The organism is Pseudomonas sp. PS02290, assembly GCF_029960075.1.
Taxonomy (GTDB): domain Bacteria; phylum Pseudomonadota; class Gammaproteobacteria; order Pseudomonadales; family Pseudomonadaceae; genus Aquipseudomonas.
The window spans coordinates 1-45,727 of record NZ_JASCOY010000043.1; the positions used below are offsets into that span (position 1 = coordinate 1).

Annotated in this window: 30 protein-coding genes; 14 read left to right on the forward strand and 16 right to left on the reverse strand. The window is 61.3% G+C overall.

Annotated features, from left to right (window positions below; genetic code table 11):
* Nucleotides 1-1,010, reverse strand: a 1,010-nt coding sequence (locus QMX88_RS17990) for an ABC transporter permease (protein WP_282371681.1), incomplete at its 3' end; no start/stop codon positions are given.
* Nucleotides 1,011-1,131: 121 nt separating this feature from the next.
* Here QMX88_RS17990 and QMX88_RS17995 point away from each other — a divergent pair.
* Entirely contained in the window at nt 1,132-1,773 is a 642-nt protein-coding gene (locus QMX88_RS17995) for a lipopolysaccharide kinase InaA family protein (RefSeq protein ID WP_282371682.1), read from the forward strand.
* On the opposite strand, the gene QMX88_RS18000 is transcribed toward QMX88_RS17995, so the two are convergent.
* The 4 genes from QMX88_RS18000 to QMX88_RS18015 all read right to left on the reverse strand — a co-directional run bounded on the left by QMX88_RS18000 (nt 1,742) and on the right by QMX88_RS18015 (nt 6,780).
* Complete coding sequence (locus QMX88_RS18000) at nt 1,742-2,635, reverse strand: lipopolysaccharide core biosynthesis protein (RefSeq protein ID WP_282371683.1); 894 nt, start codon at nt 2,633-2,635, stop codon at nt 1,742-1,744. The two genes, QMX88_RS17995 and QMX88_RS18000, sit on opposite strands and share 32 nt — an antisense overlap.
* Nucleotides 2,622-3,767: an O-antigen ligase family protein gene (locus QMX88_RS18005; RefSeq protein ID WP_282371684.1), complete on the reverse strand. Its 1,146-nt coding sequence runs from the start codon at nt 3,765-3,767 to the stop codon at nt 2,622-2,624. Before QMX88_RS18005 ends, QMX88_RS18000 begins: the two co-directional genes overlap by 14 nt.
* A 141-nt stretch (nt 3,768-3,908) precedes the next feature.
* A complete protein-coding gene (locus tag QMX88_RS18010) occupies nt 3,909-5,039 on the reverse strand; it encodes a glycosyltransferase (protein ID WP_282371685.1) in 1,131 nt (376 codons plus the stop codon).
* Nucleotides 5,023-6,780, reverse strand: a complete 1,758-nt coding sequence (locus tag QMX88_RS18015; RefSeq protein ID WP_192171135.1) for a carbamoyltransferase family protein — start codon at nt 6,778-6,780, stop codon at nt 5,023-5,025. The genes QMX88_RS18010 and QMX88_RS18015 overlap by 17 nt, the downstream gene beginning before the upstream one ends.
* Before the next feature lie 392 nt (nt 6,781-7,172).
* Here QMX88_RS18015 and QMX88_RS18020 point away from each other — a divergent pair, with 392 nt between their 5' ends.
* Nucleotides 7,173-13,220, forward strand: a complete 6,048-nt coding sequence (locus tag QMX88_RS18020; RefSeq protein ID WP_282371686.1) for a membrane-targeted effector domain-containing toxin — start codon at nt 7,173-7,175, stop codon at nt 13,218-13,220.
* Nucleotides 13,221-13,223: 3 nt separating this feature from the next.
* On the opposite strand, the gene QMX88_RS18025 is transcribed toward QMX88_RS18020, so the two are convergent.
* The 8 genes from QMX88_RS18025 to glnE form a co-directional block, all read right to left on the reverse strand.
* Nucleotides 13,224-14,675, reverse strand: a complete 1,452-nt coding sequence (locus QMX88_RS18025; protein ID WP_282371687.1) for a lipopolysaccharide kinase InaA family protein — start codon at nt 14,673-14,675, stop codon at nt 13,224-13,226.
* Nucleotides 14,676-14,726: 51 nt separating this feature from the next.
* Complete coding sequence (locus QMX88_RS18030; protein ID WP_282371688.1) at nt 14,727-15,482, reverse strand: lipopolysaccharide kinase InaA family protein; 756 nt, start codon at nt 15,480-15,482, stop codon at nt 14,727-14,729.
* Nucleotides 15,479-16,213, reverse strand: a complete 735-nt coding sequence (locus tag QMX88_RS18035; RefSeq protein WP_192171139.1) for a lipopolysaccharide kinase InaA family protein — start codon at nt 16,211-16,213, stop codon at nt 15,479-15,481. The genes QMX88_RS18030 and QMX88_RS18035 overlap by 4 nt, the downstream gene beginning before the upstream one ends.
* Nucleotides 16,213-17,019 carry a lipopolysaccharide core heptose(I) kinase RfaP gene (gene rfaP / locus QMX88_RS18040; protein WP_282371689.1) on the reverse strand — a complete coding sequence of 269 codons (807 nt, stop codon included), beginning with the start codon at nt 17,017-17,019 and terminating at the stop codon, nt 16,213-16,215. The genes QMX88_RS18035 and rfaP overlap by 1 nt, the downstream gene beginning before the upstream one ends.
* Nucleotides 17,016-18,140 carry a glycosyltransferase family 4 protein gene (locus QMX88_RS18045; RefSeq protein ID WP_282371690.1) on the reverse strand — a complete coding sequence of 375 codons (1,125 nt, stop codon included), beginning with the start codon at nt 18,138-18,140 and terminating at the stop codon, nt 17,016-17,018. The genes rfaP and QMX88_RS18045 overlap by 4 nt, the downstream gene beginning before the upstream one ends.
* Nucleotides 18,140-19,204, reverse strand: coding sequence for a lipopolysaccharide heptosyltransferase I (gene waaC / locus QMX88_RS18050; RefSeq protein ID WP_282371691.1), 1,065 nt, complete (start codon nt 19,202-19,204; stop codon nt 18,140-18,142). The genes QMX88_RS18045 and waaC overlap by 1 nt, the downstream gene beginning before the upstream one ends.
* A 1-nt stretch (nt 19,205) precedes the next feature.
* Nucleotides 19,206-20,240 carry a lipopolysaccharide heptosyltransferase II gene (gene waaF / locus QMX88_RS18055; protein ID WP_282371692.1) on the reverse strand — a complete coding sequence of 345 codons (1,035 nt, stop codon included), beginning with the start codon at nt 20,238-20,240 and terminating at the stop codon, nt 19,206-19,208.
* A gap of 126 nt (nt 20,241-20,366) precedes the next feature.
* Nucleotides 20,367-23,318 carry a bifunctional [glutamate--ammonia ligase]-adenylyl-L-tyrosine phosphorylase/[glutamate--ammonia-ligase] adenylyltransferase gene (gene glnE / locus QMX88_RS18060; protein WP_282371693.1) on the reverse strand — a complete coding sequence of 984 codons (2,952 nt, stop codon included), beginning with the start codon at nt 23,316-23,318 and terminating at the stop codon, nt 20,367-20,369.
* A 385-nt stretch (nt 23,319-23,703) separates the two neighbouring features.
* On the opposite strand from glnE, the gene aceE reads away from it, so the two are divergent.
* The 5 genes from aceE (at nt 23,704) to QMX88_RS18085 (ending at nt 33,256) form a co-directional block, all read left to right on the forward strand.
* Entirely contained in the window at nt 23,704-26,349 is a 2,646-nt protein-coding gene (gene aceE / locus QMX88_RS18065; protein WP_282371694.1) for a pyruvate dehydrogenase (acetyl-transferring), homodimeric type, read from the forward strand.
* A 146-nt stretch (nt 26,350-26,495) separates the two neighbouring features.
* Entirely contained in the window at nt 26,496-28,166 is a 1,671-nt protein-coding gene (gene aceF / locus QMX88_RS18070; RefSeq protein WP_282371695.1) for a dihydrolipoyllysine-residue acetyltransferase, read from the forward strand.
* Nucleotides 28,167-28,534: 368 nt separating this feature from the next.
* Complete coding sequence (locus QMX88_RS18075; RefSeq protein WP_282371696.1) at nt 28,535-31,228, forward strand: putative bifunctional diguanylate cyclase/phosphodiesterase; 2,694 nt, start codon at nt 28,535-28,537, stop codon at nt 31,226-31,228.
* A gap of 130 nt (nt 31,229-31,358) precedes the next feature.
* Complete coding sequence (gene msrA, locus QMX88_RS18080; RefSeq protein ID WP_192171148.1) at nt 31,359-32,021, forward strand: peptide-methionine (S)-S-oxide reductase MsrA; 663 nt, start codon at nt 31,359-31,361, stop codon at nt 32,019-32,021.
* Nucleotides 32,022-32,806: 785 nt separating this feature from the next.
* The gene (locus QMX88_RS18085; RefSeq protein ID WP_282371697.1) at nt 32,807-33,256 is read left to right on the forward strand and encodes an REP-associated tyrosine transposase; all 450 of its coding nucleotides are present in this window, start codon (nt 32,807-32,809) and stop codon (nt 33,254-33,256) included.
* Between the two features lie 183 nt (nt 33,257-33,439).
* Here QMX88_RS18085 and QMX88_RS18090 read toward each other — a convergent pair whose 3' ends face one another.
* Nucleotides 33,440-34,279, reverse strand: a complete 840-nt coding sequence (locus QMX88_RS18090) for a 23S rRNA (adenine(2030)-N(6))-methyltransferase RlmJ (RefSeq protein WP_282371698.1) — start codon at nt 34,277-34,279, stop codon at nt 33,440-33,442.
* A 331-nt stretch (nt 34,280-34,610) separates the two neighbouring features.
* Between QMX88_RS18090 and QMX88_RS18095 the strand changes: the two genes are divergently transcribed.
* A complete protein-coding gene (locus tag QMX88_RS18095; RefSeq protein WP_192171150.1) occupies nt 34,611-34,877 on the forward strand; it encodes a hypothetical protein in 267 nt (88 codons plus the stop codon).
* A 37-nt stretch (nt 34,878-34,914) separates the two neighbouring features.
* Here QMX88_RS18095 and QMX88_RS18100 read toward each other — a convergent pair whose 3' ends face one another.
* Together QMX88_RS18100 and QMX88_RS18105 are read right to left on the reverse strand one after the other, a co-directional pair.
* The gene (locus QMX88_RS18100; protein ID WP_282371699.1) at nt 34,915-36,018 is read right to left on the reverse strand and encodes a GlxA family transcriptional regulator; all 1,104 of its coding nucleotides are present in this window, start codon (nt 36,016-36,018) and stop codon (nt 34,915-34,917) included.
* Nucleotides 36,019-36,479: 461 nt separating this feature from the next.
* Nucleotides 36,480-37,856, reverse strand: coding sequence for an L-serine ammonia-lyase (locus QMX88_RS18105; protein WP_282371700.1), 1,377 nt, complete (start codon nt 37,854-37,856; stop codon nt 36,480-36,482).
* A 476-nt stretch (nt 37,857-38,332) separates the two neighbouring features.
* Here QMX88_RS18105 and QMX88_RS18110 point away from each other — a divergent pair, with 476 nt between their 5' ends.
* The 6 genes from QMX88_RS18110 (at nt 38,333) to betA (ending at nt 45,582) form a co-directional block, all read left to right on the forward strand.
* A complete protein-coding gene (locus QMX88_RS18110) occupies nt 38,333-39,280 on the forward strand; it encodes a choline ABC transporter substrate-binding protein (protein ID WP_282371701.1) in 948 nt (315 codons plus the stop codon).
* A gap of 64 nt (nt 39,281-39,344) precedes the next feature.
* The gene (choW, locus tag QMX88_RS18115; protein WP_192171475.1) at nt 39,345-40,193 is read left to right on the forward strand and encodes a choline ABC transporter permease subunit; all 849 of its coding nucleotides are present in this window, start codon (nt 39,345-39,347) and stop codon (nt 40,191-40,193) included.
* On the forward strand, nt 40,190-41,371 hold the full coding sequence (gene choV / locus QMX88_RS18120; RefSeq protein WP_282371702.1) for a choline ABC transporter ATP-binding protein: 1,182 nt from the start codon (nt 40,190-40,192) through the stop codon (nt 41,369-41,371). Before choW ends, choV begins: the two co-directional genes overlap by 4 nt.
* A 200-nt stretch (nt 41,372-41,571) precedes the next feature.
* A complete protein-coding gene (betI, locus tag QMX88_RS18125) occupies nt 41,572-42,165 on the forward strand; it encodes a transcriptional regulator BetI (protein ID WP_282371703.1) in 594 nt (197 codons plus the stop codon).
* 74 nt (nt 42,166-42,239) lie between these two features.
* Nucleotides 42,240-43,712: a betaine-aldehyde dehydrogenase gene (betB, locus tag QMX88_RS18130; RefSeq protein WP_282371704.1), complete on the forward strand. Its 1,473-nt coding sequence runs from the start codon at nt 42,240-42,242 to the stop codon at nt 43,710-43,712.
* A gap of 166 nt (nt 43,713-43,878) precedes the next feature.
* Nucleotides 43,879-45,582 carry a choline dehydrogenase gene (gene betA / locus QMX88_RS18135; RefSeq protein WP_282371705.1) on the forward strand — a complete coding sequence of 568 codons (1,704 nt, stop codon included), beginning with the start codon at nt 43,879-43,881 and terminating at the stop codon, nt 45,580-45,582.
* Nucleotides 45,583-45,727: the final 145 nt, after the last annotated feature.

A 45,727-nucleotide genomic window follows, 5' to 3' on the forward strand; every position in this document is an offset into this window, starting at 1 on the left:
GTCTGCTCATCCAGTTGCTCGAAGATGCTCTCCGCACCGGCGACGCCTTTCTGGATGGTGGAACTGACTTCGGACAACTGACGGATCGGCTTGGGCAGCAGGCCGGCCATGGTGATGTAGGCCACCAGATCACCCGCCGACGAGTCGCCGCGCAGATAAAGGACAAGGAACATCACGATGGCCATGCCGCTGTAGGTCACCAATTGCAGCATCGGCGTGTAAACCGCACCGGTCTTGGTCATCGCCAACTGCTTTTTGGTATTGCTGCGGCTGGCCTTTTCGAAGCGGGCCTTTTCGTAGTCTTCGCCGCCAAAGCTGCGGACCACGCGATAGCCGTGGATTGTCTCGGACGCCACGTGGGTCACGTCGCCCATGGCCACCTGAATCTTCTTGCTCTGCTTGCGAAACTTCTTGCTGGTGCTGTTCACCATGACCGCAATGAGCGGCAGTATCGCCAGCATCACCAGGGTCAGTTTCCAGTTCATCCACAGCAGCGCGCCGAACAGAAAGATAACCGTCATGCCTTCGCGAATCACAACCTTGATTGCGTCGGTGGCAGCGCCGGTGACCATGGTCACGTTGAAGGTGATGCGCGAGATCAGATGCCCTGAGTTGCTGTTGTCGAAGAAGCGGTTGGGCAGCGTGAGCAATTTGTTGAACAAAACGACGCGCAGGTCATGCACCAGCCCGAGGGAAACGCGGGCCAGGAAGAAGTTGCCTAAATAAGAGCCGGCGCCCTGCCAGGCCGCGATCAGAACGATCATCAGCGGCACCGCCTGCAGCAATTGCAGGTGACCAATATAGGGGTTGCCGGGGAACAGGCTGGCTTCGGGATTGGCCAGGCCATCGACGAAGTATTTGAGGATGTAGGCGAGCATCGGCTGGGTGGACGCAAAGATAAGAAAGCCGACAATGCTCAAGCAGAAAAGGCCGATGTACGGCCGCACATAGGTCAATAGACGAAAGTAAATCGCCAGGGTCGTTTTAGCTTGAGGATCAGGACTGCTCATGGGAATCCGCACGAAAAAATTAGGCGGGCATGGTAGCACAACCCATATTTGTCGACCCCTGCCGCGACCCAAGCGGGGCCGACTCAGGTAACATGCCGCATTTGTTCAGGTAAGTATGCCGATGCACCCAATGGAACACAGCGCCTATCTGGCCTTGCGAGAAAACGCCACCGTGCTCGAAGCGGACGGATCCGGGGACAAGGTTCTGTTGCTTGAAGACGGCACCATTCTCAAACTGTTCCGCCGCAAGCGCCTGATCAGCTCGGCCTTGCTGTTCCCCTACGCGCAACGCTTCGCCGACAACATCGACGCCCTCAAAAAACGTGGCATTCCCTGCCCCGACGTCATCGCCACCTACCGAATTGCCAGCATCAGCCGCGATGCCGTGCGTTACACGCCGTTGCCCGGCCTGACCATCCGCCAGGTGTTGAAAGAGCACGGTGAAAGCGCGCCACTGCGGGCTGAACTGGGTACGTTTATTGCCCACCTGCATGATCGCGGCGTCTACTTTCGCTCGCTGCACATGGGCAATGTGATCCTCACCCCGGAGGCGAAACTGGGGCTCATCGATATCTCTGACATGAAGTGCCAGCGTCGCGCGCTGAGCGATTCGAAGCGGCTGCGCAATTTCCAGCACCTGCTCAGGTATAAGGAAGATCGCGCGTGGCTGGTGGAAAGCGATGGGGGCACGGCCTTTATTTCAGCTTACACCGAAGGCCGGAGCGCCCACTTCACGGCGCGTTTGAAGGCGCTGTTTGCGTAGAAGGGTCGGGTTGAACGCCCAGCAGCTCGTCGAGGCGCTGCAGGGTGATTTTGGGAATGACCCGCTCCGGCATACGGCTGACACTGGATAGATTGAACACCTGCATGCCGGTTCGCGGCAGGATCTTGCGGGCCATCAACGCGAAGCTTGGCAGGATGTATTGCTCGAAATCCTCGTCCAGGCTGCTGGGCAAAGCCGCTTCTCCCTTCTCGTAAAAACGCCCCCCGCCCTGACGCAGGTCCATCCCGACCACGAACACCTGACGAAACCCCAGATGGCAGACCAGCTGCAAGGCGCCGAAGGGGATGGTTCGGCTGCCGAAATAGCCGCGTTTGAGGTTCAGGCTGAAGCCGATGCGGTTAGGCTTGCGGCGCAGCAGGGAGAAGTTGGAGATCAGCTCGTCGTCGTTGCGGATTGACCACGCGTAGGCTCGATCCGACATGACGGCCTTGCCTTCCTGGCGATTGACCCGTTCCAGCAGATAGATTTTCTTGCCGTTCAGCGCAGTGGCGTCGGCCGAATGAATCGCCTGAAGTACATCCAGACTCATCGCCAGATGCTCGCCGTGGCGAACCCCCATCAGCGCCAGCGCCGGCCGGCCGATGACAAAGTTCGGGTCGTCGCACAGGTAGTAGAAAGGCCGGATGCCCTCGTCGACGCAGCGCACGATCGAGCCGTTCATGGCGACGACCGGCAGGCTCCGGTAACGGGGAAGCGGAAACTCGTTCGCCGAGGGGCCGGACGCCAGCAGCAATACCGGACCTGTAACAGAACCGCGGGATTGCGCAAAGTCCTGCAGGCACACTTCCAGATCATGCCCTACCAGCCAGCGTTGCTCGCCCCGCGCTTCAATCCTCAGCACGCCGCGCCTCCCGCGAGATGGCGACCGCGCCAGCGAGGGGCAGCCAGAGCCATTCCCACACCAGATTGGGTGACCCAACGAAGGTGTGCAGTTCCACGGTCATGACCACGCCACCGGCGCAGAGGATCGCCAGCCAGAGCCGAGCGATCTCCGAGGTCTTGCGCGCTCGGGCCAGACACGCGCCAGCATGCAGCATCGTCGCCAGCAGCAGCGCCAGACCGACGATGCCGAACTGATAAAGCACCTCGAAATACAGGCCGTGGGTGTTGCGCACGATTTGCCCGGTCGATAGGTGAACTTCGCCCAGTGGCGTACCCGCGCCAACCCCGAACCACCAGTGGCCGGCCAGGCGCTCGAATACCGCGAGCCAGACTTCGTTGCGCCCGGTCACGCCACGGGTCTGCACTTCGTAAGCGAGCTCGCTGAAGCCGAAAATGAGCACAAGCGCGACGACGATGGCCGCAGGAATCAGGATATTGCGACGCAGCTTGCCACTGGTCATCGTGCCAAGCACCACCAGCCCGCCGACCGATGAAGCCAGCCAGGCGCTGCGCGCGAAAGTGAAGTAGATGTACGTGGCGATAAGGGCGCAGCACAGCAGCCAGAGGCCGATTTCGGCACGGCGCCTTGAGCGTAATGTCAGCCAGATACCGGCCAGCAGAAACAAGCCGTAGTTCATGCCGGCAACGATGGTGTTGCCGAAGTCGGCGACATCGGTCACTCCCGAGCCAGCCAGTGACATCTGCCGATAGCCGAGGACAAACGCACCGTGGATGGCGAGATTGAGCATGGAAAATGTGGCGAACAGCGCAACCACCACGACCGACAGCTTGAGGATTTTTTCCCAATCGAATGTGCCCCTCGCCCTAATCACGCCAACGCCGATGAAAAACACAAAGATGAGCAGAAGCCGACGAAGGGATTTCATGTCGTCGTCTGACATCAGGCTGTTGATCAGCAGATAGGCGAACAGCAGCAGGACGGTGTAGGTCAGCGGACTGACTGAAAATGATCGCCTACTCACCGCCGGCGCTGCGCAAAGCAAGGCAACGACCAGCGCCGCGCGAATGAACGCAGCCCAGGAACTTGACTCACCGGGCCACCAGAACGGCCCGAGAAATATGATTAGCATCACCACCGCAAGCAGTAAACCTGCGATGTACCCCGCACGTGCCGGCAAATTTTTTACAACCATTCCAATCCATATCCTGTGCTATGCAGCCGGGTATTCATTGCTATCAGAGGCCAATGGCTGCCAGCGGTTCGAATGAAATCAGGTTTCCGAGGTGAGCGCGACGACTTGCGGCAACTGCCAGAAAACTGCTTTTACCGCCTCATCGCTGAAACGTTCGTGCAGCCGTTGCAGCATCGCATCCGCGCAGGACTGCCGCAGCTCGGCGTCCATCCGCGAAAGGTGGATCAGCCCCTGAGCCAGAGACTCGGCTTCGCCCAGGGGAAACAGTATGCCCACGCCTTCGACCACTTCCTTCGCGCCGCCACAGGCGGTTGCCAGCAGAGGCACGCCGGCCACCATGGCTTCCAGCAGCACCATGCCGAAGGGTTCGTGATCGGAGCTCAGTGCGAACACGTCGAAGGCCTTGAAGTAGCGGCTGGCTTGAGTCACCTGCCCCGCCAGCATGACCTCGTGGCCGATACCCAGTTCGGCCGCCAGGTGTCTGAGGTCCTGTTCCAGCCGACCCTGACCGAGAATCACCAGTTGGCTGTCGGCGGGCAGGTTCGGCAACGCCTGGGCGAATCCGCGCAGCAGCGTCGACTGGTCCTTGTCGGGATGCAGCCGCCCGACATTGCCCACGACCCACGCCTCCTGGGCCAGGCCCAACGCGTCGCGGGCCTCCTCACGGGACAAGAGCGTGGCGCTCAGTTGATCGACATCGATGCGGTTATAAAGGGTCTGGATACGCTCGACCGGCCATTTCGGCAGGCAGGAGCGAATGTCATCGCGCACGGCATCGGACACGCCCAGCAGGCTCAGGCGGGAGCGGAACAGGTTCGCCAGCACCTTGCGGCTGCGGCGCCGGTAATCACCAAACGCATGATGGACGCCGATCACCGGCAAGCGGGTCGCGACCAGTGCGATGTAGGTCGGCTTGAAACGGTGGGTGATGCAAAACTCGAAACTGCGGGACGCCGCGATCTTGCGCAGATCGCGGATCGCTCCCACCTTCATGCCGCCGATGGCCTTGGAGCTGTACTCCATGAACAGCACTTCGTCCGACGCGCAACTGGCTGCAACCTCGGCATCGGCGGCGCCGGTCAGGAATACCGTGGTGACACGGTATCCCCTGCCCACGAACAGGCTGGCGTATTGACGGGCGCAGTCGAGGAACGGCCCGTCATAGCCGTGGCAGAACTGGAGAACATGGCGCTCAGCTGAGCGTGTCATGGGTGTCCACGCCGTCTTTGACCACCAGAATGTCTTCCATGATCAGGTACTCCAGATCGGAGCCGAAGAACATATTCAGCGCATCGGTCGGCGAGCAGATCATCGGCTCGCCGCGACGGTTGAGCGACGTATTGAGGGAAACCCCATTGCCGGTCAGGTTTTCCAGCGCCTTCATCATGTCGTAGTAGCGCGGGTTGTATTCGCGCTTGAGCACCTGGGCGCGGGAGGTACCGTCTTCGTGGACGACTTCCGGCACACGGGTTTTCCACTCTTCCGCCACTTCGAACGTGAAGGTCATGAACGGCGCCGGGTGATCGATCTTGATCATCTGCGGGGCGACGGTGTCGAGCATCGACGGGCAGAAAGGCCTCCAGCGCTCGCGGAACTTGATCTGATGGTTGATGCGATCGGCGACGCCGGCAATGCTCGGGCAGCCGATGATCGAACGACCACCGAGGGCACGAGGACCGAATTCCATGCGGCCCTGGAACCAAGCCACCGGGTTGCCCGCGACCATGATTTTGGCGATGCGCTCGGGGGTGTTGTCGATCTGGCGCCAGGCCGGCTTGCTCGGGTGGCGGGCGCAGGCGGCGATGACGTCTTCGTTGCTGTAGGACGGGCCGAGGTAGACGTGTTCCATCTTCTCGACCGGCACGCCGCGGGCGTGGGAAACATAGGCGGCGGCACCGACAGCGGTCCCGGCATCACCCGACGCAGGCTGAACGAACAGCTCTTTGACGTCAGGGCGCGCGATGATTTTCTGGTTCAGTTTGACGTTCAGCGCACAGCCGCCAGCGAAGGCGAGCTTGCCGGTTTCCTTGAGGATGTCACCCAGATAGTGGTCGATCATCTGAAGCGACAGCTTCTCGAACAGCGCCTGCATGCTGGCGGCGTAATGGATGTACGGCTCGTCGGCGATGTCGCCTTCGCGCTTGGGGCCCAGCCACTCGATCAGTTTCGGCGAGAAGTAGAAGCCTTTGCCCTTCTCTTTGTAACGACGCAGGCCGATGACGTTGGCGTATTCGGTGTTGATCACCAGTTCGCCGTTTTCAAAGGTGGCCAGGCGCGAGAAGTCGTATTTGGTCGCATCGCCGTACGGCGCCATGCCCATGACTTTGAATTCGCCGTCGAGCATCTCGAAGCCGAGGAATTCGGTGATCGCGCCATACAGCCCGCCGAGGGAGTCCGGGTCGTAGAATTCTTTGATCTTGTGGATCTTGCCGTTTTCGCCGTAGCCGAAGAACGTGGTGGCGTACTCACCCTTGCCGTCGATCCCGAGGATCGCGGTTTTCTCCTGGAAGCCGGAGCAGTGGTAGGCGCTGGAAGCGTGGGCAAGGTGGTGCTCGACGGGCTCGATCTTGATCTTTTTCGGGTCAAAACCCAGTTGTTCCAGGCACCAGACGATTTTGTTGCGATAGCGCTTGTAGCGGCGGTTGCCCATCAGAATCGCGTCGAGGGCGCGGTCCGGGGCATACCAGTAACGTTTGGCGTAGTGCCAGCGCGCTTCGCCGAACAGGCTGATGGGCGCGAAAGGAATGGCCACGACGTCGACGTCGGAAGGCTTGATGCCCGCTTGCTCCAGGCAGAACTTCGCTGATTCGTAGGGCATGCGGTTCTTGGCATGCTTGTCGCGAACGAAACGCTCTTCTTCGGCCGCAGCAACCAGCTTGCCGTCGATGTACAGGGCTGCGGAAGGATCATGGCTAAGGGCGCCGGACAGGCCAAGGATCGTCAATGCCACTAGGGTCTAGCCTCTTAAGTCTGCATGCAGGCATCACGCGCCTGACAAATAAGGTGTGTCTGGCGCCACGGCGGCAGACAGCTAAAGGGCGGGATTATAGCGTAATGGCTCTGGAAGTGGTCGCAGGGAATGAACTGCCCCGCGATGCCTCGGTGGGACCGGCTTCAGCCGGGAAGAGGCCAGTGTCAGCGCCCTCAATCCTGCGGCGTTACGAATGACGCCTTCCCGGCTGAAGCCGGTCCTACACGTTTGCGCCTCACCTCGTGCGTTAACTATTTAGCACCACGCGCCCCGGCGTTCTGATTGATTGATCGCTCGACGAATCATCGGGCTGCTTGCCCGGCTCTTGCGCAAGCTCATTGCGCGGAGATCACTCAGGAATGCTGTACGCCATGGAAACCTTTTCACCCAACCCGCCTGCGCTTGATCGGCTGACCACGCTGGCTTCTGTACTTGACGCCGAGCTTCAGCATCTTCCGGATGCCAAGGCCTGCCTCAACACCCCGCCGCTGCCAGTGAGCCCGGAGCAGAAAACGCTGCTGCACTCGGCCATCACTCATTTCTGGGCCGAAGCCAGTGCGCGTGATATTTCACGCCGCGAGCTCTTCGTGACCTGCATCGAATTGACCCTGCGTGACGACCTGCTGCTGAACATAGAAGAAGGCGAGCTGCACCGCGACTATGCGCGCTGCCTGCCGGGCATGGACGCCCAAGAGCATGTGGTGTTCAGCGCGCTCGAGCTGCAACTTGATGCAGAACGTCGCATTGAGCTGGCCGGGGCGCTGGTCGCAACCGCCCAGCCGGGCCAGACCTTGCTCTGGTTGCACGGCCAGGCCGCCGAAGGCTTCGTGTCGAACGAGGCATTGCAGCAAGCACTCGCCCGCCGCATCAATCACCCACTCCTGCGCCTGCCACTCTTGCGTCTTATGCAGGACAGCACGCGCGACGCCTGGCTCGAGATTGCCTCCGGCGGTGATGTATTTCTTGAGCCCACCCACCCTTCGGACTTTCAACTGCAGCCGATCAAGGGATCGCCCTACGACCATGCCTTTGATCGCCTGCTGGCCAGGCAGCGTGTGGACATCGACGCGCTGTTCGGTAACGCCCACAACCTGTCGCCTCAGGCCCTTCAGGCCCGACTCGAAGACCTGCTCCACCAGCCGAAATCCTGGGGCCCGGGCGGCGCCATAGCCGCTGCGCAGGATCGTCGCGCCCAGCGAGATGAGCGCCGCGCACGCCCCGACTGGCTGGAGATGGCCAGCACCGAGCAACGTGAGCGCTACGCCTCGGGCCTGATGGATTACGAGCGATCGCGCAATGCGTTGATGAGCGTCATGGACGGCACCGCGTCCCCGCAGCAATTCGCGCGAAGCCGTCTGCGCGCGCGACTGGCCAATGATCTGGGTATTGATCTCGATCCGGACGAGGTCCTGATCAGCACCGAACGGACGCAGCCCATCACCAGTGAAACCTTCTCCGTCCGCCGAACGCTGACGCATCTGGCACTTTACGGCCTGCATCCCGGCGACACAGCCCCAGATTCGGCCTTCCAGACCCACAGCCGAATCACTCACAACGGTCTGCCGCTTGAGCCTGAATACAGCGACATGACGCCGGCCTACCTCGCCGATGTCATCAACGAGCAAGACCTGCGAACGCGTTTCGGCCCCGCGCAACGCCAGGCGCTCGGCTCGCCGACCATCCAGCGCCTGATGGGCGAAGCGATGCATCATCAGCTCATCGCCCAGGCCCGCGGCGCCGAACTGCAGGGGCATATCCAGCCTTCCGACCTGAGCCTGATCGAGTCGCTGAATCCGGACACCGCCGCGCCGCGAAATCCCGCCGTGGCCGTGCAGCAGATCAAGCTGAACGGTCACGACGTATTGAGCAGCGTGCTGCTGTTGCGCAAGCTGGACGCTTCGGGGCAGTCGGACGGGCTGCTGATGTTCACCCCGGACAGCCCGCGCACCCAACATTTCCAACGCTTCGACAACGAGCGTCAGTTGCTCGGCGAACTGGTGAGCTGGAGCCGGTCCGCCGACATGAACCACTTCCTGCTGGCGCAGATCACCGCCGGCAGAAGAGCCGCCCTGAAAGGCCAGCTGCATGATTTGAGTGAAAAGCCAGCGCCTGCCCAGGACTGGATCAGCTACGCCACCCTCCCCGATTACAACAGCGGTGTGCGTGCGCTGGTGTCGGCGCGCGTGCAGGTAATGCTCTCGGAGCAACGGCTGCATACCCCGGGCTGGATCCTGCGGGCATCCGCCGAGCAGCGTCAGCAAATGGTGGCACTGGAGGATACGATCGTGGCGGCGGGTGAAATCTACCAAGCCGCCCCACACACTCGGGTGACCGACTTCAACGCCTACGTTCATCGGACTGCCAGCCGCAAGATCAACGCGCTGCTGGGTCTGCCGCCGGAAACGGTGGACCCTGACCGGATCATCATTCACACGCCCCGCGAAACCCTGTCCTACACCCAGATGCTGCGTGACGGTTACGACGACACCCTTGGCCTGCTCAACCCGGCGGCCGATACCACCGCCACTTTCAGCGGCCCCGAGGGCGTCGATCTCACACCACTGAGCCCGGAGAAGGTCGCCGGCTCGGTTCGCGGTCAATGGGTCGCCGATCAGTACATCGCGATGATTCGCGGGCAACTGCTGGCGCCTGCCAGCGAGGGCTACGACTGGCGCCGTCAACAGAGCCTGTTGCTGACGCAATTGCAAATGCGCGCCGACGCCTTGCGCAGCTTTCTCGAAGGCCACATCGACGCCACCCAGCTGCACTGGCTCACCCTCTCCATCGTCAACATGCATCAGAGCAGCGCGGCAGACCGCCTGCGCTATCGGGTCTATCCACTGCAATTGAGCGTGGACGTGATGGCTATCGCGTCTCGTGCAGAGGTCATTCACGGCTGCTTCCTGCTCACGCCGCCTGAGGCGAGCACGCTGGAGCAGGTTCTGCTGTATACGCCGCAGGCACCGGACGGCCGCGCCTTCCGACCACTTAGCGCGTTCGGCAACACGCTGCTGAGCGAAGGCATGGGCGATTACTACCTGAGCCGCGCCCGGGTGAAGGCCGGCATGCCGCTGGCATTCGCCCTGGCTGAACTGAAGAAAGGCGGTGGTCGCAAACCGGTGCTGCCGAGGGCGCCGTTCAGCAACCTGTATGACGTGTGTTTCAACCAAGTGATCGAGCGCAAGATCCAGGATGTCGAGGACACCACGATCGGCCGTGCAGACATGCTCTGCCGACAGGTCTGGAGCAGCCTCGAGCTGATCGCGACCGCCGTGACCTTGCCCTTCCCGCCTGCCAGCTTTGCCGTCGGCATGATCATCGCGAGCGCTGATGGTTATCGCGCGCTGCGAGCCCTCGACGAGCGGGATCACGCCACCGCCAGCTTCTACGTGCTCAGCGCCTGGCTCAACACGGCGGGCGCTGCGGGCGATCTGCACTCGGGAATGAAAGGGCTCGGCGGCATTTTGAAGGACCTGGCCGGACAAAAAACTGCCGGCAGGTACGCCCGCTCGGTTGCCCATGCCACCGATGAGACGCTGCAGCCGGTCGCGGTGGAGAACGAACTCTTCTGGGCCGCGCCTCAGTCTGCCAACCGCCATGTTCCGCTGTACCGGACCCACGCACTGCCCCCCGAAACCCTTCAGCCCACAGGGCGTTATGCGCAAACCGATGTGACCGGCGTATGGAGGGCATTGCAGCAGGACACCCCGCCGGTGCGGGTCGCAAATACCGTCTCACCTCCGCTGCACGCGGTAGATGTATCGCTGACAGACGCGCTCCCACTAAGCCGCCCGCACGGGCAAGGTGTCAGCATAGTTCGTGGCAACTTTTACATCGCCATGCAGGGCCAGACGTACCAGGTCCAGTACGACGCCAGGCTGGCCGCCTGGCAGATCGTCGATCCGCGCAACCCGTTCGCCTTTTTTGGCCGCCAGACGGTGCGCCTCAACCGCCAGGGCCAGTGGCAGCTGCTTGAGCCTGCGCGCTTGCGAGGCGGCGTTCTGCCTTCGTTCAGCCGACTGGACGAAACCCCCGCAGGCCCCGCCACGGCGGTGGGCGACTTGAGCGATTACGAAATGCCGGAATCGCTGCAGCCCTACGTCTTCGGCATCGTCAGCCCAAGGCAGGCGGAACAATTTGAAGGAGGCCCGTTCGGACTGCACGAGTTTTTCGACGACATTTTCCAGGGCGGTCGCTCGACCTACAGCACGTTGCGCCAGAACCTCTACCGCGATGCAAAAGCATTCTTCGAGCACCCGCCCCTTCCCGGCAAACCCGAGTTGCCGGTGCTGGCCGATGGCGTGACGACTCAAGCCTTCTTCGACGCCGCACTGAAAAAATCCAACGGCCTGGTGATTGGCGAAGCTCCGACGTCCATCGCCAGCAAACAACTGCTGATCGACAACATGCCGTTGCTGGCGGAGCGCAAGGTCGAGGTGCTGTACATCGAGCATCTGCACACCGACCAGCACACGCACAAGCTGCAGAAATACAAGGCACTCGGCAGCAAGACGCGCAGCGGCTCCCACATGATCAAGCACTACCTGGAGACCGTGAACGAGGGCGCGCTCAAGAACGGCAGCGAAAAATACGACTATTACCACCTGATCAAAGCGGCCCACCGCCACGGCATCGACGTTCGTCCGTTCAGTTCATCGGTCAGCTATGACTACGCGGGCAACGAAGTGGCATCCGCTGCAGGTGATGCCCTCGCACCCCAAAAGATGGCGGTCTTCTTTGGTCACAAAGTGATCAGCGGCGATGTGCAGCAGCACCCGGGCAGGCGCTGGATCGCGCTGCTCGACCACCGCACCGCCAACACTTGGCAGCAACAGCCAGGCATCAGTGAACTGCAAGGCGTACTCAGCCTGCGCGTCGAAGACGTGCCGTTGGGCGCGCCGATCCAGATATCCGTGGACAGCGATGCCGTCATCAGCAGCGCGGCGTCGCGCGCGGACTTCAAGGCACAGATCGGCAACCCGAATATCGATAACGGGGCCGGCGCAGCCTCGCCCGTCAGTCCATCCAGCACGTCGATGGACGATGCGCTGTATGGCTTTTTCGAACGACGTTCGCCCCTGGAGTGGGGCCTGGACCCGAATCGCCGCGCCATCGTTTCCCACCGCCGAAGCGAGGTGAATCCCTACGTCGGTGATCACGGTTTCGAATGGAACCCGGCCGGCTACTGGACCCGCGCCGATGCCGCAACCTGGAGCAACGACTACCCCCTGGGCGCCATTCAGCAGTCGCTGATCGACAACCGCTACCAGATGCCTGCCGACATGCGGAGCATCTTTCATGACCTGGCCAACTTCCGTCACAGAGGCCTCAACCCCGATTACTTTTTCATCGAAAGTCATTTGGTGGAGGTGCGTGAGAAGTTCTTCGAACTGGCGAACACGCTGCAGAAAGATGCGCGCTCAGTGCTCAACCTGGCCCTCCCTGAACGGGTGACTCTGCCCGAGGTAAAAGCCGACACGCCGTTGAGCATGTTCATCGAAGAGCTGTACGAAAACACATCCGGAGTGGTCATTGGCGAATCCCATTCGGCACGCGCCAGCAAGCGCTTCATCCTCGACAACATGGAGCATCTGGCGCGACAGGACGTGAAGACGCTGTACATGGAGCATTTGCTGACGGACGTCCATCAGGCCGACCTGGACCGCTTCGCTGAAACGGGGCTGATGAGCAAACGTCTGCTGCACGACCTCAAGCGCATGGACCAGACGTTCCGGACCGACCCGACCGGCCTCTACTCGTTCGAAAGGCTGGTGGTCCAGGCCAGGCGGTACGGCATTGAAATCCGCGCGATCGACTGCGCCGCCAGTTACTTCATCCGCCATATGCCGACCCACTCCAACACAACGCGCCAGCAGGTGCTCAGCTACTTTGCGTCCCGCACGATACGCAAGCATCAAGAGGTGATGGGGCCGCACAAGTGGATGGCGCTGGTGGGTGAAACCCATGCCAACACGTTCAAAAACAGCGTCCCGGGCATCGCCGAGCTGGAACAGGGGATTGGCGTGCGGGTGATGGACGTGGCGCAGGGGAAAGGCCATGGCATCATGATCGATCCGGGCGAACAGGTCCCGGCGGGGCTGGGTCATGAGCCAGTGCTGGTGCAGAATGATTTCCGCGTGGAGATCGAACTGCCACCACGTCCTCAACTCGCTGCGCCCGTCGGCGACAGACTGCACAGTCCGGGCATGTTCCTGCTCGATGAGTCCGCCCCCTTGCGGCCCACGATCGTGCATCGCTCAAGGGACCGCACCCTCAAGCACACGCCGGTGCGGTTCAATACCGCTGGCAAAGCCTACGTCGAGCGCGAGTCATGGCCGCAGGTTCATCGCCAGCCGTTCGATAACGTGCAGGCATTGATCGACGCACTGGTGGAGATCAACCTCAAGCACGCGGACTGACGGTCAGTCCGGCGTCTTTGAAACCGTCGGAATGCGCTGCTCCAGCACTTGGTGCAGCGCGCTGTCCGCCGGCCAGTTGCGCATGAAGCGCGCGCGATCTTTGGCGAACGCCGTCGCGAACGAGGCTTGGGAGCCGTGCTGACACATGGCGTCCAGATCGATGAGCGACCAGCTATCCTGTTGCCAGAACACGTTGTGACCCTTGAGATCGCCGTGGCTGATGCGCTCACGGATCAACTGCGCAAACAGCGTATCCAGCGCCTGCAACTCGGCTTCCGGCGCATCGCCGTTAGCCACGTAGGGCGCAAAGCGCTCGATGATGTCGGGCCCCGGCAGGAACTCGGTCACCAGATACGCCTCGCGGCGCAGCCATAAAAAGCGTTTTTCCAGCAGCGCCAGCGGTTTGGGCGTGGCGATGCCGAGGAAGCGCAACCGATTGCCTTCACGCCAGGAGTGCCAGGCACGGGACGGGCGCCAGAAACGCTTGAGCCAGTGGGCCAGGTTCTTGATGTTGTAGCGCTTGATCACCAACTCGCGGCCGGCGACGTCTACCCTGGCGACGCTGGCCGCGCCCCCGGTCTTGTACAGATGACCGCCGTCAACCAGCGCGTCGGCCTTTTCCAGCACCGGCAGCATTCCGGCGACTTCTTCGCGACGAATCGCACGCAGGGCAAACGGCCCGTCTTCAACGCTGAACAGGCTGCATTCACGGCCGATCTTGTTCAGGTAATCCCGCAAGCGCCAACTGCGTACCTTGTCGATCTGCTTTTGCAGCGCCTCGACCGGCAAGCCGTGCTCGCCGTTGCTCAGCAGGTAATAGACCAGCAATTCTTCGGTGAACGGCTCCAGTGACTTGGGCAACTGGGCGAAGAACACGCCGAGGTTTTCCAGCACCTTTTGCCGCGACAACGGCTTGCCGGCTTCCTCGACGCGAATGCCCGCGCCGTCAATCAAATACAGCGTGGAGCCCTGACGCAGCAGGTTGTCGAGGTGCAGGTCTTCCTGCCACAGGCCTTTGGCGTGCATCTGACCCACAGCGGCCAGGGCATCGCCGAGCACTGACTGTTGCTCATCGGCCAGCGGTGGCAGGTTTTCCACTGATTTCCAGGTGTCGCCCAGGCTTTGGGCTTGATCCAGAAACTCGAACAACAGCCAGCCGCCCTCGCCTTCCTGCAGCCCGTCGGCCAACAGCAACGGCGTTGGCAAGCCCTGTTTCGCCAGCGCCTGTACGCCGTCGCGTTCACGCTGGAAATGCCGAGGGGCTTTGGGACCGACCAGTAATTTCGCCAGCACCGTGCGCCCACGCCAGATGCCGGCGCCTACATAGCGTTGACCGGGCAGGACGCGCAGCAGGCTGAGCAATTGCAGCTCGGCAGGACCGGCGGCATCCTCCAGCGCGATGTTCATCGGCAGCGCCGGGGTGCGACCGGCGTTTTTCAGTTCAGACAAACGCATCGGCGCCCTCTTTGATCAAGCCCAGATTATGCATTTCAACCGGAATTCTGTTTACCGCTCACGGCGCTTGTGACTGCCCCGTTTGGCGACACGTTGCCACCAAGCGTCAACCAGACCGCTATCGACCGGGGCGTTCAGATAAGCCGCGAGCAGCTCGCGTATTTCCGTTTCGTTCCAGACCGGTGCGCGGCGCAGAAGAGGCTCAATGTCCTTGACACGGTCGCGCTGGCCGAAGATCGACTTGCGTGTCTTCTCAAGGTCGATCAGCTGCGCCATGTACTCACCGCCCCGGGCCCGCATGAAAATATGCTTGGGGTAGAAACAGCCGTGCACCTGACCGGCCCTGTGCAGCGTGCGCGCCAGTTGCCCGCACGCCTGCAGAATCGCCAGACGCTCGGTGGCCGGCCGCTCGTGCCAGTCCTGCAACAGCGTGTCCAGATCGGTCCAGCCATCCAGTGCGCGGGTCATCAGGATTGCGCGGCGCTCGCCGTCGACTTTCCTGTCCGCGTAGAACACTGCATGCAGCGCCGGAATGCCCAGCTTCTGATACAGGCTGATGTTGCGAAACTCACGGGAGAAAGACGGCTCGCCAAACGGGTGATGCAGGGTATACGTCAGGTAATTGCTCTGGCGCTTGAGGTAGTAGCCGGAGCCTTCCAGCTCCAGGCGAAACACACTGCTCCAGCCGCCACGGCCGGTGTTGGGCTCGTCCACCGCATCGAGCTCTACGTTCCACAACGCATCGAAGTCCGCCAGACCATGCCGTTCGAGCAGGCCCCGGTCGGCGTCAGCAATGAAAACAGTCATTCGCGACCCTCAAAAAAACTGACGATGTGGCGGATGCGCTTCTTGTCAGAATCATTCAAGCGTTCACGACCACGATATTGCAGATAGAACCGCAGGCGCTGGGTGGCCGACAGGTGATATTTGGCGACCTTGTCCAGGCACGCGAGGTCTTTGGTGATCCGGTAACGCAGCATGAAGCTGACCCAGAACGCGCCGTTGGGGCAGTCGATGAGGAACACCGTCGCCTGATCGTCCACCAGCAGGTTGCGCCACTTCAGATCGTTATGGGTGAAGTGATGATCGTGCATGGTCCGCGTGTAGCGCGCGACCTGCTGGCTGACGCCATTGACCCACGCGCGGCTGTCGAGGCGCATGTCGTTGACCCGCGCCAGTTCGGACAGGTCTTCGGTACGCGGCAGTTCCCGGGTGATCAGCGCGCCGCGATCATACGCAGCGCCATTGCGCTCCAGGCCCCACGCGACGACTTCTGCGGTCGGGATGCCCCACTTGGCGAAGCGCTTGAGGTTTTGCCATTCGGACTTGACCCTGGGCCGTCCCAGATACCGGCGCAAACCCTTGCCCGCCGCGACGTAGCGCTTGACGTAGTAATTCACGCCACCGCGCTCGACGCGGATGACTTCGGACAGCGGATCCCGGGTCAGGCGCTCGCCTTTGAGGGCGAACACCGCGTCGAGGGTGCCGAAGTCGTCCGTCAGCGCGGCGTAGCCAGGCTCCAGATTCCAGCCCGCCATCAGAGCGCGTCTCCGTAACGCAATTTGCGCTGATAGAGCTTCTCGGCCTTGCCTTCAAGCCAGCTCAACAGCGCCGATTCCTGGGCCAGGATCTGCCGCAGCGGCTGCTGGAAATAACGCTTCAGGAACCGCAGCTTGTCGCGCCGGGTCAGGCCAATGTCCATCGCCGAGAAATACAGCGCGGCCAGGTCTTTGTTGCGCCAGCGCTGGGTGATCGCCGGGCGCGTCTGGGCGCGGTGCAGGTCGATCACCGAGAGTCGGAAGCTATCGGGCGTGACCGGCGTGTCGGTGTGCAGCAGAAAATGACAGATGTAGCAGTCGCGGTGATTGACCCCGGCGCGGTGCATCATCCCGACCAGCCGGGCCACTTCGGCGATGTACGCGCGCTTCATGCGTGGCTCGGGCGGCTCATTGCGCCAGTTGAGGCTGACGTCTTCCAGGCTCTCGGTCGGCGCCAGCTCTTCGGTGATGATGAACGAATGCTGCATGGCCGGGTTGTTGCCGCGCTCGCCGTACGCCACGGCAGTCATGGTCGGCACGCCGACTTCATGCAGGCGATTGACCGCGTCCCACTCCTGACCCGCGCCGAGCACCGGCAATTTGGCAGTCAGCAGGTTTTTCGCCACTTCACCCCAGCCGATGCCGCGATGGATCTTGACGAAATAACCGCGCCCGTCGACCTCCGTGCGCAAAGTACGCCGGTTCTCGAGTTCGCGGTAGACCTGGCCTTCCAGCGCCTCGACGGCCTCGAACGCATCGCGCCCGGCCCAGAGGGTCTTGAAGGGTTCAGCAAGGATCAGTTTCATCCGTGGTGCTCCGCCAGAATCACATCCGCAGCGTGCTGCGGCATGCTGTAAAGATCAGCCGTGTCGGCGAATGCCAGCCCGTTGCGGCTCCAGGTGCTGCGCGCGGTGTCGTCCTTGAGGATGCGGGCCAGGTATTGATTGAGCTGGCTCTGTTCGAACGGCTCATCAAGCACCAGACCGCTGTCGGCTTCGGCAATGTAATGGGCATAGCCGCACACCGCGCTGACCAGCACCGGGAGCCCTGCCACCAGCGCTTCAAGCAGCACGGTGCCGGTGTTTTCGTTGTACGCCGGATGAATCAACAGGTCGGCGCCCAACAGAAAACGCGGAATGTCACTGCGCCCTTTCATGAAGGTGACGTGCTCGCCCAGGCCCAGCGTCGTGCTCTGCACCTGGAATACCTTGGGGTCGTCCTGGCCGATGACAAACAGGCGCGTGCGTTTTTTCAATTCTGCGGGCAGCGCCGCCAGCGCCTTGAGGCTGCGATCGACGCCCTTGGTTTTGAAGCCGGAGCCGATCTGCACGAGCAGCAGGTCATCGTCGGCCAGCTTGAATTCCCGACGAAATTCAGCGCGGATTTCGGCGGCATTCGGCGGCGCCCGGCGGTCCTGGGAGATCCCCGGCGGCAACAGATGAAAGCGTTCCAGCGGCGTGTCGTAATGCTTGATGAACAGCGGCTGCTGCACTTCAGAAATCATCAGCACTTCGGTCTTCGCGTCTTTGCCGAACACCGCGCGCTCGTAGTCGGCGAAGTGACGGTAGCGGCCCCAGTATTTGTACAGGCCGTGGCGCAGGTTCTGGGCCTTGTCTTCGTAGCAGCCGTCGGCGGCGTAATACACGTCCAGGCCGGGCATCTTGTTGAAGCCAATCAGCCGGTCCACGGGACGCTTGGCCAGGTCGGCGTTCATCCAGTCGGTGAGCTTTTCGTTGCGGCGGTGGTTGAAGATTGCCTTGACCGGCGCCACCAGCACTTCGAAGCCGGGCGGCACGTCGCCTTCCCAGATCAACGTGTAGACGCGGATTTTATGGCCGCGCTGCTGGCACTCCAGGGCGATGCGCATGAAGTCACGCTGCAGGCCACCGAAGGGGAAGTATTTATAAAGCACGAATGCCAGTTGCATCAGGGATGTTCCTTTGCCAGCAATAGCGCACCTAACTGGTTCGCTACCCGCTCGGGATTCAGGCGAGTGAAGCACATGGGCCACTCGCGTTCGGTATCGACCTGACGCTGATCTTCAGGCGTCGGTCGGTAGGTGCATTTCTTTTGCAGGCACGGCGCGCAGGCGGGGTAATCGGCCGCCAGATGAACCTGCGACCGGCCGTACGCGCCGGTCAGGCCCGGATTGGTCGGGCCGAACAGCGACAGGGTCGGTACGTCCAGCGCTGCAGCCAGATGACCAAGACCGGTGTCCACCGCGACGCAACCCTGGGCGCTCGCCAGTACGCGAGCAACCCCTGCCAGATTGAGTTTGGGCAACACGACGGCATTATCAAGGCCATCGGCAATGCGTTCGGCTCGTGCCTTCTCGGCCGGGTTGCCCCACGGAAGACGCACTTCAAGTCCCTGACCGATCATTCGTTCGGCCAATTGCCGCCAGTAAAGCTCGGGCCAATGTTTGGTGTCCCACGTGGTGCCGTGCAGAAACAGTACGAAGGGCGCGTCGTTTGTAGCAGTGAGCAGGCGGCTGCGGTCAAGGCCGTAATCGCCCAATCCCGCAGGCACCTGATAGCCCAGCGCCTGGGCGAACAGCTGACGCAAACGCTCGACCGCATGCTGGCCGCGGGCAACAGCGTAGGGGCGATCGTAAAAGCGAGCGGCCATGGGCTCCCGCGCAGAAGTCTTGTCCAGGCCGGCGATGGGCGCTTTGACGTAGCGGGTAAGCCAGGCGCTTTTCAGCAGGCCCTGGGCGTCGATCACCAGATCGTAACGGGTGTCGCGCAGACGATGTTTGAACTGGCGCCATTCGCCGTTTTTGAGGGTCTGCCACAGGTTCTTGCGCCAGCGACGGATGGCCACCGGAATGACGTTGGCGACCGCTGGATGCCAGGTCGGAATCTCGGCGAAGCCCTCTTCCACCACCCAGTCGAACTGGATGCCCGGCAGCGCGCCCATGGCGTCCGTCAGCGCGGGCAAGGTGTGGATCACGTCACCCAGTGACGAGGTTTTGATCAGCAGTACCCGCAAGTCAGGCGACCTCGACCGGGGCGGCGCCAATACGGCCGAGGGCCTGGATCACCGAGTCCGGCTCCATCAGGCGCAGGCAATTGTAATGGCCGAAACGGCAGGTGCGCTCGAAGCACGGGCTGCACTCGATGCCGAGGCGGACGATCTCGACTTCATCGGCCAGCGGCGGCGTAAAGCCCGGCGAGGTTGAACCGTAGACCGCCACCAGCGGGCGATTCAGCGCGGCGGCCACGTGCATCAGCCCGGAATCGTTGGAGACGACTGCGTCCGCGCAGGACAGCAGGTCAATGGCTTCCGCCAGTGAGGTGCCGCCGCTGAGGTTCATGGATTCTTCGCGCAGGCCCGGAATCAGCCGCTCGCGGATGCTTTCGCCCACGGCGTGGTCGTTCTTTGAGCCGAACAGCCAGACTTGCCAGCCTTCACGGATCTTTGCTTCGGCAACCTTGGCGTAGTGCTCGGAAGGCCAGCGCTTGGATTCACCGAACTCGGCGCCCGGGCACAGCGCGAGCACCGGCCGGTCGAGGCTCAGGCCGAACTTGGTTAGCGCCGCGTCGCGACTCGCCGTTTCGATTTGTAGGCTGGGTTTGGGATAAGGGTGCGGCAACTCGGCGCCTTTGTCGTAGGCCAGCGCCATGAAGCGTTCGATCATCAGCGGGTAGCGCTGCTTGTCGAGGGTGCGCACGTCATTGAGCAGGCCGTAGCGGAACTCGCCACGCCAGCCGGTGCGTTTGGGAATACCGGCGAAGAATGGCACCAGCGCCGACTTCAGCGAGTTGGGTAGCAGAATCGCCTGATCGTACTGGCCCTTGAGGGACTTGCCGATGCGCCGGCGCGTGGTCAGCTCCAGCGCGCCATGGCCGAGCGGGAAGCTCAGGGCCGTGCGTACTTCGGGCATGCGCTCAAGAATCGGCCGGCTCCACTCGGGCGCCAGCACATCGATTTCGCACTGCGGGTGACGCTGCTTGAGGCACTGGAACAGCGTCTGCGCCATCACCATGTCACCGACCCAACTGGGCCCTACGATCAGAATTCTCATGCTCATCCAAAAACGACCAGAAACGAGCAGGGAGGCCCATCAGACTGCGTGATGCTTGCACACGCCGCCTGACGCCTCCCTGTCATAGCTTTATATAGATCCGTGAGATCCGAACCCTGCCAGCAATCAACTCAGCCCCAACGCTCCCCAGATCCGCATCACTTCGCGCCGTTCGGTGGCGAACTGGTCGCCGGCCACAACACCCGGATCGTTCTGCAGCGCCTGTCGGTGAGCGGCCGAGCGGTAGGCCTTGTACGCCTCACGCAGCAGGCCGGCATCGGCGGCGGCCATCAGACCGGCCTCTTCAAGGCCTTCGAGAATACGGATGTTATCGGTGTAACGAAGCAGCGCGGGATGCTCTCTGGACCACGCCAGGGCCGCGTATTGCACCATAAATTCAATATCGACGATACCTCCGGCGTCCTGCTTGAGGTCGAACCGCGCCGTCGGTTCAAACGCATTCGCCCCCTTGCCGGCCGTCGTTGTACGGGTGCCGAGGTTGTCGCGCATCTTGGCGCGCATCTCGCTGACCTCCTGACGCAGCTTCGGCAGATCCCGCTCCCGCCCCAGCACCGAGGCGCGCACGGCCTCGAACTGCCGGCCGACATCGGTGCTGCCCACCAGCACCCGCGCGCGCACCAACGCCTGATGCTCCCAGGTCCAGGCCTCGTTCTCCTGATAGCGGGAAAACGCCCCAAGGGAACTCACCAGCAAACCCGCCGCGCCGGACGGACGCAGGCGCATGTCGACTTCGTACAACTGGCCCGAGTTGGTCTGGGTGGTGATCAGGTGAATGATCCGCTGACCGAGCCGGGTGAAGAACTGCGCGCCATCGATCGGCTTGGCCCCGTCGGTTTCAGCCTGGGGATCGCCATCGTGAATGAACACCAGGTCCAGATCCGAGCCGTGACCCAGTTCGATACCGCCGACCTTGCCGTAGCCGACGATGACAAAACCGGGGTCGCACAAGGTGCCGTCCGGTCGGCGCGGTGCACCGTGACGGGCGACGGTGTGGCGCCAGGCGAGCGCCAGCACTTGCTCCAGAATCGCTTCGGCCAGCCAGGTCAGATAATCGCTGACTTTCATCAGCGGCAGGCTGCCGGTGATTTCCGACGCAGCCACGCGCAGACGGTGAGCCAGCTTGAAATGCCGCAGGGCTTCCATTTGCTGTTCCAGGTCGTCTTCAGGAATACGCGTCAGACGCTCGCGCAGCTCGGCGGCCAGTTCAAGCGCTTGGGGCGGGCTGAACAGGCGACCTTCGTTAAGCAGTTCATCGAGCAGTAAAGGGAAACGTGCGATCTGCTCGGCAATCCACGGGCTGGCTGCGCACAGGGTCAGCAATCGACGCAACGCGCCGGGGTTTTCGGTGAGCAAGACCAGATACGCCGAGCGACGCGCCACCGCTTCCACCAGCGGCAGCACGCGCTCCAGCACCAAATCGGGATTGTCGTGCTCGACCGCTTGGGCGAGCAGCCGCGGAATAAAGGCATCGAGCCGCTCGCGCCCCAGCCGCTGCATCGAGCGCAGCTGCGAACTGTTGCGCAGGTTGCTCAGGTTTTTCAGGGCCTTTTGCGCGTCAGCAAATCCGCCCTCCTGGAGCTGGAGGCAGGCGCTTTCTTCGTTCTGCGACTCTTCCCACAGCGGCAGCCACTCTCCGCCGACGATTTCGTCGCCGTGGTCCTGCTGGCCCTCTTCCTCGTCCGGGTCGGCGATAACCTGACGAAAGTGCCACGCGACGCGCTCACGCCAGTACATCAGTTGTTCATGGAAACTCGCCCAGTCGGCAAAACCCATCATGAAGGCGATGCGCGCCTGATCCTGGGGGTCGTCGGGGAGCATTTGCGTCTGCCGATCGGCAATCGCCTGAATGGCGTGCTCGGTGTAGCGCAGAAACTGATAACCCTCACGCAGCTCATCGATGACGGCAGCGGGCAGATAGCCCTGGCCTTCAAGGGTTTTCAGCACCTTGAGCAGCGGTCGCTGCTGCAAGCTTAGGTCGCGACCGCCGTGAATCAACTGAAACGCCTGGGCGATGAATTCCACTTCACGAATGCCGCCGGACCCGAGCTTGATGTTCTCGGCCATACCCTTGCGCCGGACTTCCTGCTGGATCAGCTGTTTCATGGTGCGCAGCGCTTCAATGGCGGAGAAGTCCAGATAGCGGCGATAGACAAACGGCCGGAGCATGTCGAGCAACTCGCTGCCCTTCTCCTGATCGCCGCCCACCACACGCGCCTTGATCATGGCGTAGCGTTCCCAGTCGCGGCCCTGATCCTGGTAGTACTGCTCCAGCGCGTTGAAGCTGAGCACCAGTGCACCGGAAGATCCATACGGGCGCAGGCGCATGTCGACCCGGAAGACAAAGCCGTCGACCGTGACCGGGTCCAGCGCCTTGATCAACCGCTGACCCAGGCGGATGAAAAATTCCTGATTATCGAGCGGGCGTTTAACGCCCTGGGTTTCACCGCCCTCGGGGTAGGCAAAGATGAGATCGATGTCGGACGATAGATTCAGCTCGACGGCGCCCAGCTTGCCCATGCCGAGGATGACCATCTGCTGTGCGTCGCCGGTCCGACGGCCGGTCGGCACGCCGAATTGCTGACAATGCCGCTCGTACAGCCACTTGTAAGCCAGATCGATGCAGCCATCTGCCATGTCCGAGAGATCGCGGCAGGTTTCCACCAGATCAGCCTGCCGGGTCAGATCCCGCCAGATAATTCGCACTTGCTGGCGCGTGCGTTGACGACGTAGATTACGCCCCAACTCATCGTCGCTGGCAGCCTGAATGACTGCATTGGCGATGTGCCCAAGCAGCTCGCCGGGCGCAAAACTGCGCTCCAGCTCACCGGATTCAGCGAGGTCGAGCAGCATCAGCGGATCGCGTGAAACCTGATCGGCGACGAAGTCGCTGGCCGCACACACACGATCGAACGCCAGCAGCCGCGCCTCGGGCCAGGCCTGAAATGGATGCCTGGCGTCATCTGTGAGGGCATCGAGAGCGGTGCGCCAGGATTGGCGCGCACGAGTGACCAACGGCAGAAGGACAGCCGGCAGCTCGGCCAGCAGGGGAAGGCTCATGGTCTATCCTTGATCGGCATTCAAATGGCAGCACGCCACGGCGGTTGTATACACGCAACGGACGGACTGTCGAACAAAGGTTAAAAATTGCTGATGACGGGCATTTTCTGGTTTTCAGCATGACAGGTCCGGCGATTCGTCAGATTTTTACACTGAGAACCCTGCTTTAACGGACACTGCACCACGAGTGAAAACGTCGCTCAGCTGTAGTTTTACTACTGTATATACAAGTCAAAAAGCTGAATTAGCCCGAGATTTGTAGTAAAACTACACAACGCCGGGGACCCATCCGGTCATCCAAGAATTTTATATCGTCTGCCCACAAGGCCAGTCGCAACAAACTCAGGCAACCGATTCTGGAAGCCTTTCCGCCCTGGAGCAAGCCATGCAAGACCTCGATCCCGTCGAAACCCAGGAATGGCTGGACGCCCTGGAATCGGTTCTCGACAAAGAAGGCGAAGACCGTGCTCATTACCTGATGACCCGTATGGGTGAGCTGGCCACACGAAGTGGTTCGCAACTGCCTTACGCCATCACCACGCCTTACCGCAACACCATCCCCGTTACCCACGAAGCACGCATGCCCGGCGACCTGTTCATGGAACGCCGCATCCGCTCGCTGGTACGTTGGAACGCTTTGGCGATGGTGGTCAAGACCAACATCGGCGACCCGGATCTGGGCGGCCACATCTCCAGCTTCGCTTCCAGTGCAACCCTGTACGACATCGGTTTCAACTACTTCTTCCAGGCCCCGACCGACGAACACGGCGGCGACCTGATCTACTTCCAGGGTCACGCATCGCCAGGCGTCTACGCCCGTGCGTTCATGGAAGGCCGCATTACCGAAGACCAGATGAACAACTTCCGTCAGGAAGTCGATGGCAACGGTCTGTCGTCCTATCCACACCCGTGGCTGATGAAAGACTTCTGGCAGTTCCCGACCGTTTCCATGGGTCTGGGTCCGATTCAGGCGATCTACCAGGCGCGCTTCATGAAGTACCTGGAGCACCGCGGTTATATCCCTGAAGGCAAGCAGAAAGTCTGGTGCTTCCTGGGCGACGGCGAGACCGACGAGCCGGAATCCCTGGGCGCCATTGCCTTGGCCGGTCGCGAGAAGCTCGACAACCTGATCTTCGTCGTGAACTGCAACCTGCAGCGTCTGGACGGGCCGGTTCGCGGCAACGCCAAGATCATCCAGGAACTGGAAGGCGTGTTCCGCGGTGCTCAGTGGAACGTGACCAAAGTCATCTGGGGCCGTTTCTGGGACCCACTGCTGGCCAAAGACGTTGACGGCATCCTGCAACGCCGCATGGACGAAGTCATCGACGGCGAATACCAGAACTACAAAGCCAAAGACGGCGCTTTCGTGCGCGAACACTTCTTCAACTCGCCAGAACTCAAGGCGATGGTTGCGGATATGTCCGACGACGAAATCTGGAAGCTGAACCGTGGCGGCCACGACCCGTACAAGGTCTACGCGGCCTACCACGAGGCGGTGAACCACAAGGGTCAGCCGACCGTGGTTCTGGCCAAGACCATCAAGGGTTATGGCACCGGCGCCGGTGAAGCGAAAAACACCGCGCACAACACCAAGAAGGTCGACGTCGACAGCCTGCGTCACTTCCGTGACCGCTTCGACATCCCGGTCAAGGACGATCAGCTCGAAGCCCTGCCGTTCTACAAGCCGGAAGAAGGCAGCGCCGAAGCGCGTTACCTGGCCGAGCGTCGTGCCGCACTGGGCGGCTTCGTGCCACAGCGTCGCGCGCAGAGCTTCAGCCTGCCGACCCCGCCACTGGAAACCCTCAAGGCGATCCTCGACGGCTCCGGCGACCGCGAAATTTCCACCACCATGGCCTTCGTCCGCATCCTGACCCAACTGGTCAAGGACAAGGAAGTGGGTCAGCGCATCGTTCCGATCATCCCGGACGAAGCCCGTACCTTCGGTATGGAAGGCATGTTCCGCCAGCTGGGCATCTACTCGTCCGTAGGCCAGCTGTACGAGCCAGTCGACAAAGAACAGGTGATGTTCTACCGCGAGGACAAGAAAGGTCAGATCCTCGAGGAAGGCATCAACGAAGCCGGCGCGATGTCGTCGTTCATCGCGGCAGGTACCTCGTACAGCAGCCACAACCAGCCGATGATTCCGTTCTACATCTTCTACTCGATGTTCGGTTTCCAGCGTATCGGCGACCTGGCATGGGCCGCAGGCGACAGCCGCACCCGTGGCTTCCTGATCGGCGGCACCGCCGGTCGTACCACCCTGAACGGTGAAGGTCTGCAGCACGAAGACGGTCACAGCCACATCCTGGCCTCGACCATCCCGAACTGCCGCACCTTCGATCCCACCTACGGCTACGAGCTGGCGGTGATCATTCAGGACGGCATGAAGAAGATGTTCGAAGAACAACAGGACGTCTTCTACTACCTGACCGTGATGAACGAGTCCTACACGCAACCTGCCATGCCGGCCGGTTCCGAGGAAGGCATCATCAAGGGCATGTACCTGCTGGAAGAAGACACCAAGGAAGCTGCGCACCACGTGCAGCTGCTGGGTTCGGGCACCATCCTGCGTGAAGTACGCGAGGCGGCGAAAATCCTGCGCGAGCAGTTCAACATTGGTGCGGACGTCTGGAGCGTCACTAGCTTCAACGAATTGCGTCGCGACGGCCTGGCCGTAGAGCGCAGCAATCGCCTGAAGCCGGGTCAGAAGCCACAGTTGAGCTACGTTGAAGAATGCCTCAATGGCCGTAAAGGTCCGGTGATCGCTTCGACCGACTACATGAAACTGTTCGCTGACCAGATCCGTCAGTGGGTTCCGACCAAGGAATACAAGGTGCTGGGCACCGATGGTTTCGGCCGTAGCGACAGCCGCAAGAAGCTGCGCAACTTCTTCGAAGTTGACCGTCACTTCGTGGTGCTGGCCGCCCTGGAAGCCTTGGCCGATCGCGGCGATATCGAACCTAAGGTCGTGGCGGAAGCCATTGCCAAGTTCGGCATCGATCCTGAAAAGCGCAACCCGCTGGACTGCTAAGGTCTGCGTAACGATCGAATAGAGCGCTGAAAGGTGCGCGAAACAGCCGCCGATGCGGAATTTACTTCGGTAAATGAGCATCCGGGCTGTTTCGTCGCAGATGAATCGGCGCAGTCGAGGAACAGGTTCTCCTAAGGAGAGACATTGTGAGTGAGTTAATTCGAGTACCCGACATCGGCAACGGTGAAGGTGAAGTCATTGAGTTGATGGTCAAGGTCGGTGATCGCATCGAAGCTGACCAGAGCGTGCTGACGCTGGAGTCGGACAAGGCAAGCATGGAAATCCCTGCGCCTAAAGCCGGTGTCATCAAGGCGATGAAAGTAAAGCTGGGCGACCGCCTGAAAGAAGGCGACGAACTGTTCGAGCTGGAAGTGGAAGGCGAAGCGGCGGCCGAGCCGGCTGCTGCACCTGCTGCTGCCGCGCCTGCCCCTGCTGCTGAAAAGCCAGCCGAGAAGCCAGCCGAAGCCCAAGCGGCGCCTGCCGCAGCGGCTGCACCTGCTGCGTCGGACACGGTTCAGGACATCCACGTTCCGGACATCGGTTCGTCGGGCAAGGCTCGCATCATCGAGCTGATGGTCAAAGTGGGCGACAGCATCGAAGCTGATCAATCCTTGATCACCCTGGAATCCGACAAAGCCTCGATGGAGATCCCGTCTCCCGCCGCAGGCGTTGTCGAAAGCATCAGCGTCAAGGTCGAAGACGAAGTCGGTACCGGCGACCTGATCCTGAAATTGAAAGTGGCGGGCGCTGCACCGGCTGCGGCGCCTGCACAAGCTGCTGCCCCGGCTCCGGCCAAGGCGGAAGCGGCTGCTCCGGCGCCCGCTGCTGCTCCGGCTGCGAAAGCTGAAAGCGCGCCTGCGCCTGCTGCCGCATCAGCCGCTGCACCTGCGAACAACGGCGCCAAGGTTCACGCTGGCCCGGCTGTTCGTCAGCTGGCGCGCGAGTTCGGCGTCGAGCTGAACGCTGTTTCGGCAACCGGCCCCCACGGTCGCGTGCTGAAAGAAGATGTGCAGGCGTACGTCAAATCGATCATGACCAAGTCCAAGGACGCGCCTGCTGCTGGCGGCGCTGCCGGCGGCATGGGCATCCCGCCGATTCCGGAAGTCGATTTCAGCCGTTTCGGCGAAACCGAAGAAGTGCCGATGACGCGTCTGATGCAACTGGGCGCAACCGGTCTGCACCGCAGCTGGCTGAACATCCCGCACGTCACGCAATTCGACCAGGCCGACATCACCGACCTGGAAGCTTTCCGTATCGCGCAGAAAGCCGTGGCCGAAAAAGCCGGCGTCAAGCTGACCATTCTGCCGCTGCTGCTCAAGGCCAGCGCGCACATGCTCAAGGAGCTGCCGGACTTCAACAGTTCGCTGGCGCCAAGCGGCAAAGCGATCATTCGCAAGAAGTACTTCAACATTGGTTTCGCGGTGGATACGCCGGAAGGCCTGCTGGTCCCGGTGATCAAGAACGTCGACCAGAAGAGCCTGCTACAACTGGCAGCCGAAGCGGCTGAGCTGGCGGAAAAGGCACGCTCCAAAAAGCTGTCGGCCAACGACATGCAAGGCGCCTGCTTCACCATCTCCAGCCTGGGCCACATTGGCGGCACCGGCTTCACGCCGATCGTCAACGCGCCGGAAGTGGCGATCCTTGGCGTGTCCAAGGCCACCATGCAACCGGTCTGGGACGGCAAGGCATTCCAGCCTCGCCTGATGCTGCCGCTGTCGCTGTCCTACGATCACCGCGTGATCAACGGCGCCGCCGCAGCGCGCTTCACCAAGCGTCTTAGCGAATTGCTGGCGGACATCCGCACGATCCTGCTGTAAGCCGTACAAGGCCCGTTTCTCGCGAAACGGGCTTTCGTTTTCTCGAGCTGCCACGCTCGTACCTCAACCCCGCTCACTGGCGGGGCTTTTTTTGCCCTTTTAAAATGGATTCATCAGCGGCTACAAAGGCCCTACAGTATTCGGTCGCGCTGCCGATAACTGATCATGCACAAACACCAGCCGCTCGACCCTCACCCTGACAATCCGATCAATTACCTCCAGTAAATCAACCGTCTGCCGACAGATTTATAGCACTAAGCCATCGCGCTGACTTGTCAGCCCGTTCGCCATGATGCAACCTTGCGGCACGCGACTTAAAGACGGGCTCCTTGCCCGTGCGCGACAGCACCCTGAAAGCGAGTTCCTTCATGAAAAGCCAACCTGATGCTGCCGGTAGACCGGCGGCCGAGGTCGTGACGCAATTACCGGTGCCCTCGCGGCTCGGCATGCTGCGTTTCGAGCGGCTGAATGAACCCAGCTGGGCCATGCTCTATCTGGATCCGAACTGCGAAAAGCAATTCAGCATGCCCGCCGTCGAACTGTGCGCGCTGGTGGGCACGCCTTACGCCAGCCTCATGGAGCCCGAAGCGCGCTATCAACTGCACGACGCCGTGCAGATGCAACTGGCCGGCAGCGCCCATTACCTGATCCGCTACACCCTGCACACGACGCGCGGCCCTTTGAATCTGGTGGAAATCGGTGAAGGGTACAAGCAACACAACCGGCATCTGTTGCGCGGCTACCTGATGGTGGTTGATGCGCAGATCGAGCCCGGCGAACTGATCATCAGCCCCGATCTGGAAGTACAGAACTCCCGTCTGCAGATCGCGCTGGAGCTCAATCAACGCGCCCAGCACGAACAGTTGCTGCATCTTGAACGGGTCCGCGCACAGCAAAGCCTGATTCTGCGCCTGGCGCGCCATCGCTACAGTTCGAACAATTCGCTGCAGGAAGCCGCTGAGCTGATCACCAAAAGCGCCTGCGAGATCTACAACATCTCCTGCGCCAGCCTGTGGAACCTCAGCGGCAAGACCCTTGAGCCGATTGCCGAGTATCGCCGCGATACCAGCACGTTCCCCAAGACCGACGCGATCGACATCAGCGAATTCCCCAGCTATCTGGACGTGCTGCACACCAGCCGCGCCATCGACGTCAACGATGTCGAGCAGGATCCGCGTACGCGCGAGCTGGTTCAGCGACTGCGGACCCAGGACATCACCGCCATTCTCGACGCCGCCGTGCGCATCGATGGCCAGGTGGTGGGCGTGCTGTGCCTCGAGCAGACCGGTACGCCACGGGAATGGCAGTCCGATGAGATTGCTTTTGCCGGTGAGCTGGCCGATCAGTTTGCCCACGCCATCAACAACCACAACCGCCGCACCGCCACCAGCGCCCTGCACCTGTTTCAGCGTGCCGTGGAGCAAAGCGCCAATGCGTTTTTGCTGGTCAACCGTGACGGCGTGGTCGAGTACGTCAACCCGAGCTTCACCGAGATCACCCAGTACCCGGCCGATGAGGTTCACGGGCATCGCCTGTCGGAGCTGCCGGCGCTGGAAAATCTCAGCGCGCTGCTCCTCGACGCGAACTCCAGCCTGGTCAACGGAAACAGCTGGCAGGGCGAGTTCAAGAGCCGACGCAAAAATCTGGAACCGTACTGGGGCCAGCTGTCGATTTCAAAGGTCTACGGTGACAACCGCGAGCTGACCCATTACATCGGCATCTACGAAGACATCACCCAGGCCAAGCTCTCCCAGCAGCGGATCGAGCGCCTGGCGTACACCGACAATCTGACCAGTCTGGGCAACCGTCCGGCGTTCATCCGCACCCTGGACGAGCACTTTGCCCGCGACGTCGCGACGCCGATCAGTCTTTTGCTGGTGGACATCGACAACTTCAAGCGCATCAACGACAGCCTCGGCCACCAGACTGGCGACAAGCTGCTGATCAGCTTGGCTCGCCGCCTGCGCAATAGCCTGAGCCCGACCGGCATTCTGGCGCGCTTCGCCAGTAACGAATTCGCTGTACTGCTCGACGACACCAGTCCCGAGGAGGGCCAACGGGTCGCCAGCCAGGTGCTGAGCACGCTGGACAAGCCCATGTTCGTCGACAATCAGTTGATCAGCGTGACCGGCTCGGTGGGGCTGGCCTGCGCGCCGATCCATGGCCGCGACCCGCAGACGCTGATGAAGAACGCAGGCCTGGCGCTGCACAAGGCCAAGGCCAATGGCAAGCATCAGGTACAGGTGTTCACCGAAGCGCTGAACGCCGAGGCGAGTTACAAGCTGTTCGTCGAGAACAACCTGCGCCGCGCGCTGACGCAGAACGAACTTGAAGTCTTCTACCAGCCGAAACTGTGCCTGCGCAGTGGCCGTCTGCTGGGCATGGAAGCGTTGCTGCGCTGGAATCATCCGGAAAAAGGCATGATCCGCCCGGACCAATTCATCAGTGTCGCCGAAGAAACCGGCCTGATCATCCCGATCGGCAAGTGGGTCGCGCGGCAGTCCTGCCGCATGAGCAAGCAACTGACCGCCGCCGGTTACGGCAAACTGCATGTGGCCATCAACGTGTCGCCGAAGCAGTTTTCGGATCCGGAGCTGGTCTCCTCGCTGGCCAGCATTCTGCGTGACGAACAGCTCGACCCGTCGCTGCTGGAACTGGAACTGACTGAAGGCCTGCTGCTGGAAGCAACTGAAGACACGCGCCTGCAACTTGAGTCGCTGAAGACGCTAGGCCTGACCCTGGCGATGGATGACTTCGGTACGGGTTATTCGTCGTTCAGTTACCTGAAGAAATTCCCCATCGACGTGATCAAGATCGACCGCAGCTTCATTCGGGACATCCCGGATGATCAGGACGACATGGAAATTACCTCCGCGGTCATCGCCATGGCCCACAACCTCAAGCTGACGGTGGTCGCCGAAGGCATCGAGACGGCGGCACAGCTGGCGTTTCTGCGTCGCCATCGCTGTGATGTCGGTCAGGGCTATCTGTTCGACAAGCCGATTCCGGGCGAAGAGCTGATCGAGAAACTGCGTCGCTACCCGCGCGGCCCACTGGCCTAAGCCCCCTTCCCCGTATCACATCAGTGCGGCACACTTGCCGCCCTGCATTTGCATCAGCCGATTCTGACCCCATATACGGTTTTCACTGACAACGCATGTCGGTTGTCCTGCCCCAGAGAGGATGTGCCTCATGGTCTTGCGCTCGGAAATTCTTGTGAATAAAAACGCTCTCCCCACCGCTCAGCAGGCACTGCCAGGGCGCGAAACACCCATGGCCCTGCCCGAAACCCATTTCGTCAATGGTACGCCGCTGCTGGGGCCGTTCTTTAATGACGTCGAGTTCGCCATCTTTGGCCTGGGTTGCTTCTGGGGGGCGGAACGTCGCTTCTGGCAGAAAGAAGGTGTGGTCAGCACTGTTGTGGGTTACGCGGGCGGCTTCACGCCAAACCCGACGTACGAAGAAGTCTGCTCGGGGCTGACGGGCCATGCCGAGGTGGTCCTCGTGGTGTACGAACCCGCGAAGGTCAGCTACGAAGCACTGCTGGCGATGTTCTGGGAATTGCATAACCCGACACAGGGCATGCGGCAGGGCAACGACATCGGCACCCAATACCGCTCCGTGATCTACGCGACAACGCCGGAACAACTGCAGGCGGCCAAAAGCAGCGCCGAGGTGTACCAGGCCGAACTGGCCAAGGCTGGTCTTGGGGACATCACCACCGAAATCGACCAGGCGCCCACCGTGTACTTCGCCGAGGCGTATCACCAGCAATATCTGGCGAAGAACCCCCAGGGCTACTGCGGTATTGGCGGCACCGGCGTCTGCATGCCGCCGAGCCTGGCGGGGAACTGAGTCAGAACCGCTGACACCCCCCGCGCGCTTAGTGGGACCGGCTTTAGCCGGGAAGACGTCGGATGTCGCGCCGCAGAATTGAAGGTGTTGCCACTGGCCTCTTCCCGGCTGAAGCCGGTCCTACTGATTGATCGCGTACACCTGTAGGACTGGCTTTAGCCGGGAAGACGTCGGATGTCGCACCGCAGAATTGAGGGTGTTGCCACTGGTCTCTTCCCGGCTGAAGCCGGTCCTACTGACTGATCGCGTACACATATACGACTGGCTTTAGCCGGAAAGACGTCGGGTGTCACCCCGCAGAATTGAGGGTGTTGCCACTGGCCTCTTCCCGGCTGAAGCCGGTCCTACTGACTGATCGCGTACACCTGTAGGACTGGCTTTAGCCGGGAAGACGTCGGATGTCGCACCGCAGAATTGAGGGTGTTGCCACTGGCCTCTTCCCGGCTGAAGCCGGTCCTACTGATTGATCGCGTACACCTATACGACTGGCTTTAGCCGGAAAGACGTCGGGTGTCACCCCGCAGAATTGAGGGTGTTGCCACTGGCCTCTTCCCGGCTGAAGCCGGTCCTACTGACTGATCGCGTACACCTGTAGGACTGGCTTTAGCCGGGAAGACGTCGGATGTCGCACCGCAGAATTGAGGGTGTTGCCACTGGCCTCTTCCCGGCTGAAGCCGGTCCTACTGAACATCAGCGCCCGCCAGAAATCTCCTGACAATCACCAGCCATACGTGAATCCGCTTTCTGCTTTTATTGTTTGCCCTCACACGAAGAGGAGCAATGGAATGCAGGAAATCAAACATGCGAGGTCTCTGCGTATTGGTCGATCTTCCCAGCCAGGGAACGTCTATCTCGTGACCTCAGTGGTCAAGAATCGCCTGTCTATATTCAGTGATATTCAAATAGCCCGCAGGGTGGTCACGGAAATGGAGCACCTGCATGACTCGGAAGTTGTGCACTCGATGGCGTGGGTGGTCATGCCCGACCATCTGCATTGGCTGTTCGCGCTCAAGTCAGGATCACTGCCCGCGCTCATGCAAGCGTTGAAGGGCAGAAGCGCCTTCGCAGTGAACAAGGCTCACGGCATAAAAACACTCACATGGCAGAAGGGTTATCACGATCACGGGGTCAGGGCCGAAGAGGACCTCGTCGAGATGGCACGCTATGTCGTGAACAACCCAATACGGGCAGGTCTGGTGAGGCAGCGGGAGGAGTATCCATTGTGGGGGTTGTGAATGGGTGCTCGAGTAGGACTGGCTTTAGCCGGGAAGACGTCGGGTGTCGCACTGCAAATGTGATTGTGTCCACAAGGCCCCCTTCCCGGCTGAAGCCGGTCCTACAGATAGATCGCTTATCCCTTGTAGGACCGGCTTTAGCCGGGAAGACGTAAGCCGTCACGCCGCAGAAACCATGAGCGGTTACTCCGCAATCAGCCAATCCATCTTCCAGTCACCTTGCGTCTGACCGAGCGTCTTTGCCAGCCACGGCATCAATTCGCGCAACTCCTCTTCCAGCCCCCATGGCGGATTGGCGATCGCCAGGCCGGAGCCGTTGAGGCTGTTTGGCGTGTCAAGCGGATGCACGAACAACTCGACCCGCAGCAGTTTCGGTGCGCCGGTTTCGGCCAGTTCCTGATAGAAACGCTTGAGCGCACGCTGGTCCTTGATCGGGTACCAGATGGCCGCAACGGTCTGGCGCATCCGCGCAATGGTTTCCTTGAGGGCGACGGAGCAGCGCTTCATCTCGTCCAGTTGTTCGAACGGCGGATCAATCAGCATCACTGCGCGCTTCTCGTGAACCGGCAGCAAGGCACGGGGCACGTGCCAGCCTTCGCCCAGGTGCACCGCGACGCGGCGGTCGTATTTCATGTTGTCTTTAAGCAGCGCGCCGTCTTCAGGGTGCTTTTCGTTGAGCAACACCCGGTCTTGTTCGCGGGTCAGGCGGCGGGCCAGTTCGGGAGAGCCCGGGTAGTAACGCAGTTCGCCGGTCTTGCGGTTCATGTGACGGATCGCGTCGATGTAACCGGCCGCCATTTCAGGCACGTCGTCGGCATCCCACAGACGGCCAATGCCTTCGATCCATTCGCCGGTGCGCGTGGCCTGATCGCCCTGCAAGTCATACAGGCCGATGCCCGCGTGAGTGTCGAGGTAAGCGAGTGGCTGCTCTTTGCGCGAAATGAGCGCGATCAAGCGAGTCAGAACGATGTGTTTGAAAACGTCGGCGTGGTTGCCGGCGTGGAAGGCGTGACGGTAATTCATGGCGGCTCCTGGAAGGCTGCGGAGTTTATCAAACCATCCGACGTTGCGCAGACCGCTCATGGCCTGCCGCTCGAAGGAGCCCAAACGACAGGCAAAAAAATCCCCGGTTAAGCCGTTACAAAACCGGGGTGAGGCATCTGCGCGGGCCAGAGGGTGACCAAACCGTAGCTCGCGCAATGTAAGTGGGGCGATTATGCCAAATGAACTAAACGGTTACATAGCCGAAAACGACACGGTGATGCGTATGCCAGACATCAACTGGGTCAGTACTTGCCGAGCCACTATGGGCGCGACCAGAATCGGTTCAATCTCAATAAACGGAGCGCACGTCATGATGCACGCAGACCTCATCGACCAAGACGACCTGATCAGCCAACTCAGGGCGATCGGTCTCGAAGTACCCTCCGGCCTCAGCGCGGAACAGGCGTGCGCCCAGGCGGTACGCGGCCTCAATGACGATCGCGCTCGGGCATTGCGGCAATTGGTGGAGAAACTGCTGAGCGGCAGCGCAACGATTTTGCCAGCCGTGCGCCAGGCGATTGATCAGCAGTTGTTGCCGGCGCTGGCAACTTACAAACAGGGCCAGGCGCAGGCTTGAGATAACCTTACGCGGTGATAAGGAAAGGCACGTTGCCCTACAACCGCACACTCGCAAACGTCGATTCATTACGCGCCTGACTCAGCGCCGACAGCGGCCCGGACAACGGCGCCAGAACGATCGACTGCGGGATCGGCAACATACCCACCTGCTGCGCGGTGTTGGAGCCGACGCGTTCGTCCCGCGGCGGGATGCCGAAGTATTCGCGGTAGCACTTGGAGAAGTGCGGCGTGGACACGAACCCGCAGACCGAGGCCACTTCGATGATCGACATCGGCGTTTGCTTGAGCAGCTGGCGGGCGCGGATCAGGCGCAGCTTGAGGTAGTAGCGGGACGGCGAGCAGTGCAGGTATTTCTGGAACAGCCTTTCCAGCTGACGCCGGGACACGGCGACGTACACCGCGAGTTCATCCAGATCGATCGGCTCCTCCAGATTGGCTTCCATCAGCGCCACGATTTCCTGCAGCTTCGGCTGATTGGTGCCCAGCATGTGCTTGAGCGGCACACGCTGGTGATCCTGTTCGTTGCGGATGCGTTCGTAGACGAACATCTCCGAGATGGCAGCAGACAGTTCACGACCATGATCGCGGCTGATCAGGTGCAGCATCATGTCCAGCGGTGCGGTGCCGCCCGAGCTGGTGAAGCGGTTGCGGTCGAGGGTGAACAGGCGCGTGCTCATGGCAACGCGGGGGAAAGCTTCCTGCATCGCGGCCAGGCATTCCCAATGCACGCTGCAATCAAACCCGTCCAGCAAGCCTGCGCAGGCCAATGCCCAACTGCCGGTGCACACCGCCCCCAGACGACGGGACTGACGCGCCTGGCTCTGCAGCCAGCTGACGTGTTCGCGGGTGACGGTGCGCTGAATGCCGACGCCACCGCAGACGATCACGGTGTCGAGCACCGGCGCCTTGTGCATGGCGGCATCGGGGGTGATCTGCAGACCATCGCTGGCCCAGACCTGGCCACCGTCCGCCGTCAGTGTGGTCCAGCGATACAGCTCGCGGCCCGAAAGCTGGTTCGCCATACGCAGGGGCTCGACCGCTGACGCGAGGGAGATCAATGTGAAGTTGTCCAGCAGCAGGAAGCCGATGGATTGGGGCGCACGGTTCTGGGGTTGAGCCCCGGAGTTGAACGAAGTCATCACAATTTCTCCTCACGCGTAAAACGGTTGATGGCCCCGGCAGGAGGCTCTTGTTGTATCGCCCTCATCTGTGGAGAGCTTTGTCATTGCAACGCAAATGCCATGCCTAAAGTTGAATGAGCATTCAACAACCCCTGATTGCGACGTCGCGAAGCGTCTATTCGGCAGCGACATGACGATTCAAATCGCGACCCCGAGGGGCGCTGAGCCGCAGACGCGGCGGGCGGGATGAGCAATTCCGTAGCACTTGTGTGAACCATCGAATCGGCAGGCGGTCCGGGAGTGTCACCCGACGCACGGGGTGCTCGGCGGGTAGCGATGGGTTACGGATTCAGATGGCATCGCGCCAGCTCAAGGGGGAGCGCGCGCCAAAACGTAGCGGGCTCAGTGCGGTGTGAGCGAAAAGCGAGCAGCCATCCACGGATGCAACTGCTTCTATCCCGGCAGCGGGCGTTACCGACTCAACATTCGACGGCGCTGACCGCCAGCCCGCCGCGGGACGTCTCTTTGTATTTGTCGTGCATGTCGGCGCCGGTATCGCGCATGGTGCGGATGACCCGGTCCAGCGAGATAAAGTGCTGGCCGTCGCCGCGCAGGGCCATTTGCGCGGCGTTGATGGCTTTCACCGCAGCGATGGCGTTGCGCTCGATACACGGCACCTGAACCAATCCGCCCACCGGATCGCAGGTAAGGCCGAGGTTGTGTTCCAGGCCGATTTCCGCCGCGTTGCACAGCTGCGCCGGGGTGGCACCCAGGATGTCCGCCAGCCCGGCCGCCGCCATGGCGCACGCGGAACCGACCTCGCCCTGACAGCCGACTTCGGCGCCGGAGATCGATGCGTTCTTCTTGCACAGAATGCCGATGGCTGCGGCGCCCAGAAGATAGTCAACCACGTTGGCCTCGCTGACTTCGTCGCTGAACTTGACGAAGTAGTGCAGCACCGCCGGAATGATCCCCGCCGCGCCGTTGGTAGGCGCCGTGACCATGCGCCCTCCGGCAGCGTTTTCTTCATTGACGGCCAGCGCGAACAGGTTGACCCACTCCATCGCGCTCAGCGTCGAGCCAATCACGTTCGGCTTGTTCAGCTCCAGAAGGCTGCGGTGCAGACGTGCCGCACGGCGACGCACGTTCAGGCCGCCCGGCAAAATACCCTCGTGCTTCAACCCCAGCTCGACACACGCCTGCATGGCCCGCCACAGGTGCATGAGCCCGGCGCGGATTTCATCTTCGCTGCGCCAGACCTTCTCGTTTTCCATCATCAGTTGCGACACCCGCAAGCCGTGGGTTTCGCAGAGCATCAGCAGTTCGTCCGCACTGGAGAAATCATAGGGCAGCACGGTTTCGTCGCGATCCAGCACGCCGCTCGCCGCCTGGGCCTCATCGACGACAAAACCGCCGCCCACTGAGTAATAGGTGTCGCGATGAAACTCACCGTGCTCATTGAAAGCAACCAGCGTCATGGCGTTGGGATGGAACGGCAGGTTTTCGTCGATGAGCAGCATGTCGCGCTGCCAGACGAAAGTAATCGGGTGATCGCCATTGAGCTTCAAGGTGTCGGTTTCACGCAGTTCGGCGATGCGCTGGCCGATCAGCGACGGATCGATCGCATCGGGCCATTCGCCCATCAGGCCCATGATCACCGCGCTGTCGCTGCCATGGCCGACGCCGGTCGCCGACAGCGAGCCATACAGCCGCACTTCAACGCGGTTCACCTGCTCCAGCTGATCGCGTTCGCGCAGGCCCTGAACGAACAATGCGGCAGCGCGCATGGGGCCGACGGTGTGGGAACTGGAAGGGCCGATACCGATCTTGAACAGGTCGAACACGCTGATTGCCATTGACCGCAAACCTCCGAAAACAGGGCTCCCGGCGCGCCGCGCGGCCGGCGATGGAGCTGCTACGCTCACGTAGCGATCCATCGAGATGGCGGCATCATCAGCCTTTTGTTTTGCAGGGCGGCGTCTCACACCGACTCACCCATGCCCACCAACGTCGCGTCTGCTTTAACCGGTACATGAACACGATCGGCTGCCGATTCCGGCACTTTTTGCCGTATCGTCACTCTGCTTTTGTCCCGGGAATCATTCGGCGAGCAGGGAAAAAACCTGTAAGCGACGTCACTGATACTGGATACGACGCCCTGTGTACTGGATACGACGCCCCCTGTAGGCGTTTGTTTTTCCCTGTTACATGATCGTTGTCGACTCAATCGCCAGACGCAGTGATGGAGCGGTTTTCCCAACTTGACTCGCCGACACCAGAAAACGCATCAGCTGCGGTTGATGCCGAGAAGAAAACACCAAAGGAGTCCAACATGAAAGGTTCACAAAGGCTGTTGCTGGGCGTTGCGCTGAGTCTTCCGATCCTGGCCCAGGCCGCAGAGCCTGCCGCTTGCCAGATGGTCAATTTTTCCGATGTGGGCTGGACCGACATCACGGCGACCACCGCCGTCACCAGCGTCGTGCTGCAGTCGTTGGGCTACAAAACCAAAACCACGATGATTTCCGTGCCCGTGACCTACAAGTCGCTGGCCGATGGCAAGAACATGGATATCTTCCTCGGCAACTGGATGCCGACCATGGAAAACGACATCAAGGCCTACCGCGACGCCGGCACCGTCGAAACCGTCCGCGCCAACCTCGAGAACGCCAAGTACACCCTCGCCGTTCCTCAAGCGCTGTACGACAAGGGGCTTCACGACTTCGCCGACATCGTTAAATTCAAGAAAGAACTTGACGGCAAAATCTACGGCATCGAGCCGGGCAACGACGGCAACCGCCTGATCCAGAGCATGATCGACAAAAACGCCTTCGGCCTGAAAGACGCAGGCTTCAAGGTCGTCGAGTCGAGCGAAGCGGGCATGCTGTCCCAGGTCGACCGCGCCTCGCGGCGCAACACCGACGTGGTGTTCCTCGGCTGGGAACCGCACCCGATGAACACCCGCTTCAAAATCAAATACCTCACCGGCGGCGATGACTTCTTCGGCCCCGACTTCGGCAAAGCCACCGTCTACACCAACGTGCGCAAGGGCTACACCACCGAGTGCAGCAACGTTGGTCAACTGTTGAAGAACCTGTCTTTCACGCTGCCGATGGAAAGCGCGCTGATGGGCAACATCCTCGACGACAAGATGAAGCCTGAAGCGGCCGCCAAGGCGTGGCTGAAAACCAACCCTCAAGTACTCGACACCTGGCTGGCGGGTGTCACCACCGTGGACGGAAAACCTGGCCTGGAAGCCGCAAAAGCCGAGCTGGCGAAGTAACTCGACAGGCAGGCGGGTACGCCCGCCTGTTGTCCTCTTTTCATCCCGCACGCGGACAACCGACATCATGCTGACTGATCATAAAATCCCTCTGGGCGAGTACATCGCCGGCTTCGTCGAATGGCTGACGCAGCACGGCGCCAGCACCTTCGACGCCATCGCTTCGTCACTGGAAACCATGATTCACGGCCTGACCGGCGGGCTGACCTGGTTCAACCCCTTCGTGCTGATCGGCCTGGTTGCTCTGCTCGCCCACTTCATTCAGCGCAAATGGGGCCTGACCGTATTTGTGATCATTTCCTTTCTGCTGATCCTCAACCTGGGGTACTGGCAGGAAACCATGGAAACCCTGGCGCAGGTGCTGTTCGCCACGGCGGTCTGCGTAGTAATCGGTGTGCCGCTGGGCATCATTGCCGCGCACAAGCCGATGTTCTACACCTGCATGCGCCCCGTCCTCGACCTGATGCAGACGGTGCCTACGTTCGTTTACCTGATCCCGACCCTGACTCTGTTCGGCCTCGGGGTAGTACCGGGCCTGATTTCGACGGTGGTGTTTGCGATCGCCGCGCCGATCCGCCTGACCTACCTGGGCATCTGTGATGTCCCGCAAGAACTCCTCGACGCCGGCAAAGCCTTCGGCTGCTCGCGCCGTCAACTGCTCTCCCGTATCGAACTGCCCCACGCCATGCCGAGCATCGCGGCCGGCATCACCCAGTGCATCATGCTGTCGCTGTCGATGGTGGTAATCGCCGCGCTGGTGGGTGCGGATGGCTTGGGCAAACCTGTGGTCAACGCACTGAACACTGCTGATATCGCACTGGGCTTCGAAGCGGGCCTGGCGATCGTATTGCTGGCGATCATGCTCGACCGGATCTGCAAACAACCGGACGCCAAAGTGAGGGCCGACGCATGAGCATCATCAAATTCGATCAGGTTGACGTCGTCTTCTCCAAAGACCCGCGTGAGGCACTCAAGCTATTGGACCAGGGCCTTACGCGGGCTGAAATCCTCAAGAAAACCGGCCAGATCGTCGGCGTTGAAAAGGCCACGCTGGAGATCAACAAAGGTGAGATCTGCGTGCTGATGGGCCTGTCCGGCTCGGGCAAATCCAGCTTGCTGCGGTGCATCAACGGCTTGAACACGGTCAGCCGCGGCTCGCTGTTCGTCGAGCACGAGGGCAAGCAGATCAACATCGCCGCCTGCACCCCCGCCGAGCTGAAGATGATGCGCACCAAACGCATCGCGATGGTGTTCCAGAAGTTCGCCCTGATGCCGTGGCTGACGGTGCGCGAGAACATCAGTTTCGGTCTGGAAATGCAGGGCCGCCCCGAGAAAGAGCGGCGCGCGCTGGTGGACGAAAAACTGGAGCTGGTCGGCCTGACCCAATGGCGCAACAAGAAGCCGGACGAGCTGTCGGGCGGCATGCAACAGCGTGTCGGCCTGGCCCGGGCACTGGCGATGGACGCCGATATTCTGCTGATGGACGAGCCGTTTTCGGCACTCGATCCGCTGATCCGTCAGGGCCTGCAGGATGAACTGCTGGCGCTGCAGAAAAAGCTGAACAAGACCATCGTCTTCGTGAGCCACGACCTGGACGAAGCGCTCAAGCTCGGCACCCGCATCGCGATCATGAAGGACGGCCGGATCATTCAGTACAGCGTGCCGGAAGAGATCGTGCTCAACCCTGCCGACGAATACGTGCGTACGTTTGTCGCCCACACCAACCCGCTCAACGTGCTGTGCGGTCGCAGCCTGATGCGCCCGATCACCCAGTGCACGCGCATCAACGGTTCTCAGGTCTGCCTGGACCCGAGCGACGACACATGGATTGATCTGTCCGACGGCAACGCCATCACCGGCGCCCACCAGCATGGCGCAGCCCTTGATCTGCAGAGCTGGGAGCCGGGTCAGTCGGTGGATGCACTCGGCCGCAAACCGACCGTCGTCCACTCCGACATCGGTATGCGTGACGCCCTGCAGATCCGCTATCACACCGGCAACAAACTGGTGCTGCAGGAAAACAACCAGCTGGTCGGCATCCTCGGCGACAGCGAGCTGTACCACGCATTGCTGGGCAAGAATCATGGCTGAAAGTCAGCTTTAAGCTGCGAGCTACAAGCTGCAAGAGAAAGGGCCGCCAAACCTTGATTCTTGCGGCTTGAGGCTTGGCGCTTGTAGCTGCTTTTCTGCGCTCCTCGTTTTTTGTTGATTGAACGTTCAATTAAAAAGCTTTACAGTGGACGCCGTTTCCAGCCACCCACGATCACCCGGCACATCAAGGAGCCCCACAGATGCCCAAGGTCGGTATGCAACCCATTCGGCGTCAGCAGTTGATCCAGGCCACCCTGACGGCGGTCGATCAGGTCGGGATGGGCGATGCCAGCATTGCGCTGATCGCCAAACTGGCAGGGGTCTCCAACGGCATCATCAGTCACTACTTTCAGGACAAGAACGGCCTGATCGCAGCGACGATGCGCCACTTGATGAACGCGCTGATCGCCAGCGTCGCCGGGCGGCGCCGGGCATTGAACAACGACAGCCCGCGGGCTCACCTGAAAGTGATCATCGAGGGCAACTTCGATTCCAGTCAGGTCAACGGTCCGGCGATGAAAACCTGGCTCGCCTTCTGGGCAACCAGCATGCATTCGCCCTCGCTGCACAGGCTGCAGCGAATCAACGACCACCGTCTTTATTCCAACCTCTGCTGCCAGTTCCGTCGCGCATTGCCGTTGGATGAAGCACGCAGCGCAGCCCGGGGGCTGGCGGCCTTGATCGACGGCCTATGGCTGCGCGGCGCGCTTTCGGGCGACGCCTTCGACACCGAACAAGCGCAACGGATTGCCTACGAGTACATGGACTTTCAACTGGCAAAAGCGCCGAGCTGAAGCAGCCGGCACCACGACCAAGGCAGCGCACGGCGCACTCGGTCGTCACCCACCCAGATTACTGCGAGGATTTTATGGCCCGTTTCGAATTGCAAAAACTCTACATTGACGGCGGCTACGTGGACGCCAGCAGCAACGCGACCTTCGAAGCCATCAACCCGGCCAATGGCGAAGTCCTGGCCCATGTCCAGCGCGCCACCAAAGAAGACGTTGAGCGCGCGGTTGTCAGCGCTGAAAAAGGCCAGAAAATCTGGGCCGCCATGACCGCCATGGAGCGCTCGCGCATCCTGCGTCGTGCCGTCGACATCCTGCGTGAACGCAACGATGAGCTGGCCGAACTGGAAACCCTGGACACCGGCAAAGCGATCTCCGAAACCAAATACGTCGACATCGTCACCGGCGCCGACGTGCTGGAGTACTACGCCGGCCTGGTGCCCGCCATCGAAGGCGAGCAGATTCCGCTGCGTGACACCTCGTTTGTCTACACCCGCCGCGAGCCGCTGGGCGTCACCGTCGGCATCGGCGCGTGGAACTACCCGATCCAGATCGCCCTGTGGAAGTCCGCCCCTGCACTGGCCGCCGGCAACGCAATGATCTTCAAGCCAAGCGAAGTCACCTCGCTGACCACGCTGAAGTTGGCCGAAATCTACACCGAAGCCGGTGTGCCGGACGGCGTGTTCAACGTGCTGACGGGCGCCGGCAGTGACGTCGGCAGCTGGCTGACCGAGCACCCGCGCATCGAGAAGATCTCGTTCACCGGCGGCGTACAAACTGGCAAGAAAGTCATGGCCAGCGCGTCGAGCTCGTCGCTCAAGGAAGTGACCATGGAGCTGGGCGGCAAGTCCCCGCTGATCATTTTCGACGACGCCGATCTGGACCGCGCCGCCGACATCGCGATGATGGCCAACTTCTACAGCTCCGGTCAGGTCTGCACCAACGGCACTCGCGTGTTCGTGCCGAGCGCACTGAAGGCAGCGTTCGAAGCGAAAATCCTTGAGCGCGTCAAACGCATCCGCGTCGGCAACCCGCAAGACGACAACACCAACTTCGGCCCGCTGGTGAGCTTCGCGCACATGGAAAACGTGCTCGGCTACATCAACAAGGGCAAGGAAGAAGGCGCCCGTCTGCTGATCGGCGGCGATCGTCTGACCGAGGGCGAGCTGGCCAATGGAGCGTTCGTTGCCCCGACCGTGTTCACCGATTGCACCGATGAGATGACCATCGTCAAAGAGGAAATCTTTGGCCCGGTCATGAGCATCCTCAGCTACGACAGCGAAGAGGACGTGATCCGCCGCGCCAACGACACTGAAATGGGTCTGGCCGCCGGCATCGTGACCAAGGACCTGAACCGCGCGCATCGCGTGATCCATCAACTGGAAGCCGGTATCTGCTGGATCAACGCCTGGGGCGAGTCCGACGCGAAGATGCCGGTCGGTGGCTACAAGCAGTCAGGCGTGGGCCGCGAGAACGGTATCAGCTCGCTGGCGCAATACACCCGCATCAAGTCTGTGCAGGTCGAGCTGGGCGATTACGCGTCGGTGTTCTGATCCTGCAAAGCCGCACCGGCAACACGCATTTCACTGTAGGAGCGAGCTTGCTCGCGATTGCTGAGTGTCAGCCGCCAGCAACATTGGGGCTATGACCTCATCGCGAGCAAGCTCACTCCTACAGGACTTGCGCACCTCCGACTACTTTCAAGAGGGAGCATTTCAAATGTCCCAGGAATTCGATTACATCATCATCGGCGCCGGCTCGGCCGGTAACACCCTGGCAGCCCGTCTCACCGAAGACGCAGGCGTCACCGTGCTGTTGCTTGAAGCCGGCGGCCCGGACTATCGCGCTGATTTCCGCACGCAGATGCCAGCCGCCCTCGCATTTCCGTTGCAAGGCCGTCGCTACAACTGGGCCTACGAGACCGAGCCAGAGCCGCACATGAACAACCGCCGCATGGAATGCGGTCGCGGCAAGGGCCTGGGTGGCTCGTCGCTGATCAACGGCATGTGCTACATCCGCGGCAACGCCATGGACTACGACGGCTGGGCGAAAAACCCGGGCCTGGAAGACTGGTCATACCTTGATTGCCTGCCGTACTTCCGCAAGGCCGAAACCCGCGATATCGGCCCGAACGACTACCACGGCGGCGAAGGCCCGGTCAGCGTCACCACGCCCAAGGCCGGCAACAATCCGCTGTTCGCCGCAATGGTGGAAGCAGGCGTGCAAGCCGGTTATCCGCGCACCGATGACCTCAACGGTTATCAGCAGGAAGGTTTCGGCCCGATGGACCGCACCGTCACGCCGTTCGGCCGTCGCGCCAGCACCGCCCGTGGCTATCTGGACGAAGCGAAGAAGCGCTCGACCCTGACCATCGTCACTCACGCGCTGACAGACCGGATTCTGTTCGACAACAAGCGCGCCGTCGGCGTGGCCTACCTGGTTGGCGACAGCGACACCCGCATCGAAGCGCGCGCTCGCAAGGAAGTCCTGCTGTGTGGCGGCGCCATTGCTTCGCCGCAGATCCTGCAGCGTTCCGGCGTCGGCCCCGCCGCGCTGCTGAAGAAGCTCGACATTCCGGTCGTTCATGATCTGCCGGGCGTTGGCGAGAACCTGCAAGACCACCTCGAGATGTATTTGCAGTACGCCTGCAAAGAGCCGGTCTCGCTGTACCCGTCGCTGCTGTGGTGGAACCAGCCGGCCATCGGCGCCGAGTGGATGCTCCTCGGCAAAGGGATCGGTGCCAGCAACCAGTTCGAAGCAGGCGGTTTCATTCGTTCGCGCGAGGAATTCGAGTGGCCGAACATTCAGTACCACTTCCTGCCGGTCGCGATTAACTACAACGGCAGCAAGGGCGTGAAAGAGCATGGTTTCCAGGCGCACGTGGGTTCGATGCGTTCGCCAAGCCGTGGCCGCGTGCAGTTGAAATCGAAGAATCCGCGCGAGTACCCGAGCATTCTTTTCAACTACATGGCCTCCGAGCAGGATTGGCAGGAATTCCGCGACGGCATTCGCCTGACCCGCGAGATCATGCAGCAGCCGGCGCTGGACCAGTACCGTGGCCGCGAAATCAGCCCGGGCATCGACGTGCAGAGCGACGAGCAACTGGACACGTTTATCCGTGAGCACGCTGAGACGGCGTATCACCCGTCCTGCTCGTGCAAGATGGGCACTGATGAAATGGCGGTCGTTGACGGCCAGGGCCGTGTGCACGGGATGGAAGGGCTGCGTGTGGTAGATGCGTCGATCATGCCGCTGATCACCACCGGCAACCTCAACGCGCCGACGATCATGATGGCCGAGAAAATCGCCGACAAGATCCGCGGTCGTGCCCCACTGCCGCGTAGCACCGCCGATTACTACGTCGCAGGCAATGCGCCGGTGCGTGGCAAGCCGATGCGCGAAGTGGGTCCGTTGGCGCAGTAACCACCGCCAGCGCTCTTGGAGATTCCTTCGGGATGCTGTGCAATCGTGCAGCATACCCGGACCATGTGTGAGCGAGCTTGCTCGCGAAGAAGGCATTATTACCGCCGCAAATTTAGCGGATGTTCTTGCCTCTTCGCGAGCAAGC

Coding starts and splice junctions, on each gene's coding strand:
- QMX88_RS17995 (WP_282371682.1), top strand. CDS start 1,132: ATGCACCCAATGGAACACAGCGCCTATCTGGCCTTGCGAGAAAACGCC.
- QMX88_RS18005 (WP_282371684.1), bottom strand. CDS start 3,767: ATGCTAATCATATTTCTCGGGCCGTTCTGGTGGCCCGGTGAGTCAAGT.
- QMX88_RS18010 (WP_282371685.1), bottom strand. CDS start 5,039: ATGACACGCTCAGCTGAGCGCCATGTTCTCCAGTTCTGCCACGGCTAT.
- QMX88_RS18020 (WP_282371686.1), top strand. CDS start 7,173: ATGGAAACCTTTTCACCCAACCCGCCTGCGCTTGATCGGCTGACCACG.
- QMX88_RS18025 (WP_282371687.1), bottom strand. CDS start 14,675: ATGCGTTTGTCTGAACTGAAAAACGCCGGTCGCACCCCGGCGCTGCCG.
- QMX88_RS18030 (WP_282371688.1), bottom strand. CDS start 15,482: ATGACTGTTTTCATTGCTGACGCCGACCGGGGCCTGCTCGAACGGCAT.
- QMX88_RS18035 (WP_192171139.1), bottom strand. CDS start 16,213: ATGGCGGGCTGGAATCTGGAGCCTGGCTACGCCGCGCTGACGGACGAC.
- rfaP (WP_282371689.1), bottom strand. CDS start 17,019: ATGAAACTGATCCTTGCTGAACCCTTCAAGACCCTCTGGGCCGGGCGC.
- QMX88_RS18045 (WP_282371690.1), bottom strand. CDS start 18,140: ATGCAACTGGCATTCGTGCTTTATAAATACTTCCCCTTCGGTGGCCTG.
- waaF (WP_282371692.1), bottom strand. CDS start 20,240: ATGAGAATTCTGATCGTAGGGCCCAGTTGGGTCGGTGACATGGTGATG.
- glnE (WP_282371693.1), bottom strand. CDS start 23,318: ATGAGCCTTCCCCTGCTGGCCGAGCTGCCGGCTGTCCTTCTGCCGTTG.
- aceE (WP_282371694.1), top strand. CDS start 23,704: ATGCAAGACCTCGATCCCGTCGAAACCCAGGAATGGCTGGACGCCCTG.
- QMX88_RS18075 (WP_282371696.1), top strand. CDS start 28,535: ATGAAAAGCCAACCTGATGCTGCCGGTAGACCGGCGGCCGAGGTCGTG.
- msrA (WP_192171148.1), top strand. CDS start 31,359: ATGGTCTTGCGCTCGGAAATTCTTGTGAATAAAAACGCTCTCCCCACC.
- QMX88_RS18085 (WP_282371697.1), top strand. CDS start 32,807: ATGCAGGAAATCAAACATGCGAGGTCTCTGCGTATTGGTCGATCTTCC.
- QMX88_RS18090 (WP_282371698.1), bottom strand. CDS start 34,279: ATGAATTACCGTCACGCCTTCCACGCCGGCAACCACGCCGACGTTTTC.
- QMX88_RS18095 (WP_192171150.1), top strand. CDS start 34,611: ATGATGCACGCAGACCTCATCGACCAAGACGACCTGATCAGCCAACTC.
- QMX88_RS18100 (WP_282371699.1), bottom strand. CDS start 36,018: ATGACTTCGTTCAACTCCGGGGCTCAACCCCAGAACCGTGCGCCCCAA.
- QMX88_RS18105 (WP_282371700.1), bottom strand. CDS start 37,856: ATGGCAATCAGCGTGTTCGACCTGTTCAAGATCGGTATCGGCCCTTCC.
- QMX88_RS18110 (WP_282371701.1), top strand. CDS start 38,333: ATGAAAGGTTCACAAAGGCTGTTGCTGGGCGTTGCGCTGAGTCTTCCG.
- choV (WP_282371702.1), top strand. CDS start 40,190: ATGAGCATCATCAAATTCGATCAGGTTGACGTCGTCTTCTCCAAAGAC.
- betI (WP_282371703.1), top strand. CDS start 41,572: ATGCCCAAGGTCGGTATGCAACCCATTCGGCGTCAGCAGTTGATCCAG.
- betB (WP_282371704.1), top strand. CDS start 42,240: ATGGCCCGTTTCGAATTGCAAAAACTCTACATTGACGGCGGCTACGTG.
- betA (WP_282371705.1), top strand. CDS start 43,879: ATGTCCCAGGAATTCGATTACATCATCATCGGCGCCGGCTCGGCCGGT.